Origin of the sequence: Halobacterium sp. R2-5 (assembly GCF_011734195.1) — an archaeon.
Classification (GTDB): domain Archaea; phylum Halobacteriota; class Halobacteria; order Halobacteriales; family Halobacteriaceae; genus Halobacterium.
Genome location: NZ_JAANTH010000003.1, coordinates 57,672 through 115,342, shown reverse-complemented (window position 1 = coordinate 115,342; position 57,671 = coordinate 57,672). Strand labels below are relative to the sequence as shown.

Below are 57,671 nucleotides of genomic sequence, written 5' to 3'. Positions count from 1 at the left end.
TGATGACATCACGATCGTGGGCGGCGGGACGGTGTCTGGGTTCGCGACCGAGTTCAAACGCGTGGGTGATCACTATGTCGAGTAACTCGCAGCCGCTGCAGACGCGTCTCGAAGCAGTCCAGGAAGAGTACCGCCGTCGCCACCTTTCCGACGAGCTGGACGACATCGCGGAGACGATGGAGGAGACGATTCTCCAGCGAGTCCTCGCGAAGGCGTTCTTCGAGGAGTCTGTGCAGATCGACGCCGAGGCCAGAGAGCGCGTCGAGACTGTCATGACGCACCTCGACCGCGGCGACTACGGGACCGTCGAGGCCGAAATCGACGACCTCGAAACGGACGTCGAGTCGGCGGCGACGACCGTCGAGAACCGCATTCAGGAGCTCCGACTGAAGCACAACTCGACGGTCGCCGCGATGCGGCGGCTGAACGACCGGGTCGACCGCGTCAGCGAGGTACGTCTCGAAGCCCTGGAGGGCCTGCTCGACGACTGGCGGTGGAAGGAACACGTCTACCTGAGCGGAGACGCGTCACTCGACGAACTGGAGGCGAACGCACGCGAGTACGGCGAGGAGATGAGAACGGCGTTCGACGATCTCAAAGACGAGATGTTCGGCGTCTACCCCGAGGAGATACGGAATCTGATCTACCGGATGATCGAGGACGAACGGCTGTCGTATGCCGACCTGAGCGAGACGCAGCGACGCCAGCTCGCCGAGTCGGACATCGGTGAGTACATCGAGCTCACACTGTCGTAACGCGACGCGCGGCGCCCGATGTTCGGGGGTATCGCGTCTCGGCTTCGTGTGAGCAACGTTGAAGAACTGGGAGCCGAATCGGAGGAACACGCACTGTCTCACCCCCTATGCAATTTATTGACCGGCACACCAACGCCGCTCGCATCAATCGGGACGTTCGACCGCTCATCGATGGAATTCTCAACAACAGACGCATTTTCGACGCGGACCAAGACGACCCGCCGTTCGTCACGGAGGCGGTGAAGTACCGGAGCGAGAAACAACAGCGCCGGCAGACGAGTCCATACGACGGCTCCGACGAATTCGTTCAGGAGATTATCGATTTCTTCGGGTTCGACCCGTTGGACTTCCAGGTCGAGAGCTGGCAGACCGTCGAGGAGCTCCACCGTGAGCGCCGTGAGACCGGGGAGAACAGGGCGGCGGTGTTCTCTGCGCCGACGGGTTTCGGGAAGACAGAGGCATTCCTCGGGCCGCTATACCAGCTCCTCCGCGAGGGGCGCCAGGAGTCGACAGCGATCGTGTACCCGAGCCGCGCACTCCTTCAGGACCAGCTCGGACGCGTGCTCGAGCACGTCCACGAAATAAAGTCTCAGACCGGAGACCAGCTGTCGGTCGGCGTGTACGTCGGTCGGATGCCCTACGAGATGAGCGACGTGGAGACGAACTCGACGTTTTTCGATGCCGGTGGCGGGCGCCCCCGGTTTAGGCTGGCAAACTGCTGGTGTGGCAAAGAGGGGTCGCCGAACGCCTTCGAGTATCACGGCACCTCTCGGTCGTACACGCTGCAGTGCGAGCAGCACCCGGAACACTCGTTCACGGACCAGGAGCTGGTCCTCTCCCGGAAGGACATGGTGTTCCACAACCAGCCGGACATTCTGCTGACGACGCTGGAGTCCCTCGAGGGGTTCGCGCTCAAGCCGAACTACCCCCTAATCGACAACATCGACACCATCGTGCTCGACGAGGTGCACCTGAACACGCAGCTGCGGGGTGCACATGCCGCGAAAATCATCCAGAACATCAACGACATCACCGAACAGCCGGTTCTCTGGCTGGGATCTAGTGCGACCATCGACGACGCGGCGCGGTTCGGGAAGCAGCTGTTCGGCGTCTCCAGCAACCACATCCGGACGGTGGAGCCGCCGGAGTCCGACTTCGACGACGACCACGACGACCACGAGCACTACTACTTCATGCTCGCGTCACAGGACGGGCCGGGGGCGTCCTCGATGTCCATCCAGCAACACCTCCTGCTGGGGCACAGCCTTCTCGAGGATGCGAATGGTGAACGCGGGAAGATGCTCGCGTTTATCGATAGCATCTCACAGGTCAATCAGAAGTACACGCAGCTAGTCGACGCCGACCACAACCGCGAGCTGTGGCGGTACCACCTTGGCGGCGACGATGTCGAGGACTGGACCGAAGTTGCGCGGGAGATGAACCACAACTTCCTCGACCAACATCTGAGCTTTCTGCCGGTGTACTCCGACCGCGGGTTCGACTCCGCTGACGTCGGAAACAGCGACGTCCTGCTGTCGACGTCGTTCTTAGAAGTCGGGATCGACGTGGGGGAGATTAAGACGATCACCCAGTACCGGACGCCCTGGGACCTGTCGTCGTTCAAGCAGCGCGCCGGCCGCGCTGCACGCGAGGAGGGCATGGACGCTCATATCGCGGTGATGCTGTCAGGACTCACCGGGGACGCGAACATGTTCTACCGAGCCGACCGGTTCTTGGACTCGGACATCCGTACGCCGTTGAAAACGGACAACGACGTGGTGGAGTGGATTCACGGACGGTTCCGCGAGTACTACGAGGTAGCCAGCGACGTCGAACAGCGCAACTTCCGGTTGGAAGACCCACATGAGGTGTTCGTTGAGGAGTACCTCGACGACCGCTTGGGCTTCGACGCCTACCGCCGGCTCTTGCTATCGCCATCGGAATTCTTCGACGAGGAGCTAGGCGTCGATGTCGCGCCCGAACCACTGCTCTCCGAAGCGCTCGTCGAGGAGGCGTATGCAGCACTGGAGACGTACCTCGACGAGAGGCAAAGCGAGTTCGAGGACATCGAGTCGTTCTTCGGGCTGGACGACGGTGACGTGGTCAGGGGCGAGGACGCCGTCGACAACTACGTACACCGCGTCCAAGACCAGGTACTGAAGCTGGTGAACTCGCTGTTCGGCCAAGTGTCTGGGTACGAGAACGAGCTCCACGCACTGGGCGCTTCTGGGTACGAGGCTGATGTTGCCGAACTGGAATCGGAGCTCGAGCGGTTACGCGAACGGGCGTCACGGATTCCGGACGGTGACACCCAGACGAAAGTCCAGCATTTCGAGGGACTGTTGGGTGACCTTTTCGGGCTGAGTGGCGATCTAATCAAGCTCCAGAGTCAGGTCAATCGAGCCTCTGACGAACCGATTCCGTCGGTCCGCACGGATCGGCTGAACGAGGTGCAGGAGGCAGTGACCCAACTGAGTGCGCTCAGTGACGACGACCGCATCAAGGACTTCTACCGGACCCAGAAGCAGGTGTACTACCTGCAGGAAGTACTCGACGAACTGGAGGAATACGTGAGCTTCGGTCGTCCGTACCTCAGTTTGTACGCTGTCCGGCACCTGCTGCGTGGTGGGTACTACCTCGACCGGTTTCTACAGGTCGACGACCGGTCACTTGGCGAAGTGTGGTACGTCCCGCCGAACTACTACGGTGACTCTGGACGCTTCTTTAGCGTCTTCCAACCTGACTCGACCAGTAGCTCCGACGAGTCCATCGACAAGCTCGTGTCCACGTACGCGCCGTACCGCTCGGAATATCAGTCCGAGACGAACGAAATGCAGGCGTTTCTCCCCCACACTGAGGTGACTGAGGATGGGGTCCAGTTCGACTTCTCCCGGAACGTGAGCGGGGAAGTCCGCGACGGTATCCTCGTCCCGGACTCGATCGAACTGGACTCGATGACTGACCTGAGTGGCGAGGCAGCGCTGAATATCGTCCGGTACTGTCCCGACTGCTACCAGATCCTCTCTGACCTGGATAACTGTTTGCGACACGGAAAGAGTAAGCTGGGCAAGATTCACTCTGATGCGCACGTGAGTACCCGGATCAGAGACGAGACGCAGATCGATACGACGGGCACAATTTCACTGGCGGACATCACGTCCGAAGTCGCCCTCGAGGGCGTGACCCTCAACATTCGGCCTGCCCAGTCGTGGGGGGCAGAGGTGAGCTTCGGGGCTGGCGATCCCTTCGAGGTTGATATCGACACGCCCGAGGAAACTATCGGCTTCCAGCTGGACACGCGTGGCCTCATTTTCGACATGGATTCGTTCCTCGAACGAGTGAACAGTGAGGAGGTCCGAGAGATCGCCGAACGGTACAACGACTTCGAGGAGTTCGACTACGAGTACGTCGCCTACCACACGGCGGCGCACTTCTTCCTGCAGCTCGTCTCAGACGTCAGCGCGGTCAACACGACGATGCTGTTCTACGGGTTCGACCGGGAACAGAGTGAGGTCTACGTCTTCGAACGAACGGAAGGGGGACAGGGAATCGTCGATCTCGTGTACGACGAACTCGAGAGTGACCCGGCAACGGTACTGGAAGCAGTCAATCGGACCGCGTACAACCCTCAGGTTATCAACGAGCGGCTCTGGGCCGACCACGCGTTCGTGGACCGGCTCCCGGACTCGCCCGAAGACGAGGACGCGATCGAGGCGCTCGTCAGTGACGTGCTCGACATTCCGTACGAGTCGGTCGTCGACAGCGTGGTGCAGGAAGTCTTCTCGAGCGTCGACAAGGCCTACCAGTTCGCAGCCGACGAGGGTGTGGAACTCGAGGAGGCGTACAGGGTGAAGCGCGCGATCGCCAGTGAGCAGGTCGCTGGCGCCGAGGAGTTCCCGACGGACGCAGTCGCCGGACTCGACGTCGATATCTCCGACGCCGACCGCGCCGAGACTGTGTTCTTCTCGCCGGACATCGACGGATGCGTCGAGAATCTCCACCTCAGCGAGTGCATCGCGACAAACGAGCAAAGTGACTCGCTGAGCTACGTCCACTTGGAGGCGCTCCGGGAGGAGGTCGTCCACACCGTTCCGTCCGACGAGACGAGCGACGAAATGTTCGACAGACAGCTCATCCCAGCAGGTGAATTCAATGACACGAGCGTTTTCCTTGACTTCTGAGAGCCTCTCGTACTTCGTGGGGTTCGCGCTCCTCCACAGCGACCGGACGGTCATCGTGTCGCCGTGGCTGAGTGACGTCACTCTCAACTTCCCTGTCAACGACCGATTCTCGGAACGGGACGTCCGACTGCTCGAGGCGCTCGAGAAATTGCCGGAGAAAGACGTCGAGCTGTTCGTCCGAACCGGCGAGCAGCACAACGAGTACGTCAAAAACCGCCTCCCCGACCACGTGGCGCTTCACGAAGTTGACGACCTGCACGCGAAGGCAGTGGTCTGCGACGAGTTCGTGTACATGGGGTCGGCAAACATCACGCACGGTGGGCTGACGCTCAACCGCGAGCTCTGCGAAATCCTGGAAAACGACCACGAATCGGCACGAGCCTACGTTCGGGAGAATTTGGGGCTAGAGGTCGAATCGGCAGACTAGCCGGCTCCGAGTGGGGACACCTCATCTCCAAACTGTCAGTCAGTGCCGCCCGTGATGGAGAGCTGTGACGGGAACACAACCTTCAATTCCCACCGTTCGTCTTTCGCGTCCCTGAGCGCGGCGTTGATTTCTTCGGCCGCGTCCACGAGGTCAGCTTTGTCCATCGTGACGAACACACCGGAACTATCCTCGCCCTCCGCTGACCAGAGGGCAGCGTCACCGACGACGCGGCGGTCGTTGTCGTTGCCGACTATTTCCCCGAGTGCGAACATCACCGTGAGCCCGGGCTGTTGGTCGAACGTCACGTCGGGCAGGACTTCCTCTGTGAGGTATTCGAGACGGCGTTTCGCCGCGCGAGTGACCCGACGCAGTTCCCGCTGAACCGCCGCCCGATCGTCGATCTTCGACAACCGCATCTGGATGTTTCGAACGTGTTGTTCGTCGTTCGCCTGGAAGTACGGTCGTCGAGAGACGGGCGTGTAGCCGCCAACTTCACCGTCCTCTTCGAGGAGGAAGTCGACAAAGTCCTCGTAGATATCCGCGCGCCGGTCGCGGACCGCCTCGAGTTCTTCCGCGACGGTGACACCGACCACGATGCCGACCTCGTCAACGTCCATGATCGCGGACGCTCTATCGCGTTCGACGTCTTGCTGCACGTAGTTCAGGAGGACGCTCGTATCGACGAAGACGGTCGACGGACTCGAGTTTCCACCCTCGGACTCGGCGGCGTCCTCAGAACCCATACGTCCTCACTCGAGATACTGTGAGGATAAATCACTTAGTCTCTGGGACAACTCCGGATCGGTCACCGGCTCGTAGTCGTCCGGGCCGGGGAGCAGGCCGGCCGAATCGAACTCCGCCGCCAGATCGCGCTGTCTATCCCTGACCCGTTCCTCGAAGGATTCGAATTCGCGAGCCCGCTCCGAGCGGAGGGCGTCCGCACGCGGCCCGGTAGCCGTTTCCTGCGAGACGAGCAAACAGGGGTACTTCCAGACGTAGAAGTAGAAGAAGTCCTGGAGGTCATCGAGCAACGAGACGTGACCTTCGGTCAGTTCGTCCCGCGGCCGCTGGTCGACCATTACGAGCACGTCTTCGACGAGGTCCGTTCCGTCGACGACCACGTCGAACGTCTGGGCGAGCCGGTCGTCCCGCCGGAGGTGGTAGTGCAGGTCCGAGATGGACAGCTCGATCGACTCGCGTATCGCTGTGATCGACCGCGCCGGCTCGTCGCCGCGGACGTGGCAGGCCACGGCGTCGGCCAACTCCGAGAGGTTCGCGCGCAGGTGCGTGCTCTCGATGTACAGTAGTCGGTACGCTTCGGGTGCCATCTCTTGGTAGAAGTTCTGGAGGAACCGCATCGTCTCCTGGTGCCACACGTCCGGAACCTCTCGCCGGTAAAACGAGTGCAACTCCTCGCGAGTCACGTACGTCGTGACGTCCGCCGGTGCATCGTCGGCTCCGCCGTCAGCGTCCCCAGTGAACAGAATTGGATCAACGCTGGGTCCCTCAGGGCTTGCGTCGTCCACCTCGTTCGTCGTCGACGGCTGGGCCGCTGCATGGGAAAGCGCGTCTGGCCCGGTTGGGCCGGATGGTCCGCCCGTCACGGCGTCCGGCCCGATGTCGCGGTCGGGGACGACGGCGCCGGCGAGATACCAGCTGTACGTGACCGGAATTTCGAACTCGTCGATCGCGAGGTACAGCAGCTTCTGCAGCTTGGTCTTGTTCGCGTACGACGGGTCGACGTCGGGGAGCTCGACGAGTACCGTTTCGACGGCGTCGAGCAGCTGGTCGACGAGCGCAGCTTCGGTGTCTGTGAGTTTGACCATCGGTCTACTGGACGCGGCTATCAGTGATTGTGGAGAGGTCGCTTACCGGTAAATCTCTTTGGACGAGCCGACTGTCGCTGGTACCCACGACGGCCAGTTTCGACACCGTGGGGAGCGCAGTCGACCACGTGGTCACGTTCCGGTGACTCGATCGGTGGATGTCGGGTATCCATCTGGTCGTTCGCTATCCACAGGTCTGTCTCGGCATATAAATCGAAGCGCAGGTCGGACGATCGGAACGCAGCGGTTTTCGGGGCTGTGTATCGAGGGTTACACTAATGGCTCGTTCCGTGCCGATCAACGTCGAGTACTGGTCGCTGCAGTACTCGGCCCGAGAGGACGACGAATCGACCTACGAGGCGGCGATGCAGTCGCACTCAGCACCACTCGAGCGCGCTCGCGCCCTCTGGGACTGGAAGGACCTCAGCCGCGGGGTCGACGTCGAGGCAGTGACAACCGTCGTGTCCAACGACGAGCTGGCGGCGCTGACCGAACGCGACCCCAGCGACGCCGTCGCCACCCTAAGTGACCGGCTCGTAGATCGCGGCGCACTGGCCAATCGGACGGTGGTTACCCCCGCCTTCCTCCTGCACCTCGCGGATAGCGGTCCGCACGCGTACTCTCCACGATTCCCCATCTTCGATGCTCGCTGCTGGGTTGCATTCGCGTACCTCTCGGGCGATCGGACTGGCGACGAGTCGCTACCCGCGAGTGCTACAGCGTCGGCCGATCGGTTCGGGGAGTTCAGCGAGTTCTTCCAGAAGACACTCCCGGACTCCGTCAACGGTCGGAAGTACGAGCAGGCGCTGTTCCGGTTCGGGTCGTACGTCTCGTCGCTGCCCGCCGACACCGTCGACGAAGTCGACGCACACCTGCTAGCGCTCGAAAAGGCGGTGACAACGTCGCATGATCGAGACGGCTTCGCGCTCGTCCAGACGAGCAACGACACTGACCGTGTGTGATCCGTTCTTTCAGTTTAAGTGCAAGCGCTGACCTCGGGTGAATGGGGGTGGGGGGGTTCACCGTGCCTCTGACATAGCCCTCCTTCCTCCGCTCTCGAACCGACCAGAGAAAGTTACATAACGCTCCCAACTAAATAGTACGACCACGACGCGCTGCTGCGACGGCAGCTCCGGCTTGTTGGCACCGACCACTGACCCGCTTCGAACCCGCCCGCAGAATCGCAGCGAAACCACCGGTGTCGGTACCGAGTCGCAAACACCGACGACATCCGTTACGGATAGCGCCCCGGCATTCTGCGGGTCGAACGAACGCACGTCGACGCGCCAACGGTCCCAGGAATGTTCGGAGTGTGGAGCGGCCAAGCCCGTCACCGACAGTGGCAGTGTGTACTGCGGCGACTGCGGTGTCGTACTATCCGAGGGGCTCCTAGAGCGGAGCGAACCGCGGTGGCGGGACCGCGCAGACCGGCGGCTCGGCCCGAGTCAGAGTATTCAGTGGCTTGACACCGGATCCGAGATTGGACAGGCGGGCGCAGAGGCGACGGAGCGGTTCACGAGGTACGATGACAGACTCACAAACAGCGAGCGGTCGGTTGTCCGCGGCCTCCGCGAGGTCCGAAGCGTCTCTTCGGGTGTCGAGCTGCCAAAGCCGATGCGGGAACGGGCAGCGTACCTCTACCGACAGTGTGCGGGCAACGACCTCCTCGTCGGTCGATCCATTGAGGCGTTCGCGGCGGCCTGCGTCTTTCTCGCCGCTCGGGAGCGTCACTATCCGGCGACGGTGGACTGCGTCGCAGCCTACTCCCCGGTAGCGGCTTCGCCTGTCCGCCACCACGTCCAGGTCGTTAAAACGGAACTCGAGGTCACAGTCCCGCCCGCTCATCCGCGGGACTTCCTTGCGCAGGTCGTGTCGCGTCTCGATCTCGGTCCATCGGTGGAGCGCGTCGCCGCACAGTACCTCGAACGGGTCACCGCGGAGGGGATTCACGTCGGCAAGCATCCCGCTGCAGTCGCCGCGACAATCGTATACGTCGCTGCCAGTGAAGCCGGACGCAACCTGACGCAGGCGGCCGCTGCGGACGCCGCAGACGTGTCCACTGTCACAATCTCGCGGCACGCCCAGGACGTCGAATCAGTAGTTTCTGGCGCCGGAGAAATATAGAATAATTGATTTTTCGGGAGCAGGCGCGAAGCGACGAGTGTGTTGGTTTATAAGACAGTCAGACTGCGAGTGCCACCAGAGACGTTCTCTGTCAGCTCGTGGCGGCGAAAGCAAACCGAAGGGAGCTAAGGATGTGGCGCCTGACGAATCCAATATCACAGCCACACGACGTTCGAAGTCATTCAAGGGGGCAACATTCAAGCATCGGTGGTCGCAACAACAGAGTATGTCGTCCTTACTGGTACAGGGTTGCTCTAAGTCCAAGAACGAGCCGGGCGAACCGGTGCCGGCTCTGGATTTGTATAGCGGGTTCTTCTTCAAAATCATCAAGAAGGCGAAACGTGAGGAGGAGTTCGACGAAGACATCGATCTCTGTATCCTCTCTGCTGAACACGGCCTGATTGATCCGGACGATGAGATATCGTGGTACGACCGTCGGATGGATGCGAACCGCGCCGCGGACCTCGCACCGGAAGTGAAGAAGAGGATTGTTGAGCGCGCGGACGACTACGAAAGGATAATCGTGAACGTCGGCGGGGACTATAACCGCGCGTTAGAGGGTGTCGAGTCGGTACTCGATGTTCCGGTTTACTTCATCGAAGGGGATGGTATCGGGTACAAGGGAAGCATCCTAAAGCAGTTGGTCAGGGGCGATCTCGAGGCGTTGGAGACGAATACGCGGACCATAGCACCTGTCCAGTGATGCCTCACGCAAAATCTACCCGGTCTTTCAACTTCGACATCAGCTCGACATCCGGTGACGCCCGTGCAGGCTCGTTGCATATAAACGGTACAACGCTCGAAACCCCTAATCTGTTCCCGGTGATGAATTTTTACGCGGGAGGTTCGGAACGGAGTGTTTACGGCGGAGGGATCCATCGAACGCTGAAGGAATTCATGATCGGCGCCGACCGTGTCGGCCTCGAGCCTCTGGACCGCTACTTCGACGCTTCGATGATGTCCGTCTCTTCGCTCACGGACTACAATCTCACCAGAGACCGTTTCGAGCAGTACCTGGAGATGCCGATCAAGCAACGGGAGTTATTCGAGCCGTATAACGGCCTGATCTTCGCAGATTCCGGCGGGTTCAAATTCCTCAACAACGCCGAGATTGACGGTAGCGACTTCGAGGTCGAGATGAATCAGGAGACTGTCTATGAAATCCAGGAAGCTATTGGAAGCGACATCATCGTCAACCTCGATCATCCGATTGCTCCGGACGACTCTCACGACGAACGGATCCGAAAAGCCGAGAAGACAGCGGAAAACATTCACGAGTTTCTCACACTCACTCGGGACTTCGAGGGAGCTCAGTATCTGACACTGCACGGATACAACTATTCGATGATGAACGAATTCCTCGACGTAATCACCGACTCAGTCCCGATGGGCGTGCTCCGCGAAGGGTTCGACGGCGTCGCACTCGGTAGTCTCGTCCCAAAGAAAGACAACCGAGGCGACCTTATTCAGGCTGTCACTGATTGCCGGGAGGTCATGGACGAATGGGGGATCTCGGACTGGCCGCTCCACGTCCTCGGGATTGCAAGTCGTTCCATCCCAATCCTGGCCGCGCTCGGTGCAGACACCTTCGACTCTAGCACCCACCTCCACAATGCGATAAACGGCAAGTACAACCGAACTCTGATGGATCAGGTATCCATTGAGGAGGCCGATTTCAGTCAGTGTTCCTGCCCTGTCTGTCAGTCTGATCATCTGGTCGATCGCATGAACGGGAATGCCGAGTACCAGAAGGATATTCTCGGCCCCGTTGCGATGCACAACCTCATTATTCAGAAGCAGGAACTGGAGACCATCCGGAACAGCATTCACCAGGACGGGAACGATGCCCTCATCGAATACTTAGAAGACACGTTCAGTCGAGACAAAACAATGCGCCGATTCGCTCACCAGGTCGTCAACGAATCCCTCGGAGGGTACTTCTAATGAAAAAGTCGCCAAAAGTCAACGAAGTAAACGAATTTCTCGAGATTGCGAGCGACTTCGAGGACCCGCTCGAAGTCATTCGCGAATCGCTTTCGAATGCATATGACGCTCACGCAACCGAAGTCGAGATAACAATCCAAAACCGGCCGAACGGCTCCGACATTATCATCGAGGACGACGGACAGGGAATGAACGAGCGTGACCTCGAGTCATTCTTCGACCTGGGGAATTCAAGGAAGACCGACTCAATCGGGTACAAGGGCCATGGTACCAAGATCTTCTACAAGAGCGACCGCATCGAGGTCACAACCATCCACGAGGGAACTAGTTACCGCGCGGTGATGGACAAGCCGTGGGAAAAACTGAACCGAAAGGAGCTCCCCGAATACGACCTGACGAAAAACGAGGTCCGTCCGGGTAACCCTGGAACGAAAATCAAAATCACGAACTTCCGATCGGGCCAGGGGTTCGCCGCAGAGGAGCTGACGTACAACAAGATTCACCACTATCTCAAGTGGAAGACAATCGCCGGTTCTACTGCGCACCACTTCGGTGACAGCCAGCGCGAAATGGAGATTACCGTCGATCTCGATGAGGAGATCGATGATACTCGAGATCAGTTAACGACGACGAATCGGCTGGAGTTCCCGGACGAACAACACGAACCGGACGACGACATGTATCCTGCTGCTCGGATGTGTAAACACTACCCGTCGGAGGAAATCGATATCGAGTACGAAGGTGGTGAGACGACGCTACAAATCACGGGAATGGTTGGTGGGAAAGAAGCTCGAAACGAGTTGCCTACGTACGGCCGACACTCGGCTCAGTTCGGCATCTGGTTCGCGAAAGATCACATCAAAGTCGAACGATTGAACGAGGCCATCTCTCACGACAACGAATTCATCCATTTCTTCTTCGTGGCGAACTGCCAGGACATCGAACTCTCTGCGAACCGCGAAACGATACGAAACAAAGCCAGTCCAGTTTACCGAGCACTCCGGGACGAAGTCGAGTACTACATCTCCAAGGTCACGCAGGATCCCTGGTTCAAAGACTACCTCCAGACACGCAAAGAGGGGCAACACCGGCGCCGCTCGGTCAACCAACGTTCATCGATTTCAGAACGCCGAGATCAGGTTCGGGCCAACGGGTTCAGTCCGGACAACCAAACGGAAGTCCTTCTCGCCATGGAACGGGCGACGCAACAAACTCAGTCGTCACCCCTCAGAGTCGAGGACTTCGATCCGACTGCAGACATTCACGCAATTGTCCGGCAGGACGGTAAGCTTCGAAACGCGGTCGTTCATCCAGAACTCACTGAATTATTCGAGGAAGACGTTCCACTCGAGAATACAGAGGTTGCGATTTGCTGGACACGCGGTGATCCGACCGAGTTACAAGAACACGAGCGACAGGGATACTATGGTGCCAATCTCGAATTCGACTTCGACGAGAACACCCTCACGTACCACGGTAACTCTACACACCACATCGACATCATCGAGGTGGAGTCCCTCATCAAGCAAAAGACACTCGCAGCCGCAGACGACTAACTGTCCGAAATAAGATTTACTGTTCGGCCTCGGCGTCGATCTTCTGTCGTTCTAGGTGGTCGATGAGTTCTTGGATGTTTGTATTCCTGAAGAACTCAGTAAGCTGCATCGCCTGCGGGTCCTCCGGATAGACGTTTCCTCGGCCATATGCTTCGAAGGCGTTCTCGATAACAGTCCGATAAGTCTTGCTCGTGACGTACCCGATTATTTCATCAAACTGACTACCGTACACTTCGAGATACTGTCGGACTCGGTCCGTGATCAACTCAATCTGTTCCTCGTCCTCTTTAGCGAGCACGTAATCGTACTCCAGAATGGGATCCTCACGTTCGTACTCCTCGGGAACCGGGCCGTACATCCCTGAGATTGTGACCTTGTAGATGTCTTCCGTATGACCTGCTAGTTTGTCGTAGAGTACGGAGTGAGTGCGTGACTTCGAGTACGGCTTCTTTTGGCTGCATGGAACCAGCAGGAGGATGTTTTTGTCAGCGGGTGGTGAGTATGACTGTGCGAGAATGTTGAAGTCGTTGGGTGTATGTTTCAGTGAGATCTGTTGAGAGTCGCTACTCGCGTCAACACCGGCGTCCCACCGGGAGAGCTTCGACTGGTCGCTGGTCAGCGTAGACCCAGGAAGCAAGTCGTAGGCGCCACGGGACTCGATCTCTGCTCGAAGCTCTTTGTTGCGCAGCTGTGCCTCTTTCAGCCCTCGTTTGATGTCCTCGTGCTCTCGGGCGAACGAGATGACGTATTCGAGCAGTCGCCCGTCGCGGATGGCGTCGCGAACGCGTGTGAGCTCTTGGTTGTAGACTTCGAAGTTGTGGCGAGCCAGCGCCGCGTAGTAGTCACTCTTGATCCATTCGTCGTTGTCTTTGCGTTCCTGGCGCTCTTCGTACGTCAGGTCGGTGTTGAGCTCTTCGAGGAGGAGTTCGTAATCGACGTCGTCGCTGTTACAGAGTCGGCAGTTCGGAAGGTCGCACGGGAAACTGCCATCGTCATTCAGATGGTTGCGGAGATCCTCAAGTTTGTGGTGCGCCCAGGTTTCTGGGTGGAGATACTTCTTGTACCGCGCCGTCTGCATGTGTGTCGAGCAGTCGAAGGTGTCGACACCAAGGAGGGAGAGGAGGCCAACTTGTTTGCCACCCACACCGAACACGTGCAAGCCGAGTTCGTCGGCTCGAGACTCGGGAATCGCATCTTTGGCGCCCTGTACGATGTCGACCAGAATGTCCATGCTGTCCCGGAGAGGGACGAGCGAGCCGATAGCGAATCCCTCGAAGGAACTCTCCACGGAGAGGTCTTCGACCCGCTGAAGGAAGCGAGCAACGTACCAGTTGATCGTCTCGTAATCGTGACCGTGGAGGGCGATGTAGACGCTTGGTTCCTCTCCAGCCGCTTTCCGTTCCCTGAGCCGGTCGGCGGCGCGCGAGTTGATATCGAAGTTTTCCTCCAAGAGCCCGGGGTCGTCCATGATCTGGAGGCACTCGACCGCACTCTCGATACTGCGCTTCATCCGCTCAGTCTTCTCTTCATCCTTCAGATTCGGTGGAATAGGGTAATCGAGAGTCGCAACGATGTCTGCTCCGAAGTCGAGCTGTAGTCCAAGAATACTCTTAGGGTCAGTATACAGCCCCCATTCGTTTGGTACACCACCTTTTTCTGGTGCTTCACCAAACGTGTTAGAGTTCATCAGTTTGAATCCGCCGGAGTCGATGAAGATCGGCGCATTCAGGTCGTCGAACCGTTCCTGGAATGTTTGTGGGCGCCAGAAGTCGTTGAGATTTTCCGGGGAGACACCGTAGTCGGTGAAGCTCATCGCCTGGAACATAATCCCCTGAAGATGGTCCTTCTTAATGAGGTGGTCACGCATCCGCCGCCAAACGCCACCGGACTTCTCAGTAGTACCGCCGATCATATTGACGACGGGGAACAACGCCGGTGTTTCGACGGGGCCGTTCGTGACCTCGAGTTCACCGAGGCGCCCGTAACCATCGTCACCAACAGTCTTCACGCGGAACGATGCCATCGAATCAGCGCTGAATACTGCAGCAGTGCGGAAAGTCCCTTCGCTCTTCCTGTTGTTCGGGGGCGCTATCTTTGAAAGAAGATAGAATAATAGGTCGGCTGCAGGCTGTGTTCGTCGTCGAAGTGGTCGACAACTCCTTTCGTCGGATTATCTTCATGTTTGCTCACATGGGAACCTTTCTCTGAGTAGTGAATCTGAAGTAGTTGATGGTACTGCACCTGTTGTTAGCCTACCCTAATTTGGTATCGTAGGAGGGTGGTTGTGCTGCTCCAGCTGGATTAAATACTATGGCGCTCATTACGAGGTGTGGTCCGAGTCTCGCCTCCAGCCCGTCTTGACTGCGTACAACATATTGTCGGGAGTGGCACGGGTGTGCTAGAATTTGCTGTGGAGGGGGAAAGTGAGTACTACACGTGGGAGGGGAGTGAGGACGTTAATTGGGAGGTTGAAGGGGCGGCCCAAGTAGAGAATATTGAGGAAGATCGGTTTATCATGTATTCTGTGGGTGAGTGCTTCGTGTGTGAGATTGAGGCGGGTGAGAATGGTGGTGTCGTTCGGTGTTGGAGTAAATCGGAGTAAGCGCTGTTTGAGGTTGCCGTCATCGCTTCGGATAGCTTGGTTGGGTTAGTTGTTGAGGAGAGTTTGGATATGGTGGTGTTCTTAGAGGTCGGTGATGGTGCGGCCGGTTTCGATGAGACTACGACTTGTGTTTTGGATGGTGAAGCAGAGTGGGCGACGTCCTGCATGATTATAATTTCATACAAGTGATGAGTGGGCGGGGATGGAAGAGAAATCAGAATTAGCAGTTGAGGGAGTGACGTTTTAGTTGAACGCAATGACGATACGGCTTAGTTGACTTGGACAGGGGGCCTCGGGCACGGCAACCTCGCACACGAGCGAAGGCGAGCTCGTGTGCATATCAGGGAAATCGCATCCTCGGACGCACAACCTCGTGGAGTTAGCGGAGAAGATCTACTCCTCCATACAGTGGATGCTTCTGCGAAGTACTACGTCCACATCGATGATGATGCTATGTGGACCACACCTTATCGGATCCTATAACGCAGTTTTATGTGGGCGCAGTGACGGAACTTAGTCATGAGTTCTAGATCAGATGTGTCGTTAGCAGTCCAGAAAGTCCTGAGATACGGGGAGCGACAGTACGACCGCGAATTCGACAATAAAGACATCGATGCACCCGGAATTCTGGAACTGCTCGACGAAGAGATTCGGGACAGTAGTGTAGAGACTGACGACTTCTCCGATTACTTCACATCACTCACTCGCCGCGATCTCTATACCGAGGGGCTGCTCCTGGGAGCTGTTCTTAATGGGAGCTATTCCAAATTCGAAATCCCCGATTATCAGCGGAACTACTCGTGGGACAAAAAACAGAATCGGCAGTTCTGGCACAGTATTCGAGACGCTCTGAGCAACGTCGGCGGAAGTGACATCCCAGAATTCTACATGGGGTCAATGTACGTCGCTGATGAACGGAATACACTCGAGATTATTGATGGCCAACAGCGCTTAACCACACTGCTTCTGGTCTTGTTGAACATTCGCCGGTATCTTACTGCGTTAGAGGAAAACACAGATCCGACTTCCCGAGACGATGTCTGGGACTTAGTCGAGTTCATTATTGGTCCCGAATGCCTCAAGGATATGCTCTACGATGGCAGACAACCAGTGTTGAGTCCGAGTGACATCGACCAGCCTTATCTCGAGCTGCTATTTCAGGAAGACGCCTCACGTACTGTATCCCACGCCGAAGGGATTGATATTGAATCCGATGGACGACGAATTGGTCTCGAGACGGTGTTAGACAAACATCTTGGCATTGACCCGAAGGACATCAACGATCACCTCTCCTCTTCTGAGCCCGGGACTATTTACTATAGTAAGTCCCACGAGCGGCTTCTGCATGCGAACCACACGTACCGAGAAGAGATTGGCAAAGTGCTAGGAGTCGTCAACGGGTGCATCGACAATACCCTAGACGCGTCGATTGAGCAGGTAGATGGCGACGAGGTCACGATAAAATGTACGACTGAAGGATACCCCGCGATGAATGTTGACCTCGTCGTCACTGACGGCGATGACATCGTCCACCGTACGCAAACAGATGAGGTGGGGAGAGAAACAATTGATCTCTCAAGCTTCCCGGACGCCAGCAAGCTCATCGCACGGAAGCACGACACAAGCCGAGTGTTCTCTTTTTCGGACGCCTCGAGCCTGGTCTCTAAGACTGATCAGTACGAAGTCATGGATTGCTACTCCGACAGTGAGGAGATTCGACTCCAGATATTTCACAATGGAGACCCGGCCAATAACACAGATGTTTCGATTAATGAGTTAGAAAAGTCGACGGACGATGACGGAATTGTTGAGTTCAGCATTCCGGAAGTCGACGATGCTGTGGATGACGAATCGGAGGACGAGCCTGACGAGGACGACGGTTCCTATACGCTCGAAGTACTGAGTATAAGTGTCTCATTCGACGAGGTTGACGACTTACAGAAGGACGAACCAATTCTGGAGCAATTGTGCTCGGACCCCAATCATCGTCCAACACTACTGATCAACATCTTCCTGATGTTACTGCACGCAATGCGGGTAGTCTACGCAGAATTTTCTCTCTCAGACGACGAGTATAAAATTGAGATTTTCCAATCGCTTAATGATCGTGGCAAGGATCTGGATGTCTCGGACATCATCCGAGCACGTGTTATTGCCTCAGATGCATCCAATCCAGGCGATTGGAACGAGATTGTCAAGCGATTTAGCGACGATGACGATACCGTCATTCAGTTCTTGAAAAACTACTTGATTGCTGAACAGGGGATTGAGAACCCGAGTGAGGAAGACGTGAAGTCACTCTTTAGTCTACGAAAAGTTGGGAATCCGGAGATTGAATCTATACTGTTAGGAAACCCAGACTCAAGCCTACAGACGCTGAACGACTACTCTGAGCGATATCACGATATCAAGGAGGCTCAACTACCCGATGATACTGATGAAATCAACGGTCTCCACATTGACGATGACAGAGATCAAAGCCTGAAAGATGAGTGCGAAGTGGTGTTTAAGCACCTCAATAGAGTCGGGAACGTTTGGGAACCCTTTGTTCTATCTGTTTACAAGAATTTCTCCGACGAGACGAATCAAGGAGAGTCAATGGTCGAGATCCTACGCACCGTTGAACGGATTATCTATCGCTACTCATTCTTTGGCCAAGACATTGCATCCACCATCATCTCGGACCTATTCCCGACGGCCTGCCAGAAATACAACTCAGGAAATCTCGACAAGTACGCTCCGGAGGAAGTTCGGAAAATGCTGAAGCGGCACTTGCCAAACGGACTCGAAGGCGATTCCGTAATTAATCAACTCGTACGCAAGGAAGGATGGACGGCTAAGAAGGTGGAAACGCTGTACTTGAAGCTCCTTGAGGACGAGCTTCTAGAAACCGATACTCGGGGCACCTATACATCGGGGCACTTCTGGGTCAATCCTGAAGCCGACCTCACAGTCGAACATATCTTCCCTCAAACGTACGTCATTAACACCGATGTTGACGCGAAGAGTGCCTGGTTAGAACACTTCTTCGATGGTGTTGACAGCGCGAAAACCATCATGCAGAAAATAGATAATCTCGATCCGAATGACCCAGAACTTTCCGAAGCAGATGAAGATGACATCACAGACCTCTTCGTGAAGGACATCGGGAATATGCTCCTGCTCATTCGGAGCGATAATTCGACGGTGAAGAACAAACTCTTCGCCAAGAAAGCGTGTTTCTACTATCTGGTCTGCCGAGATGACTTGGAACACGCCGAGGAGTATCTGCTAGAGCACGAATTTAGAATGGATGATATAGTGAACATTACCGAAGAGCTTGCGGATGAGGCTGGGCTGTCCGACGAGGAACTAGCGGGGGTTCTGGGACTACTCATCAACTCTCGTGGAGGCGCAGCCATCTCGACGATTACTACTGAATTGGATCGGGGTATTCCAGAAAGTGACCTAGAGCCAACCGAGTACGAGGGAAAAGTCAAGAACTCCGTCTCGAAGTTAATGTCATTCAAGAAAGTAGACGAAACATCTTCGATTGGTCCGACTGTGGACGAGTACAATGAGAAGTGGAATTATGAGACAATGATTAAACGTAAGACGCACATCATCGAGAAACTGCTCGAGTCAGTCACGATTGAAGGATCCCCCGACGAGTTTGACGACGACGTTGAGCAGCTCGTGAGAGAGGATATTGATCGGCGCTTAGACTTGCGACGAACTGCGTAGTTGGCACCGCCGAACAGTAGTCGGTTGGCAGCCGATTTTGACGACCTCCGCTTACCCTGGCAACGCTCTTCGAAACCCTCTGGTAGTCAAGTCTCTGGACCATTGCTCGGTGGCCCTTTCGGCTATCGGTGGAGCGAGTAGTGGTTCGGGGTGTTTCGGAATTGTGGCCTTAGCCACACTCGCATGGGTATCTAAGGGGGTCCGGCAGGGTACCCGGCCGGAGTGTTGTCCAGTACTGGTCCCTGTGTAGAGCGCGTGTCCGGCAGCTACGCAGCCGGTAGTGTCGTGGGCGCGGGTGCAGAAGGGGCGGCGCGTTTTGCGCTGGGCTGTTTTACCCCAACTCCCTCAGGGGCACTATGGCTGAGTACAATGAAACCGAACAGGTTTCAAACAGCGTGGAAGAAACGGCGGAGGCAACCTTACGGCTTCCGCGTACTGCGGGTATTACATAGCCGTTCATGGTAATGGATGAATAGTACGCATCTACATCAGCGAGAATACCCTTTGTACTTAGCGATAGATCTGTTCAGAGGAGATTGCGCCATACTAGTAGAAACGCAGTGTGGGGTGGCCAAATGCTGAGAAAGACTTTGAGGAGATGGGCGTTCATTAGAGCGCTTTCCCGCCTACAGGAGCAGTGGTAGCAACAACTGGTGGCTGCTTGTGTGGCTATTCGTTGCCGGTGGCAACGCTGGAGATGCGTTTGTTGAGGTAGTCGTGGAGTTGGTTGTCGCAGCAGTAGATGTAGCAGCCTTTCATGCCGCGACTCATGAGTGTGCGGTAGGTGTTTTTCATGAGTTCGTCGGCGGCTTGCGGTGTGGTGGTTGGTGTAGCCGGGTGCGTCCCAGCATGCTTCGTGGGTGGTGATGATGGTGGTGACGTGGAGAAGTGGGCATAGTGGATGGGATTGAGGGCGACGTCGGCGTGGGCGGTTTCGTCGTGGCGGGCGTGGAGGGTGTCGATAGTGATGTAGCCGACGGGGGTGTTGTCGGCGTAGACGGGTGGGAGTCGTAGTCGTTGGTCTCGAAGCAGGCTTTGGTGTCGCCAGCGGTGTCTGTGGGTGTTCGATGGGCGGGATTCGGGGTGGCGATGGTGCCGGCCGTACAGTTGGTGGCGTCGGGCATGCCGTGGTGTTCTCGTAAAGTATGGAAAACATAGTGGCGCTGTTGGACTCCTCAACTGCAAACAAATCCTAGGAAGGAGATGCCAAGTACAGGTTCTCTATGTAGCGCTACGTTCTGTCGTTTGGGAGTTGTTTGGACACGCTGCAGTGAGAAGACTCATTGCCCCTTCGTGGTTCTCCAGAGAGAGTGGAGAAGGTAGAGACAACGGACATCACTGTACGAGTGCTGGGGCCGCCCAAATTTGATCGACACGGCAATCACGAAATCCCCGTTGAAGACGCCGACGAACGCCTTTCTGACCTTCGGGTGTGGAGCAAGCACCACGGACAGGTCGAGTGGCGAGTCGGCTCGACGTATGAGTTAGAAGGGGTCAAGCGGAATCCTGTCGAGGCCAACAAGGCCCGACACGAAACCGCTGCGAATACCCAAATCTCGAGAGTCGGACATCCCCAGACTCCGGAGGTGAGTCTTCTCCACGTGAGTGACACCCACCTCGGTCGTCCTCTGACCGATAAGGAACATATGGGGAATGCAAATCAGTTGGAGCGATTTCTTGATGCAATCAATCTCGCGGTCACATCTCGGGTGGATGCGATCCTCCTCACTGGCGATATCTTCGACGACGACATCGATGAAGCGACCATACAGATTGTCGAAGAACACGTCGAGCTGTTGGCCGACGCTGGCATTCTGGTGTACTACGTTCGGGGCCACCACGGGTGCGACCGTGGAGACGCATTCCTTCGGTCACAGACCAAGGCAGGCCGAATGATACATCTCTCGAACGAGCCCCAGTTGCTCGGTGAGGGTACGCTTGCCCTCTACGGGATGGACGCCGATGCATCTGCGGACGGACTCTTAGAAGTGGCCCCTGCCGGTGACGCGCCACGGAACGCTTACCAGATATTGGCGTGGCATGAGGCTGTCGATCCCATTGCCAGAGATGGAATTTCAATTGGGCAGCTGGTGGAGGCAAGCGAAGTCAAATTGGATGCACTTGCCCTCGGCGACCTGCACAAGAACAAGCGAGCCTACATAGGTGATGTCTACAAGGCCAGCGGGGAACGGTTTCGCGCGTTCTACGCCGGCGCAACCACGAGCATCGCGCGGAACTCGGAAGGATACGAACCTGCTGCGTGGCTGCTACAGATAACTGGCGGTACGCTTGAGCGGTATCGACTACCCCTTCGACCTTGATAGTGGTCTCCCTCCACGGGAACGATACGAACCATTGGCAACTCTGCTTACCGGACATTTTGGGACAGAATCCCGTCGAACAATCGTGGGAAGTCCGACAATCGGTAGCCGCCGAGTCCAGTCTTCTCTGACAGCGACTTTATTGCTGACGACAGCGGGTGTATGTGCTGGGTTCCCATACACGGGGCTTTTCAACTCTTGAGCTGCTTGATTGTACCAGCTTGTTGAACCGCTATGCAACAGACGGAGAGGGAATCATACATCTTTTGACAGAGCATTGGCTGAGTGTAACTGAGACAGCGTTCGGATATCAAACGCTGTGTGAGCCGGGATTCTCCGTTCCCATCGAAGGGGAGGACTTCGAACTCCAGGATCCAGAATTCCAAGAGGTTCACTGCGAGCAATGTCAGAACGCTTCCCACGATAACTCACAGTACGAAGAATACGCGGTATATGACAGCCATCTCGTTGGACTCAGGCGAAACGATGAAGGGAGAATATTGGTTGCAAACTTGCTTTGTCTTTCCGATGCTATCGAGAATCTCATTCCGTTTGAGACAGTGACGTTTGAGGGGGACCTCTACGAAAACGCGGATCGTACTGTCTGTACAGAATGCTGGGATGCGTACACAAATCGACAGTGGAGTGCGAGAGCACAAGGTTGCCCATTCCAGATTAAAGTCGATTCTGAAGACGAACTGGAGACGCTCTATGCCGAGAAAATACAGGGGCACACCACATTACAGCTGACCAGTTCAAACGGCCTCACAAAGCAACTGCAACTATCAGAGGTAGACTCGATATCGGCTAATTCCCCAAACCCTACCAAGCGCATCAGGTAGTAATTCAACTTCTACGGATGTCCAATGGTGGACACTCTACGCAGATAGGGGAACACACAACAAGGCACCCCAATAGATGATGACGCGGTATGTGGAGTCAGTCGAAATCAACGGGAGTACGAGGGTTATCGGGAGAGAACGGATGACCGAGGACGATTGTAGTCCTACCACCGAAACTCTAGTTAACGATCTGCGACAGGTGGGCGATATCGTTCGTAGACCTCCTGATAAGAAGGATATTCAGAACCATGGGAACCACCAATATGAGGAATATACGAGTGAATTCAGGGCGTTCGAAGCGGCATTAGACGAAGCTGGGTATAACGTTCCAGCTCAACTTGAACGAGACGTGCCAACCAGAGACGACTTGATTGCAAGTCTCCGTGATATTTTCACCGAGGTAAGTCGAGTTCCGAGGGTTGCAGATATCCCGGAATATTCAGAGTATAGATACTCAAATTACCGTTCTGAGTTCGAGAACTGGTACGCGGCTCTTGTTGAGGCCGGTTTGGAGAACAAATTTATTGGCCGGGTCGGCCATGGAATGAAGGGCGATGATTTGCTGATTGCACTCCAAAAGTTAGGGGAAAAGGTAGGGGAGGTCCCTAACTCGAGTGATTTGAAACGGAGAAGTCCCCATGATCCCGACACCTATGTACGCAACTATGAATCAGTCTCAATAGCGACGGCTTTGGCGGGCTTTGAAAACCAACCTGAGAGGCCACCGACGGAAATCTCAGATGGTGAGTTGTTAGGAGATATTGCGGAAGTCAGAGAATCTGTGGAGCAGCCTCCCACATCTAATGATTATCGGGAATTTGGCAGATTTAGTTTTCAAACTATATTAACGCGCTTCGGGACGTGGAATGAGGCTTTACACGAGGCAACTGGGGAAGCCCCCAGTGATGGTAGATCTATAGGAGATGAGGAACTCATTTCCGACCTTAGAGCTGTTTCAACTCGTTTGCAAGGGACTCCACGATACGGAGACATTCAAGAGTTCAGCAAGTACTCTATTAGCGCTTATTATCGCCATTTTTCGTCGATAGAAAATATCCGAAATGTGGCAGGGATCCCTTCGTCTGATACGCCCTCTGACGCAGATAGCGAAGAATCACTCGTATGGTATGTAATCTGGTTTCTGAATTATACAGGCGATATTCCTAGCGCTGAAGAGATGGCTACACATCAGCCCGAGTTTCATCAGCAGTGCCGCGAAACCTTCGGGGACTGGGAATCTACTGTATCCAAGGCTCAAGAAACTGTAGCTGAGATACTCGAGTAGAGTCCTCGGCGATAAATATGTGCACCGATCTAACGGCTGTTTCAGTAGGAGAGGAATTGAATTAGTCGGAGTTCAACGGACCATACTCGCCCAGGATGAATTACCTTAGCGTATTTTATAGTTCTGTATAATGCGTAGTAGGAATCCCTCTGTGGTGTATGAGTCGATCTCCTAGGACGAGGCCGACGCACTCCGCCCACTCAACTACCTCCCCGCAGCGGCCGTCACAACCCACGAACAGGCCCTCGGACATCTCGAAGCTGTCGACGACGAGATTCTCGCTATCGCACCAGTCAGTATGGCAACCGGATACCATCTCGCCCAGATGCCACTCACCGTCATCACCATTGACGAACTCCCCACAGAGACAATCAGCTAACTCGCCGCTACAACAACGCGCGATATCGCTACTTACCGCTACATTGTCCTCAGCAAGCGACCAACCAACGAGAATCATACGCTCCGCGAATACGAGACGGCTGAGTCAGGTTGACGACACCACGGTTGCAACCACGAAGCCGAGCAGGCGTTGTGGACACCGTTTCTGTATCCAGAATAGCGGTAAAACGGTCAGTCAATACAGTAGAAGGCTGACTGACGCTGAGTGAGTTACGTGTACTGATGCCAGTAATCAATTGACCGATTTATCCTATACGAGCTGTCAAGACTACGTTGAACTCACCTGCATCCGGGTTAGTTGAGCCAGTCCTTCTTGGACAGGTAGTACGGAATTCCCATTCTGAGGACTCCGATGTACCGGTAGATGGCATAGATAGCACTAAGAGAGAGTCCGACACCTAGCGCACCCATTTCTAGGCCAAGCTCTATCAGCAGTGTTGCACGGGGCAGGAAGCGACCAAGAAGCGGCACAGTGTCCATGAACAACACAGAATCCAATAGGAACGGGAGAGCACCGTAGATTGCCAGAAGAATAGCATCATGGAACTTCAGAGCACCACCCATCATCAGCAACATGAACATCAAATAGACGAGGCCGACATTTCGCTGGACGACGTTCCGCCCAGTCCTCATGGACGTCTTGCTATTCGCGGAGCTATCACCTCGCATTTTCCGTAGCGTCTCCTGAGAGTCGTCAAACATTACCCGACGATTAGACTCCGGGATTCTGTGTTTTCTCCCGGCTCTATCTCAGACTACAACGACCTCACAGACCCACGATTTTTCACCCACATCCGCCCCATCGTCGAGAGCTGCGTCTCGAGTCGATTGCCCTTCTTCTCACGGTCAACGTAGCCTTTCTCCTCCAAGTTCGAAACGTTGTACTGCACCTTACTGCGGAAGGAGTTACCGTACTCTTCGTCCATCTCTTCAGCTAAATCCTTCGCGAGCGTAGATGTCGATTCACTCGATCCGCGGTCATCAAGGAACTCAAGAATCCGTTTCTCGAACCCTTCAACATCACTTCCAGGGGGCGAGGGGAATTCTACATACATCCGTCCAGTTTCCTCATCAAGAACACGAGCACCTCTCGTCACACCACTCTCGTAGATGGTACCCAACAGATTCTGTATTTCATCATGAAGTCCATGGAATCGAATATCTTCATACTCAGATTTTGCGTTACTGAGGGTTTCTTCGGTGTCTTCGAGGAGTTCAATCATCCGAAGGACGAGATACTCTTCGGGAGCTACGTAGTATGTGTGGAGTCGCTTCCGCACCTCCTCCAACCGTCCGTCTTGCTGGAATTCTGTGATTATTGAGTCGGCAGCAGTGGCATATGCAAATGCAGCTGTCCTCGGCATGGAGGAGATATTGACGTAGACCTCGTTTCCCTCACCCAATTCTTTCAGCAGTTGGTCGTAGGCCAGCTGGTAGATTTTCTCGTAATCGTACAGTTCTTCGACTTTCAACCCCTTGGAATCCACCTCGACATCCAGCAGATCGAAGGTTCTCCGTAGTTGGTTAGCCATATTCGACGCGAGTTCAGCAGCCTGACCCGAGCTATCATCAGGCTCCCCGTCGTGAGTGACCAGAATAACCCTGTCCGCTTCAAGCTCGCCTTTCGAGATTGGTTGTATTAGACGTTCAAAGTCGAATCCTACGGGAATAAAGTGGACGTGTTCGGTCATGCTCGTCACTCGTTTAGCGACCGTGTAAAGTCCTTCGACACTACTGGTCTGGTATTTCCGAGAAGCCCTAACTCGGAAGACTCTGCAAACGAATCATCTGCAGAATCTAGGTGTGATTAAAAATTCGGGGGAAGACTTTTGCTCGCGGACTCCCAATGTGCAGACGGGTATCATGGAACACAAGTATACCCGAACACAGCCATGCAGGACGCCTCACCAATACACGGATTTGTAGCAAAGGTTGACCCATTCAACTCGAACGAGCGTGAACTCTTCCGAGGTCACGAGAGGGTCGGATACGTCCAAATCAAATACAGCAATTCACACTGGCTACTGGACGGGGACAACCACGTAGAGAATCTCGTCAGTCCGGACCAGAAGCTCATTCTAGTGGATTGGGAGGATGGCGAGAAACTCATCGGTCGGGAGCCAGATGATATCGTTCGTCGCTGTCTCAAACTGGAAGAGCACTTAGATTACGTCTACCTTGGCGATCGGTGGACGTACGAGACCAGTAGCCCCCGGAAGAATCGGAATCAAATCAAGCGGTCTGTAGGGCTACAACGAGAGCTCGGAGAACGGTTCAAGCAGTTCGGCGTGGACTTCGAGTTTAACCCGATGGTACTCGGTTGGAAAACGTGGCACTTGGAGCGGCAACGAGATCTAATTGAGGACTTCGGGAACGACCTCGTCGGGTTCGATGCAACCGGATACAACTCCAAGAACACGTACTCGATAGACGTTAACAACGCTATCGACACCCTCGGTCTTGAGGGAGTGTATGTCAGTGGTCGTGGCGGACCAACGTACTTGGAGTTATTCCCAAGCGAGGTCAAGGCGTTCTCCGCCAAAGCAGAACTCATCAACGAAGTTCGTGTCGGAGACGAGGAGTACAGTCGCGATCTCCTTACCCAGAGTATCGAGCGTCGGGTCAAAGCGTTCAACGACCCCCAGACAGACCTTCGGCAGTTCAACACCGCTACCAGTTAATCATGCCCCGAAAAGGAGGACGTGGACAAACCGAGCCGGATAGTGAGCAAGAACTAGTTCTTGGTGCAAACGGAGACCCAATCTCTGGGTCACTCGACCGATTCGACGAGGAGGACTTCGACGACGAAGACGGGTTCGTGTACGGCGATATAGTGCACGACGAGAAAGCAGAGGAACCAGAGGATTTGGTCGTGGTCAACTTGCCTGCTGTCAAGGCAGACCAGTGGGAAGTCGACGGGGAATCACTCGCAGACAAGAACCCTGAATGCCGGGAAACGGATGACGTGGTGGTCGTGTCGCCACTACTCGAGCTCGAGGAAAACCTCCCGGGATGGAACGAACGCGAGGAAGAGATTCCCCTCGTTACGCTCGAAGACCTGGAAGTCACGGCGGAGGCGCACCCTGAACTCCGGTTAGACTTCATAGCACCATCCCACCTACGAGACTAAAATGGCAGACGAACTTTGGCCGCTTTTGGCGTTGGTTGGATTGCTCGCACTCACTGGGACACTTGGGACGGTTCTTGGTGCATTCGCAGATGCATCTCACGCTCTGTGTCCTGCCCCATCAGAACCGTTCGGTTCCATTTGGTGGTGCTGACCACGAGACCCTCTCACCAGACCCCCACGAACTCCTCGTAAGTGCAGTACACGTAGCACTCGTGTTCAGGCGGGAGGAACATTACACAGAACTATTTTGACTACCATTTCTCGGTGGGGTATGACCCGAATCGAGGTAGGCGCGAATACGAAGGGAGCAATCGGGGAGTCGCTAGTTCTTGGTAACCGGGCACCCCCTGAACCAATCGTCGACGAGCTCTTCGGATTTCTGTCCGAGCTGGACGATGTCGGGGAAAATCCGAGACCTACTGCACGGGTCCGGCGAGATGTCTACTTCAATGCTACTGATGAGGACGGGGAGAAGATGATCTGGCAGGCTGATGGGCGAATCACTATCGAGTGGACCTCACAAAAAGCACAACAAGAAGTAGACCACGAGTTCGCGTATCACGACACAGAAGCCGTGTTCCCAGTAGATGTGAAGACCGGACCGCATGCAAGACTAGAGCGAGACCAGCTGGAAGTCGCTCGTGCAATAGCGAAAACACCAAACAATGTCTTCCCAACCGTAATCGGCGTCACTATCGACGACCTTCCAGAGACATTCGACGTCAATACGAAAATCATCGGCAGAGATTTCAACTAAATTCGAGGTACTCGGCACGCAGGTACGGGGTTGACGTCTGAGTCGCGCTTGGCATTGGTCTGGTTGAGCGCGAGGACGAGACAGAGGCTCCCCAAGGAGAGTTTATCTCCCCTTGAAACTTCCCATCATCCTTTCGCGTACTGGTCCTTTGTGACCCGTGCCGTACCGTGCATCCGATGTCGTCTTGTCGCACGTTCGGGGCAACGCTGGGGTTCGCACCCTGCCGTTACGATTTTCGCTCCTACTGTGGAATGGTTTACTCTCGATTATCGCTTCCAGCTCGGAGTTACCCTAACTTCGCTCGCAGCGGCTGTATCCTATCTTGTTTCGCCCGAATCTAGCATTCGGCGAAACGGGACTGGATGTCCTGCGAGACGTGAAGACGCCGGATACAGGATTGGCATCGAACGAGGTCTACCACTGGGGAACCCTCTCGAAGGATTCGCCTCGGGGATTCAAGCCATTTCATCGGCCAAGAGGCGGCACGGTTTTTACTACGCTATGCCTAAGCCGTCCGCCAGTTTATCTTTATTGCCTGTGTCCCGGGGAAAACAATATTGTCGTCGACGATATCTCTGCTACTGTGTCTGTACTTGATAACGATGCCAAACAGTTCTACAGTGACCTGCAGGAATCGTACATTTCGAAGCTCCAATCCGAGGGTGGCGTAGAAACGGCGGCCGAGTACTTCGAGTTGGCTGGTGGATTTGCCAACCAAATTGAGCAGTCTCCTGAGCTGCGGTCAAATCTTGGTGACGTGATTTTGGAGAGTTTCTTCCGGGTTGCTCCTGCAGTCGGGCAGGACGTGATGATTACCACTCTGAATCCGGGGATGCAGAATACAATTAGCGCCTCCACATTTGAAGACGGTGGCGAGTACGGCCGCCACAACCGCGCAGGAACCGATGTTAGCAAAACTGCAAGTGCAGTAGCAAGACATCTAAACGGATTCCTTACCAGTTCTGACAACCGATTTGATGATCTGATAGAGTGTCTTCGTGACGAATTAGACTTTCTCGATGATAAACCGGATTATGAGGATTACGTGGAGCCTCCAGAAGACGATCTATTAGACGGCTTATTCGGTGAGATCTGCTACACCTGGACGTACAAATTCGCTACCAATGACAAAGGTAGAATACCGGAACTTGGTAGCCCTGGCAGATCCTTTGCTCGAGAACAGTTTGTTCGCGAAGTCCTAGACATAGTCCAGCCGAAAGTGCTGGTTTGCGTTGGCAAAGAAGGCTGGAAAGCGATCTATGACCACGTCGCTGAACAGGGTGACCCCATGGAGCTGATAGAAGCGTATTCCGAAAAGTCGCCTGTTACGTCCAGTTACCACTCAAAGTTGGAGAAAGGGGCGTACAGTGGGTTGTACCGAATTCCGTCTGAAGACCTCTGGGTTGTGACGACCTGGCACGCCAGTTACTGGGTAAAGACCCAGCGTCTCCGAGAGAACCTACAGACCCTGAACCAGGAGTTGGATTGACCGCGGACTTTCTAGTAACCATTACCAGAGTTGGGAGGCGGAGCAAAGTGACCAAGTCCTGCGCACCTCTTAGCCGGAGGAACGGTACTCATTACTACGGGCTGAACGGACTTATCTCGCCCGTTGAATGCTTGCGACAAGGGGAGGCAGCACTTGTCTGTGTTGTAACGACAGACACGGATGCAGGGGAAGGGGTCGTTGCTGCACTCACATCACATGGGTTCGAAGACCTCGCAAAACTCCCGTACCTCCCGGTTCAACGTATCCAACTCCATGCACTCCTCTTCTAGCCAGCCAGTAAGCACTCGGTGGGTCGTGAATCACGTCGACAAGACGTTCGTCAACCTAAATCCAGAAACGTATTTATGTGTTTGGGTGTTAGAGTATACATAGATGATTTCAAAGGCTGGGCTCGCTGTGATCGACGCACTGAGTACCGGCCGCGAAGCGACGCCCAGCAATCTCGCAACTGAAACCGGATATTCACAGGCACACATCTACGAGGTCCTCGATGACTTGCTGGATGCGGGGCTCTTGGTCGAACGCCGTGGGCCCAACAACCAGCGGCAAGTCCGTGTCGCGGCCCACCCGGTTAATGAAGCGTACCGGACGCTACACTCAGAGCTCAGCCACGTAGACTGGGCTACCTTGCTCTCGCCTGCCACCCTCAACGTGTGCTGGTTTCTCGACGACCCCCGGCGAGTATCCGAGATTGCAGAGCGACTCAAGATCTCTCGACAAAGCGTTCACAAGGCGCTGTCACCGCTCAAACATCGAGCGATGCTGTCCGCATCCGGCCCCGAGTACGCGGCGAGCAAGGACCTCGCGCCGCTGCTAGCGTTCGCACAGGCCATCGTAACTCACGAGCACCGATCACGAGCACGGGAGCTCGCGCCGAGTGCGACGGTTGAGTGGTGCGACCCGAAACGCGCACTCGTCCGTGTGCAGACCACCGAGGATACAGACGCCCTACTAGACGCACCTGATTGGCAGGTAACCGCGCTCGGTCGATTCGAGGAGTACGGGCTGCAGTTCTTCCTTGCAGGTGAGCCCGCGTTCTGGTATGCGCCCGACGAGGAACTCACGCCGGCCGAAGTCGTGTGTCACACGCTCGTTCTCGATCGCGGGTCTCGCCGGGTTAGCTATGCGATGCTGTTAATCGAGGCGTTAGACATCAACCAGGAGGCGCTCACAGACACAGCAACGTGGTACGATCTGGAAGCCACAGTCGCGGCGATGTACCAGGCACTGCAGGACGGAGTTACCGACTCGGACGAGAGCCCTGTCGTCCTCCCAAGTGAAGCAGAATTTCGGGCGCTCAAAGAGCAGTACGGAGTCGCATGACTGTCTTCACGGACGGCGAAGCGATCAAAGCGTTCCTCGAAGAGTTCGATACTTGGCTGTCGGAGTCTGTGACGGTGTATCTCCTCGGCGAGTCTGCGATGACGGTCCGGGGGTTGAAAGACCAAACCGATGATATCGATCTCGCGGTGAGTGTCGTTTCTGAGTTCGACCACGTCTACCAAACGCTCACGTCACGCGGATTCACGGTTGTCGTTGAATCTGAAGGCACCCTGAACAGATTATCGACCTGATGGACGATGAGCTGATTCAAACGGGCTGCATCTGGTGTTGAACACGCACCTCGATACGGTGCCACCGCACATCCCCTTCGAGCAAGAAGGTGATGTCGTTCGGGGACGCGGTGCGTGTGATGCCAAGGGGTCATTAGCAGCGTTTCTTCAGGCGTAATAGACGATACGCTGGCTGCTCCGATAAGTGAATCTCTGTTCAGATCAAGGCCTGCTAAGTGCTTTCCCTGAACGACAACTGACCTGGAAATGAGTATCTGGGTGGAATATTATTCTCACTGTGCGTTGGGGGCAGAGTATATTTAGTGGCGGAATAAGACGTATAGGAGACTGCTTGTACCGATTACGATAACCCCTGCAAGAAGCATCAGTGACCGGTATCCCTGAACCGTACTAACGAAGAACGTCTCAGCGGCGAACGTGAATCCAACAGCACCAATTGTTTGCCCAAGGCGAAGCATACTAGTTCGCATCCCCATCATCCCAGCGCGGAGATCCTCTGAAACAAGCGTGATCACCTTCATATCGATAGATGGCAGGGCAAGTCCAAGACCGATCCCGAATCCAAGGAGCGCGACAGCTATCAGTACTGTCGTAGACGAAATCCAGATGAGAAGTAAGCCGATTCCAAAGGCGACAAAGCCTAACGAAATCAATTCTGGTGCGGTTCGTCGCCTGGAAATCCGCCCATACAGTGATGAAGTGACGGCATTTGCCAAGGCTGCGACCGCCAGAATCAACCCGATTTTTGATGAGGTTAATCCGAACTCGTCACTCAACAGCAGCGGCAACGCTGTGACCACGGCGCCATAGTAGATAAATACCGCCAAGAACATTGCAGCAAAGAGCGCGAGTGCTTCTGGAAGCTGGACTACTTCATAAATCCGGTTAGTATATGTAGAGAGCTGGATGTCTGACGCGCCTGTTGACCCATCTAATGCTAGCAATGCGAGAAGTCCGACGGGGATCGCAACCCCGAAAAAGAGGAATGGAACGCTCCATCGTACCGTTGCCAGTGCGCCACCGAGTAGCGGGTAGAAGGCGGCACCAACGCCGATCATACTGCCATTCATCCCGATGAGCGTGTCGCGACGGTTTCCCTCGTAGATATCACCGATCAGGGTGACAGCAAGCATCACGAGCGCGGTGGCACCGATGCCTTGGAGGAATCGCAGCCCCAAGGCGATGAGAAAGTTCGTCGTGAAGGCGATTCCGGCACCTGCGATGCCGAACGTGAAGAGTAATGGAACCAGCACCCACTTACGTCCGATTCGGTCGGCGACGTATCCAATGAAGGGAGTGATGAAGATTCCAGGGATAGAATAGGCGGTGATAAAGAGGCCGACTGCTGTATCTGTGACACCGAAAACGGGACGAAGTGCTGGAAGTAGTGGGCTAATAAGTGAAACACCCATGACACCTATCAATGAGCTTGAGATGATGACATAGAATACGGCAGAGTGCCACGGAATCTGCGACCTATTGGTGTCAGAAGGCGACTCCCCCTCCATTCTCAGTACATATGAAGACGAAGAGAGTTCCGCTTATAGGAATGTGGATTCCGGAGAGGGGGGTCATCAGTGTCCTATTCTAGCCGGTAGCTGAGCCACCTGTACGTCGAATACTCGTAAATGTCCTGTATATCCGATACTCGAGGACGAGAGTACACCAGCGGAGGATCTACACGACCGGCTGGTGGGATGACGGTGAGTGGTATCGGAAGAAGATGACCGAGACTGCAGTAACCGTCGTGGATTACTCCTTCTGGAAAGCAAAACAGGCAGGGAACTCACTGATGCTACTGAGAGCAAAATATCGGCTGGTGCAGCGGCTATGGCACTCATTGTAACAGCAATTCTAACTGGGAATCCGTGGCTCGCGATTCCGATAACAGCAGGCACTGGCAAAGTCACTGAGTTGGGCAGCGTGGTGTCCCGGAACGAAGCGAGCGGAAAAACCTCGATGAAAAGTTCGGGGGAAGTGAAGAGGTTTGACGCCCCACACTGCACTACCTGTGGCACTACCGTTCGATTCCGCGTCGTCTCCCATCTTGAGGTTCTAGTTCACGTCGACGCCGTCTCTGCGGCTAATCAGCGGATTGACCGGCCAGGGAACGTTTGGATTCCGTGCCAGGGGTCAGCGAGAGTCTAGACATTGGCTGGTTTTCCACGACCGAGAATACGAGTGCCAGAACTGCGGGACTCACTATCACCTGGAGGTGGTATTCGGTAAACCACGACGGTCCCCACAAAGAGCACTACTGCGGATAGCACAGGAGATCTCCTGTACACGAACAGTCTATCCACTCCACTCACGGGCTGCAAGTCTAACCCCTTGAATATACTACTCTTTTCTGAGAAACCAGCTACTCGGCGGGGATTCTGTACCCGATTACCGCAATATCCTCCACGTGCAGTACACTCCGAACGAACTCCATGTTCTGCATGGCCTCCTTGAATAGATTGTCAGTACTGGAGCGATCGCTACGTATCCCGTAATTCACTGGGACAACTAAACACCCGAATTCAATTTTTTGTCGGTATTGATGTTGCGTCTTCCCACCTTTGATGAACTTCAGAATATCATCGCTCACCCGTTTCTGTTGGGTCTTCTCAACCTCAATGGCGATGCGCTTCTCCGGGTGGTAGAAGTCAACCGTATGGTTGAATTTCGGTGCCCAGAGCTTGCATGCTTGGTCGCGTCCAGAATCACCGTCGTGCTCAAACGCATAGTCAGACAAAATCTCAGCGATGTGTCCGTCTAAATCCTCACCGTGGCCATCAAATACACTGTCTGAAGCGTCTTGAACCGCGTTAAGAATCCAGTCGTACTCCTCTTCAGGAAACTCACGATATTTCGATTGGTCTCGGATATCCCGACTCAGGAGCCCCTCTTCCACAACTTCGACCATAGAGCACCGTGAGAAGGGGGCCCTTCTATACTTTTGGCGGAGCGATGGAATTTCTATAGGAACTGGAGATTCTACTAATCGGGCATACAATAGCAGGAATTCCCACTAACGGGTTGGTGTCTTCGCTACGAGTCGTCCCAGAAATCTCGAACCTCTTGGACGTGGTCTTCCCAGATTTGTCGTTCCTCAGTCTCAGGAGCCGGGTCGTTCCGGTTTTTCGTCGCGTTCACCATGTTGAAGTACTTGTCTCCCGGCATCGGATTTGACGTGTCTTGTACGACTAATGCAGGCAAGAGCGGCTGTTCTAGTTCATCCTCGTGGAGACCCAGTGTACCAAGAACACGGGATTGGCGAGCCGAGAAGATGCCAGTTGCCTGCCGAGTTGCCCCATAGGTTGTGGTCGCACCGTCCTGCTGGGCAATGCCGATAAGATACGGCTTCAATTTCTGGAGCTTCTCGACCAATGTTGGCACCTCTGTGTAGGGATTCCCCATCCGCTCCTCTTCGACGACAATCTCGTGGACGATGTCGGAATCGACCTCAGCGTCCTTGTCCATACTATGCCCCCACAAGAGCAATCGTGTTAAATTCCCGAGGTGGTGAACCTGTATCGGGAGTGCGCAGCCGTTCCTGGGTGCGTTAGGACCATTGGGGACGGCATGGGGTTCGTCTTGGGGCGCTTCTGTGGTGACGGCGGGTACAAGGTGCATTGAGGTGGTCGAGGCCTCGCATAGCGCGGTTGCTGGAACCGATCCGGCGGACGTGTCAATGGTGACGTCGTGTTTGTTTCGAGGAGGGGAACGCTCGGGTGGGAGGACTACCGGGGGAAAGCATATAATTAGAATCAGCTGGTTGACGGTGAAAGCACCACCGGACGTCGCCAACAGAGTGGATGCGGAATCTGTGCATCCGTAGTATTTTCGGGGGAGTGTCCGGCCCCCATTGCTCAGTCGATGGTATAGCGGCCGCAACCAGCAATCCAGCAAACAATGGTAGACAACGATCCGCATCCAACGGTTGAATCGACCTTGCAACGGTTCAGTAACAGCAAAACGACCGATGAGGTGTCCCAACGAGAGCGGTACCCGAAGAAACCCGAATTGATTGAGGCGCTCGCAGCGACGCCTCACGCGACCGAACGAGAAGCTCGTGCGTTCTGTCTTCGATCACATTCACAACATCCCGCACGTCTCGGACGAGGTCGCTGAAGAGTATAACGTGATGAGCACCATTGGGTTCGAGAGTCTCGCCGAGTTCAACGCGGCCAAAGAAACGGCGACTGAAAAAATTGGGGAGGCACTGTGGATATACGAGCTCCTCGAGGCATACCGGTTCCCGCCGATTCCGGAGAACTGCGTTGAATGTGGGCACGCACTTGGGGGTTGTGGGTCGAGAACGAAGACGATGAGGCGCTGTGTAGAGACTGCGGAGATGCCCCAGATTGCGATTCCCTCCGGTAAGGTAACCGCTTCACCTTCGAAGAAAGACTAACAGCGTCTCTCTTCGAGGTGGCGCTTCCGCACCGGCTGTATTTCCGCGTCCGGCACGCAACGCACGGGTTGGTGCCGGCGATTTGTAACGCAGTGCCGACCCGTTCGGTACCAGCACCTCGTCGACCTCTTCGACGTCGCGCCGACAGCTACCTCTCCGCACTTGCCGACCTCTACATCCTGACCGCAGTCACCGAATACGACAACGTACGTCCGCGCTCGGTCCAACTCTAGCTGCGTGACACCGGCCTCCTGACAGCACTCGCGGACGGCGACGCCGACCGCGTCCTCGGTGGCTTCGACCGCGAGGCCGGCCTTGCACGCGTGGCCGGGTTCGACCACACCATGCGGTTCGCGTACGGTATCAACGCCGCCCAAGGCAACTCGGTCGACCCGTTGGTGTAGTTCTGGCGCGGCTGCAGCGGCACCGTTGACTACGTCTTCGAGATTGAGGACACACCCGTTCCCGTCGCCCTTGCGTACCGCCCACCGGTCGACGATGCGTGTGGTGGAGAACTCGGACGGATTCCAACGGCTGTCGATGAGGAGTCTCCAGATTCAGACGGTGCGTATCTACGGCGGAGTCGGCGTCGTATCGCTGCTGTGCCGCCGGTAGCAGCAGCGGTCTGGGACTCGTTCGATGTACCCGTTCAGAAGTCATAACCCAGAAATTATGTTCGAGGGGACAAGTCACACCATCACTTACGAGAAGATGGTCGCACTATTAACCATTCTGGGTGTTGCTGTCGCCGTGTTTGTTGGGTTCAACATCGGTGGGTCCTCGACGGGCGTCGCGTTCGGTCCGGCGGTCGGGTCACGGCTCGTGCGGAAGCCGACGGCGGCGACCCTGTTCCTCGTGTTCGGCTTCCTCGGTGCGTGGACCGTCGGTCGAAACGTCATTGCCACGATGAGCAGCAGTATCGTCCCCGCAATCCAGTTCACGCCCGTTGCGAGCGTGGTCGTCCTGTTTTTCACGGGTGCGTCACTACTGATTTCGAATCTCTACGGCGTTCCAGCGTCGACCTCGATGACGGCTGTCGGCGCGATCGTTGGCTTGGGACTCGCGTCGGGGACGCTCAATCGGGCGCTCATGTTCGTCATCGTGTCCGCGTGGATCGTGGCTCCGCTGTTGTGCCTCGGGGTCGGGGTCGGCGTCGGGCGCTACATCTACCCGTATCTCGACCGCTACGTCGCGTTTACGACGTTCAGCCTCCACTTCCTTCAGCTCGACCGCTCGGGGACAATCCCACGCCCCTACGTGAATCCGAACGCAAGTCCCCAGGACATCGTGGGCTCACTCTTGGTGGTGGTCATCGCCTGCTACATGGCGTTCTCGGCGGGCGCGTCGAACGCCGCGAACGCCGTGGCACCCCTCGTCGGCGCAGGCGGCCCACTCTCGGTCAGTCAAGGGGTTCTAGTCGCGGTGTTTGCGTTCGGTCTGGGCGGTTTCACCATCGCCCGGCGGACGCTGGAGACGGTCGGCGATGAGATCACAGAGCTCCCGATTCTCGCGTCGCTGATCGTCTCGGTCGTCGGTGCGACAGTCATCACAGTCCTCTCTTACTTCGGCATCCCCGCGAGTCTCGCTGTCAGTACGACATCGATGATCATCGGGCTCGGGTGGGGGCGGGCGAGCCGTGCAGCGACACTGTCAGAGTTACTCACACCGACGTCCGAGCGTCCGGACTTCGAGGTGGCGACGGGGGCGTTAGTCACCTCACGCACCGAAGAGGCGCCCGCCAGCCCGACGATCGGGGATATCGCCAGAACCGAAGCACCGCCAGAGCGGCGCGACGGAATCCCAGACGTCCCGGCTGTTGGCGCGGAGGGGCCAGCGGACCTCGACGAGAACAGTCTGTTCAATCCAGCGGCGGCGAAACGCATCGCGACGATGTGGGTTCTGACCCCATCGCTGGCGGTCGCCGCCTCCTATCCGGTGTTCGTGTTCCTCTGACTGCGCTGTTGAATCCGTTGGAGACGTGGAATACGATCGCTCTGCACGTGGACGCGAAGCGGAGCGCGGAAGGGTGTCGGAGCACTGGCCGAGCGGGTGGTATAGCGCCGTGGCTCCACTCAATCGTTGGTTTCGACGGGGATCTCGACGGCGCTGTCTGGCTCGTCGCCGGATCCGTCCGTTTCGGCCGCTTCGGCGAGGTCGTCCAGTGCGAGCTCGACGTTGCGCTTGTTCGCCTTCCAGAGGGCGTCGAAGACAGTACCGATGTAGGGAATGGACCCACCGGTCACGTCGATGGTGATGTTGGCGAGCATCTTTACCAGCGTCGTGAAGGAGACGCCGAGGTACGCCGACTCGGCGACGATGTACAGGGAGAAGGCGGCACTCGCCAGGTCGCCAGCGACGGGGAGTGCGCCCAGAACCGGGTCGAGACCGATGCGGACGCCGATGCCAGGGACGCGTACGCTCTCGTCGAGGATGTACGCGACCGTCTCCATTCGCTTGAGCGCGGCCTCGTCGATGTTCTCCGGGAGTTCACCGTCGAGGTCGACGTCGAAGCGGGATTCGAAGTCCGCGGGCATGGGAGTGGAAGTTCGGGTGGGAGACGGAAAGTCTGTGTGGCGGGTGTCGCCAAGACGCCGGTCTCGCACCAATCGTTCGTTCTCGTCCAGTGACGAGCAACGGCAGCCACACTTCGGGTTTCTAAGCACTGGTGGGCTGATTTTCGGGTTTGGTCGTCGACGCCACTGTCCACGTGAATACGAGCTCGGTCTCCGCGTTGGGTTTCGCGATGTCGGGGTATTCTCCTGAAGCGTGGGTTGGGAATCTGGCCGCTCTGTAGTCACGAGTCACAGGGCCCTGTCGCTGGAGGCGCGGCGGGCCGGTTTATGCCGTGAGCGGACGCCGAGAGTGGCCGGTGCTTTGCAGGACGGCGGGGGTCTGGTGCTCGGCCACCTTTTGTAGTGAACTGTTTACCAACAACAGACATTCAATTATAATTAACATTCCAAATGTTTATTGTCTATAGCATAATATACTCACTCGTCGTTACATGAAGTTAACACGACGGACGCTGCTCAAAATCACGGGCAGTACGGTAGCAATCGGGAGTATTGGCACCGCGGCGGCACGGGGCAGCAAGCCGAAGAAGGGACGGATCAAGAAGCTCGGGCACTCCCTCCTCTCGGACCCGGCCGGTGGGTACTCCGAAGAGGACGTCCGGTCCGATGGACAGTACGCGTTGCTCGGCAGTTACACTGGCCCGGGCGGGTCATTCCTCGTAGACATCTCGGACCCGACAGACCCGACAGAGGTACACGAATTTCCGACACCGTCTGATGCGGTCTGGCATGGCGACGTCCAGTTCGACCGGCGCGACGGCCTCTACTTCCGGAGCCGTGAGGGCGGCGGCGACGACGCGCCACCGAACGGCGTCGACGTCATCGACTACGGATACAGCGACGGTACACTCGAAGACCCGGTGAAAGCGTCGCGAATCCCGGCCGGAGGGACGCACAATCTCGAACCCCATCCCGAGGGCGACGTGCTCTACACGACCGAGCACAACGGCGTCGGCGTCTGGGACACGAGCGATCCGACCGACGTCACCGGTGGCGACGTGGTTAGTCCCGACCCGGCAGGGGACTGCCACGACATCGTCGTCGATACCGAGCGCGACCTCCTGCACTGCGCGTTCATCGGCGGCGGATTCGACGGCTACGTCGCCATGGACATCAGCGACCCGCTCTCCCCAACCGTAGCCGGGAAATTCAGCTACGAGGGGCTTCCGGACTACTCCGAAGACCGACTCAACGCTGGCAAGCCCGGGTTCAGTAGCTGTCACTACGCGAGCCACGACCCCGACCGAGACCTCGTCGTCGTCGGCGACGAAATCGGGTTCGGTGCGCCCGGCGGCAAGCACATCTTCGACATCGGCTGGGGTGACGGCTCGGTCTCCGACCCCAAGCACATCGGGTTCACGTACTCCCCCAACGCCGAGCTGATGGACGAGTCCAGCGAGGTCTTCGACTGGACGACCCACAACCACCAGGTCATCTCGAAGGGGTCGAACTCGTTGCTGGTCAGCGGCGACTACCACGAGGGGACGGTCGTCTACGACATCTCGGACCCGACGGACCCGACGCCGTCCGACCAGTACCGCACCGACGATATGGCCGATCAGGCCGACGGCGCCGGCTTCGTCGGCGAACCGCCGATGGCGTGGGGTGCGAACTACAACGAGGCCCGCGACCTCGTCGTGACCAGCGACATGCAGACCGGCATCTACGTGTTCAAGGTCACGCCCGCCGCCGCGAAGGGCGGCGGGAACGGCAAGGGCCGCTAACCGTCAACGAACCGCTCGCTACTCAACAATCCACGCTATTCCACGATGACAGACCGGATACCGCGAACGACTCGACGCACAGCGCTCAAGACGATTGGTCTAGCCGCGTTCACCGGCACCGCCGGCGTCGCGGCCGCAAGCCCACCCGGGAACGGAAACGGGAACGGCAACGGGACTGACGACTCGCTGCGGCTGTTCAGCGAGGTGGCGGTCGACGGCACTCACGAAATCGCGACGGACGGGAACTACGCGTACGTAGCGACGGGCAACGGCCTGTCCGTCGTCGATCTCCGGAATCCGACCCGGCCGGAGGTAGTCGGTTCGATGACGGCCTCAGACCCGGCAGGGGGTATCCTCGACGCCAAGGTCGACGGCGACCTCGTCAGCCTGGCAAGCAACGGTGGGCCGGGCATCACGCTGGTCGACGTCAGCGACCCCAGCGACCCCACGGAGATCTCGTTCGTGGACGTCGGCCACCACATTCACAACAACTTCCTCGCCGACGGCTACGCCTACCTCACGGTCAACGAGTCGGGTGACGCCGCGTTCAGCGAGGCTCGCACCGTCGTCGTTGATGTACGCGACCCATCGGACGCGGCGGTCGTCGGCGAGTACCGACTCAAAGACGACTTCCCAGAGTTCGCGATGGGCGGCGTAAGTCCGTGCCACGATGTCTACGTCCAGGACGATCTGCTCTACCAGGCGTTCTGGGATTCAGGCGTGGTCGTCGCCGATGTCAGTGACCCCACGGACCCACAGTTGGTCACCCAGTTCGGCGAAGCCCCCGGCGCGGACGGTGACGGATACACGGGGGAACGCTACCTGACGCCGCCGGGGAACGCCCACTACGTCCAGCCGTCGCCCGACGGCGACCTCGTGTACGTCGGCGCCGAGACGTTCCCCGGGAACTTCGTCGACGATCCGGACAACGACGACTACGGCGGCATCAAGATCTTCGACGTCTCCGACACGGCCGATCCCCAGGAGCTCGTGCGTATCGACCCACCGAACGCCGACGGGTTCCGCACGTCGCACAACTTCGACGTCACGGCGAACCGCCTGCACGCCTCGTGGTACGACGGTGGCGTGACTGTCCACGACGTCACTGACCCCGAGAACCCCGAGACGCTCGCCGGCTACCGGACCGATGACACGTCGTTCTGGGGCGCGAAGACGACCCGGAGCTTCACCCTCGCCGGCGATATCGGCGGCGGCATCGCCGTCCTCCACAACGACCGGGGGAAGCGTGAGTCACCCGGCTTCGACGGCAGCGGCAGCCCCGACTCACCCGGCATGCAGTGACAGAGTGCCCGCGAGACGCATCGTGCGACGACCACCACTCTTTCAAAGACACCAATGGATGACGACCGACGATTCACGCGGCGAACAGCACTGAAGACGACCGGCCTACTCGCTGCTGTCGGCCTCTCCGGCGTCGCAGCCGGTAGCCCGGCCGGTAATGGCCGTGACAAGGACGGTGACACGCTCGGCCGGTTCAGCGAGGTGGCCGTTTCCGGCGCCCAGGAGGTGGTCACCCAGAAGACGTGGGCGTACGTCGCCACGGGCGACGGATTCGCCGTCGTCGACTGGCGGAACCCGAACCGGCCCGAGCGCGTAGGGACGTTCCACGCCCCCGGGACGGGCATCGCCGACGTGAAAGTCGACGGCGACCTCCTCGCGGTTAGTTCGCAGGGCGGCGGTGAACACGACCACGGCCCGGGCGAGGACCCCGACCCAGACCCGGACGCGGACATCGGCACGCATCTCTACGACGTCAGTGACCCAACCGACCCCAAGTACTTGAGCACGTTCCAGGTGCTTCCGGCGGGCGTCCATAACGCCCACCTCGTCGACGACACGCTCTACGTCGCGAAGGAGGCGCCGTTCGACGAGAGCGCGCTCATCATTGTCGACGTCAGCGACCCCACCGACCCCACGGAGATGTCGCGGTGGGTACTCGAGGACGTCCACTCCGAGCTCGACTCGGTGACGAACTTCGTGCACGACGTCTACGTGCAGGACGACTACGCCTACCTCGCGTACTGGGACGCCGGGACGCGCGTGCTCGACGTCAGCGACCCCGCCAAACCGGTCGAGGTCAGCTCCTTCGGCGAAACCGAGGACGCCGACAAGGGCGACGAGGGCAACCCGTGGGACCGAGTCTATTCATCGCCGGGGAACGCCCACTACGTCCAGCCATCGCCCGACGGTGACCACGTCTACGTCGGCGCGGAGACGTACGCCGGCGAGTCCGGCGGCATCAGGGTGTTCGACGTCACCGACTTCGACGACCCCCAGCAGGTCGCCGAGATCGAGGCCGAGGACCGCAACGACGGCATCTTCGCGGACACCTCACACAACTTCGACGTGACGTCGAACCGGCTGTATACCTCCTGGTACAACGCAGGAACTCGCGTCTACGACATCACCGATCCCGCGAACCCGGAACAGACCTACGAGTACGATCCCGACGGATCGTCGTTCTGGACCGCGGTGCGTGCACGCGGATTCGTCGTCGTTAGCGACATCGGCGGCGGGATCGTGTTCCTACACGAAGACCGCGGCAAGCCGGGCGCACCAGGCTTCGACGGCGCCGATTCTGTCCCGAACCACGATCAGGGTCAGTAGACGATGGCTTCGAAACTGACGAGACGGCGGCTACTACAGGCATGTGCCGCGCTCGGTGCTGCCAGTACCGTGCCCAGATACGCGACCGCGGAGTCGGAGCCGGAACTAGAGAAGTTCGTGCAGCCCCTCCCGATTCCGTCGGTCCGCGAGCCCGATGGGAAACGGAAGGGCGCCGACTACTACGAGATCCCGATTCGTGAGTTCGAACAACAGGTCCACCCGGACCTCCCACCGACCACGTTCTGGGGGTTCGACGGCACTGTCCCGGGGCCGGTCGTGAAAGCCCGGCGAAACGAACAGATCAAACTCCGGTTCGACAACAGCGACCTGCCGTCGGACCACCTCTTCGACATCGACGACCGGGTTCACGGTACTTCACCGGAGGACTACCCGGACCACGACGGCCCCGTTCCGGAGGTCCGCACTGTGATCCACCAGCACGGGCTCAACGTCGAATCGGAAAGCGACGGCCAGGCGACTGCCTGGAAGTCGCCGGACGGCACCACCGGACCCCGGTTCGTCAAGCACGTCCACGACCTCCCGAACCGCCAGCCGAGGATGACCGCGACCTACCACGACCACGCACTCGGCGTCAGCCGGCTGAACAACTACGCCGGCCTGAACGGGTTCTACGTCATCGAGAGCCCGCACGAACAGCGGCTGAACCTGCCCAGCGGCGAGTACGACGTCCCGGTGATGCTCCAGGACAAGACGTTCGAAGCTGACGGCTCGCTGCACTACCCAAGTTCGTTCGTGGCGAACTTCGCGGGCGACACCGCATTCGTCAACGGCGCAGTGTGGCCGTACATGGAGGTCGAACCCCGCCGCTACCGGTTCCGACTCGTCAACCAGTCGAACGGCCGGACGTTCGGCCTCGCGCTTGAAGGCAGTCACGACGACGATGGGCACTCGGACGACGCTGACGTGCCCCTTCTCTACCAGTTCGCGCCTGACCAGGGGTTACTGAACGACGTCGTATCCATCGGCCCGGGCCAGGACCTCGAGTCCCTGGTCCTGGGGCCCTTCGAGCGGGCTGAGGTCGTGGTCGACTTCTCTGGCCACGAGGGCGAAACGTTCACCGTCACGAACGACGCCGAATTCCCGTTCTCGGGCGGTCAGGATGGAGGCGGCGGCCATGGCAGCCACGGCAGCGGTGGCGACTCCGACACCCACCTCGGCGAAATCATGCAGTTCCGGGTCACCGACCCCGACCACAAGGTCGTCGACGACAGCGCACATCCGCGCAACCTATCGCTCCCGACGCATCCGGGGTACAGCGAGCAGGCCGCCAAGGAGACCCGCCACATGACGATGGGAATGCGAATGGAGGACGGACTCGAGACGCACGTCCTGAACGGGAAAACGTTCAGCGACGGGGGCGTCGATGCGAAGCCCCAGCTCGGCACCACCGAAGTGTGGGAACTCGAAAACAACACGATGCACACGCATCCGATCCACCTCCACCTCGTCGAGTTCCGCGTAACCGGGCGCGGCCCAGACGGCACCGAGGATCCCGCACCCAACGAACGCGGCCCGAAGGACGTCGTCCGCGTCGACCCCGACGAAACAGTCCGGATCATCACCAAGTTCGGTGACTTCACCGGCCGGTATCCCTGGCACTGTCACGTCCTCGAACACGAAGAGCAGGCGATGATGCGCCACTTCGAGGTCGTAGCTGGTAACTCCGCCGGACAGGGTCAGAACAACGGCCAAGGACCCGGTAACGGCAACGGCTCTGACGGAAGCGGTCAAGGCAATCCGCCGGGTAGAAGCCCCTGAATCCCGGAACCTCCGGGATTCTCTCTCCTGACGAACCGGTACTGCTGCTGAAAGCCCAGCGTGTTACTCATCAGTGTGTGCGCCAAAGAGAACAGGTTGCCCCGGAGAACACGTCACAGCGGTGCTCTGAATGTGGGTTCACGCATCCGGACAATCGTGATAGTGAGGACTTCGAGTGCCTGAAGTGTGGGTACGAGAATCACGCGGACTACAACGCCGCGAAGAACATCGGCTTGCGGTATCTCCGTCGCAACCAAACTGGGGGCGGCGGAGGCGCACCCTTGGGCGTGCGCTTGAACAGCGGGATGCTGAACGTGAACGGAGGTATTCTCCTGCCACTGCTAGTGGCCAGAACGGGAGTCCACGCTGAATCCCACCGCTTTAGCGGTGGGTAGCTCAACTACGCTATGCCAAAACTGGGGGTTGCGTGCGTGAGTTGCGTGGAGTCGCGGTCACTGTGGCAGGCAACGGTAACAAATATGGGAGTAGTGTCGTGTCAGTGTAATTGATGGTTAGCGAAGACGTTGCGCGTGAGTTGAAGGACGCGGTGATGGCAACCGCAAACAAACAGCTTGACGTTTCGATGGAAACGTCGGGGCGCGCGGCAGAGATTTTGCTGACTGCTGCGAAGGAGGTGAGTACACATGCCCATGGGGTGAATAACGTGTGTGCGGCGGCGTTATTGGTGGCTTGTCGGCAGCACGACGAGCCGGTGACGATGACGGAAGTGGTCGAAGCTTGGGAACCTGTTGATGTCGGTGGCAATAGCGGCGAGGAGTTCAGTCATTCGTCGGTTGGACGGGCATTCAACCATATCGGACGGGCACTCGAAATTGAGACGCAGCCAACACAGCCGGAAGCGCTTGTCGAGCGGGCCGAGGCTGAACTTGGGCTGTCCGAGCGGACCCAGGTGGTTGCCGAGAATTTGCTTGGAGCAGTCCGTGCAGTTAATCCGGCTGCAGTAGGGGCGGTGGCAGCGAATGGCGCAGCGTCAGCAGCCGTTTACTTAGCAATCGGGATTAACGATGCTGAGGCGGTGGAACCGACGCAAAGGGACACGGCAGATGTGTTCGATACGACTGCCGTGACGCTGCGTGCACATCGGGACACGTTCGTGGATGTGCTGCGAGAGCATCCAGAGTTATCGGGGTTACCGGACCCGGATGGGGAGAGTCAGATTACGTACGACGGTGTTGCCCCCGGGCAATTTCTTGACTTGGAGCAGGTGCGAGGGCCCCCGTCGGCAGCACCCGGGGAATCGATCTCCGAGGAAGTGTCTGTCGCGGCGGATGAGGAGCGTCTCGAAGAGGCTGCTGTACTGTTCGGTGATATTCGTAATTTTACGAGTATCGTGCAGTTGTACGAGGGGGCGTATGGGGTTGTCAACGAGTTATTCGAGCGCGTGGAGCAGCGGGTCGTGGAGCAACACGGTGGTGAAGTCGACAAACTACTCGGTGACGGGATTATGGCGGTCTGGTCGGGGGAGACTCCGCGACAGAATGCAGTTGCCTGTGCAGTCGATATCCTGGAGAGTGATCTGCCCGAGGTTCGGAGTGAGGCGCCGTTTGAACTGGAGATGGGGTTCGGCGTTGCGTCTGGAGAACTGCGACGGGTCGATATTGCAGATGTCGATCGGACCGTCTTCGGGGAGAACGTCAACCTGGCGGCACGACTGGAGGGGTTGTGCAAGCGATTTGATGCGGACCTGATTGTGGACGAGCAGACATCGAACGCGCTGCAGGAGGTGCCGCTGTATCGCCTTCCGAACCGGGAGTTACAAGGCGTGAACGAACCCCAGGACGTGTTCATCCATCCAAATCAGCACGATATCGAGCAGGTTGAGATTGATCAGTTCAATCAAGCGGCCGCAGACCTTGACGCGGGATTTTACGCAGAGGCGTTGGAGTTCTTCGCGTCGATGTACGGTGACCGCGCGCATCCGTACAATCAGACGATTGTCCAGCGGTTAGCTGTGGAGTGTTTCGACCGGTTCGAGCAGGGAGCAGGTGAGTCGCCTGGCGATCGGGGGTTGTACACGTTTACGGAAACGCAACGCCAGCGGTCACGCCCGCTGAAAGATGCGGTAGAACGCGCGATCAGTGACTGTGCTACGGATACCCCACGGGTGCTTGAGGTTGGCTGTGAGGAGGGGGATCTCCTGTTGGAGATTGCCAGTGAGTGTCCGGGGGCTGAGTTCGTTGGTGTCGATACGTCACCGGATGCGATCGAGACGGCCACCGAATCAGACGAACCGCACGTCGAGTTCCGGCGGACGTCGCCTGGACGGCTGGTTCCAGAGGATGCATTCGATGTGGTGTATTTGAATTCGCCGCTGTATTCGGGCGAATCGTACCTTGAGGTGCTTGATCAGGTGCGAGAGCTCGTGGCAGATGACGGACGGCTCCTGACGCAGCAAACACCGCCGGGATTCAATCAGAAACTGCGGGAGAGCGCTGAGGAAGCAGCGGTCATCATGGGGTATGAATCGCTGTTTGAGCGGTTCACGCATCCGATTGACTTCTTCGGCGCCGAGGAGATTCGTGACGTACACGACAGCCGGGACTGGGACGCGACCGTCGAACAAGTTGAAATCGATAGCGATGTGCGGGCCCGTATTCAGGATTTCACGACAACCGGGTTACGGCCGTATCTCGACCGCTTCTCGAATGCAGTCGAGGAACAGAAGTTCAAATCCGAGTTCAGGGCGGCCGCCAAACGGGTCGGAAGTGATCTCGAGGAGGCTGTGTTCCTCGTGACGGCACAACCCTGTTAACCGTCGTCGCTCGGACTCGGTTTCAATTGCCGTTTGACTGAGTGGGTCACCGTTCCGTCGCCACGGTAGAGGCGTACCTGAAGTGTGTCTCTGCGATCGACGACCGCAAACGAACCGGACGAGGACGAGGGTTCAAGCTGGTTGTTGAACGCGTCGACGGTGAAGTGATCCAGTCCGTCTTGTCGGCGGTGCCAGGGTTCGTGTAAGTGGCCATTGAACGTCGCCGCAACGGTCCCAGCGTCCGCTAACTGCGTTCGGACACGGTCGTAGTTCTTGCAGGTGGCTTCGATCGGTCGATCTTGGAACCAGCGGTTTTCGCTGACGTCCACGTCGTAGAGGGGGTGGTGGGAGAAGACGAGGGCATTCGAGAGCGCTGGGAGCGAATCTCGTAGTGCTTGGCGCTGTTCTGTACTGACCTCGCCTTGACCGCCTTGCAAGTGAGGTGCTGTCGAATCGAGGAACACGAGTGAGGCATCCGTGTCGATCGTCCACGCGTCGTGGTCGAACAGTCGTGGCCAGTCCTCTCTCACCGAGAGGTGCTTGGTGTCGTGGTTGCCCGGGAGATACCGGACTGGGGCGGTGAGCCCAGCAAGCGTCTCTCGAACGGTCGCAGCATGTTCTCGGTCGGTTGCCGCTGTTGTCGTTTCGTGGATGATGTCGCCGAGAACCACTACCTGGTCCGGCGAGATTTGAGTGTTGAATGTTTCGACGATGCTTTCGAGGCGGGGGATGAGAGGGTCTCGGGTGCGTGCCTGGTAGTGGATGTCCGAGAGGAGTGCGAGGCGGGTCATGGGATGAGGAGGGTGACGAACGCAATGCCGAACTGTAGGACGAATCCGAGGATTGCTAATCGCAGCCAGGCTAACCCAGTCCCCGAGTAGTGGGCTTTCCGTTTTCCGACTTGCTTGTAGTGGTAGAGTTTTGCGAACTGGTAGTCGCTGTAGTCGTCGACAGAGTCTTCACTCCCATAGTCGTCGACGAACTCAGCGGCGAAATTCTGGTATGTCGGTTGCGTCTCGTCGTCGGGTTGCGAGTTGAGACGGTCGTTGAGGGTTTCAAACTGGGGTGCGGAGTCGCCAGCCCACGGCGACCAAGCATCCGCAAGCAATGGTTCGGCTACACCCTCCGAATAGTAGCCAACGGGGAGGAGCGATTTGACGATCGCGTTGATGCTCATGAAGATCAAGCCCATCGTGGTCACCCCCAGGACGATGAAGATGCTTCGGGTCGGCCCGGTCACGAGGGCGGTTGATTGGAGAACGAGTGTGGAGAGTGAGACCTGTGCGCTGAGGAGGAACGTGATTGCCAGGACGGTTGTGTCGCTGATGTTATCGAGGTCCGTGATGGAGTTGAACGTATCCCCGATTTCGTCCTCGGCAATGTCCACCAACTTGTCGTCGGCCGCCATACGAACGGCTGGTGATCACACCCCAATAAATCCCGCCGAGAAAATGCCAGTACCTGAGTTTGGGTGCCGAGAGAACCAGCCGGGTGGTCAGCAACGATTCAGCATACGGCTACCTGATAGACTGGAAACGCAGGCATTCTCTGGGTCCGTGTCGTCTGGGCACAAGTAGAATTACAAAGAGGGCGACAATCGGAAGCGAACAACCATCTCAGCGAGCATGAGTTTTGAGAATCTCAACACGGAACGGCTCGTCGAAAGCACAGTTGCCCCCCGTGACGTTGTTATCGCGGGCGATCACTCGACGGAACCCGATAGAGAGGCTCGATGTGCGATTTGTGGGACGCCGCAGAGTGACGCGATTGGGCTGCCGGTCCGGTATGCGAACCCGGTGTGTAAGGAGTGTGACGCGCTCGCAGTGAACGAAGAGGGCTCAGAACCGTGGGAGGGGTATCCGCCGAGCGAACGGCCAGAAACGGATGATAGCGTCATTCATCTTGAGCCGGATCATGGCGAAAATCCGGTGTACATCGCGGGGGTGAAGTGCTGGCGGCGGTATCGGTTCGGCGGCTGGATCACGCGCCGGGATGCCTACGACTGCAGTAGCCTCGAGGAGTTCCGCGAGTACCACCGCCTCGACGGCCATCCGATTCACGCGTTCAATGTGGCGCAGCCAGGGGGTGTCGAACTCACGCGGGAGTCCTGTGGTTCCCTGCAAGATCGCTATCAATGCCTCCAATCCATCTACGAGGACGCACAGTCGGTGGCGGACAACTCCCCGTCTGAATCGGCGGTCATGGACCTCTGGGACCAGCTAGAGCGGCTGGACTCGTCAATCACGGCTGATTTACTGGACCCGGACCAGTTCACTCCGCGTGAGGTCGCCGTCATGCTCGCTGACGAGTTGCAGTCCTTGCTACAGACGCGGCTGACAGCAAGCGATAGTGGTGCCTGGATCACCCGAGCGAAACTCTGTAACCGGTACTTCGCAGAATGAAGTGACGCGCGTCTGGCCTGTCGCGCGGTGGTCACGCCGTAGGCGGCAAGGAGCCTGGTTTCGGCCAGCACGCGGAACAATCTACAATTGCGTTCCGCAGGGGCGTGTCGTTACTGTTCGTTCCAGTAGAGTCGGGTGTCATGCCATTCGCTGTGGAAGACTCCCCCGGCATCGTAGATGTCAGGGAAGTCGAGTTCGTAGCCGTCGGTGAGGATGCGTTTGGTGGTGCGGAAATCAGGACCGGGAACGACACGTGCGATGGTGATTTCGTCGTCGTTGAACTCCGAGTCAAGCGATGTGTGTGGCTCGGGTGTTTGGACATGGTCAATGTCCCGCATGACCGTTCGGAGGTGGTCCGTGACGTGAGTGACAGTGTGGGTGACGTACGTCCAGTTGCGGCCGTTCGTGGTGGTGAGATGGGATGGGGCTGGATGGGCGGGGTTGTGACAGTAGTATTCGTAGTGCGGTCCCAGCTCGCCGTCAATCGGGAACTGCACCTGGACGTGGCCTTCGGGGGCGTTATCGTAGGGGGTCTCGCTCGTCTTGTAGTAGGCGTCTGTGACGACGTTCTTCAATGCGGCCTGCTTCTCGGAATCCAGTGGCTGGAACGCGTCGTGATACGCGCTCACGGTCGCACGAAGCGACTGCTCGTCGACATCCATCGCGTGGGCGACCGACCGCACCCACTCGTTCTCGTTCGCGGAGTCCGGCAGCGGGATCCTGGCCATTACCGCCACCCATCTCGGGGAACCACAATACCCGTTTCGACTACCCGGAAGGCGGTGACAGAACCAGATGACACGAGCTCCTGGACAGAACGTCGCTGCTCGTCCGCTCTTTAGCACTTGGGGGCGGACGTGAGGCGCTGTAGTAGCGTCCGGTGACCGAGTCTAGTTGGCGCTGGTGTTGTAGTACTGGTCGGCGAGTTCCGGAATCTGCTCCGGTTCGATGGCCGCCCAGTCATGCCTACGGGCGGTTTCGTAGGTGAGCTCGACACGGCAGTGCGGCAGATTCTCGTACATAGCGACGACGACAAACCGGTCGAAATCGACGTAATCCTCGACGTAGAGTCCGTGGTACGTCTCGAGCGTCTCCTGGACGATGTTGCGGACGGTCGGGTGGACGACCTCCGCGATTGCGGATTCGTTGCGGAGATCGTGGCCATCGAGGTCACCGATGCGATAGCGGACGGTGAGTGGAGTGTCCGTTGTTGGTTCGCCGTACGCGCCAATGTGGAGGGCGTCAACGGTCTCGACGTACGAGCTCGGGGCGACGAGCCCGTGCAGCGTTCCGGTCAGGACGATGCCGGTTTCACCCCAGAGATGCCGGTCCAAGTACGGGTGGACGACGTCCGCGCGTGGGTGGTGGGCTTGGCTACCGTAGTTGTGCCACAGCCGCAGCCAGGGTATCGGGTCGGCTGGATCTGCCTGATCAGCGAACAGCTCCTTCGAGTGCTCGACGATATCCTCAAACGGGCCGAAATGGTCTTCTCCCCGGTCGTATCGCTTGACGATTTCACCATCCTTGAGCTCGCCCCAGCGATAGGCAGTGAATTCGTCGCGGTCGACTTTCCGAAGCTGGATACGGAACGGTGGCGCAGCGTCGGTCACAGGTTGGGTAGCCGTCGGCGTGGAGCTGTTATCAAAGTTCGTCCTTCAGGGCGGGGAGGATGGCAATGGTGTGGCGGAACAGCTACTGGGGGCGTTGGCGACGGCTCCACTACACGCTCGTCAGGCTGGCGATGCGGACGCTCCTCGACGCCGCGACTGTTGATCGACTCGTCGACGCGTACCGAGCAGGGTTCGGCATCGCGCTCGCGGCCGCCTACGACGGGGAACGCGGCAACCCGGTCCGCCTCGACCACGAGCACTTCGACGCGTTGCGTAACGTGGCCGGCGACGTCGGCGGTCGCCCCGTACTGGTGAACAGCGAAGGCAGCGCACTCATCGAATCCGACGACCGCGGCGTCGTCGCCGACATCGATACTACTTGCGACCTGTGACGACATGGCTAATCACGGGAAACACTAGCTACCCGCGTGGTGTTCCGGTCTCGTCGGGTGAATCCCTGTGGCACTCATCAAGCGCGCCACTCGTCTCACGTCGACTGCTATCTTCCACGCGCCGGCGCCGAGCCGTCAAAGACGTGTCTGCACCCGCCAGCAGCAGAATCTTCCGCCCGGAAGCTGTTCGCTGTGTCAGGTGTTATCAATGGGCGACATCGACGTAGCGATCGGTATCGACGCGGACTGCGTCGCGGGATGGCTCGGGTCGTACGGCGGCGAGGACTCGCCCGCGGACCTCTCCCGTGGGCTGTCGGCGGGCAAGGAGGGAATCCCGCGGCTCCTCCAGTTACTCGAAGACCAGGACGTCACGAGCTCGTGGTACGTTCCCGGCCACACCATCGAGACGTTCCGCGACGAGATCGAGGCCGTCGCGGCCGCTGGCCACGAAATCGGCATCCACGGCTACTCCCACGAGAACCCGACGGACCTCTCCCGCGAACAGGAGAAGACCATCATGGAGGCGTCCATCGACCTCGTGGAGGACGTCACCGGCTCCGAGCCCGTCGGCCACCGGGCTAGCTGGTGGGAGTTCAGCGAGAACACGCCGGACTTGGTCGAGGAGTACGGCTTCCTCTACGACAGCAGCCTGATGGAGAGCGAGTTCGAGCCACACTGGATGCGGACAGGCGACGAGTGGGAGAAAATCCAATACGAGGAGGCCGCCGAGACGTGGATGGAACCGTATCGGGAGGGCGAAGAGACGGACATCGTGGAGATCCCCATCAGCTGGTACCGCGACGATATCCCGCCGATGCTGTTCATCAAGCAGCCGAACTACCACGCCGGGTACAAGGACCCCGAAATGATGTACGAGCAGTACTACAAGCGCCAGTTCGACTTCCTCTACGACCGCCGCGGCGCGGGCGTCTACACGTTCACCATCCACCCGGACCTCCACGGCCTCCCGCACATGATTCCCCTCTTCGAGGAGTTCATCCAGTACGTCAAGAGCAAGGACGGCGCGGAGTTCCAGACCCTCGAAACTATCGCACGGAAGTACAACGACGACCCCTCGGTCTACGAGAGCGAAACCGACTACGTCTAGCCGAACGCCGCGAATAACTCCCGGATTTCCCCGTGGTCGTCGTACGCCGATAGCGCCAGCTGTAGAGCGAGTCGTGCCTTGTGTGCGGGCAGATTCGACGCGAAGATAGCGCCGTGCCGGCGGAGCGTCTCGCCGCCGCCGTCGCCGCCGTATACTGGTGCAACAGACCCGTCGAAACAGCGTGAGGTGACAACCACGGGTACGTGCTCGGTGGCGTCCGCGATAGTGTCGCCGAGGCTCGCCGTGACGTTCCCCAATCCAGTTCCCTCGATGACTACGCCGTCGGCGTCTCGCTGCAGTGCGGCGTCCAGCAGGTCGGCGCTGACCGCGGTGCCGCTCTGCACCACGTAGACATCTGCTGCGAGGGACCTCGCGGGGACCGTTGGCGTTTCGCTCGTCGGCTCCCTGATGACGCGGACGGTGTCGCGTTCGACGGTCCCAACGGGGCCCGCACCGGGCGATCCGAACGCCTCGAGCTTCGACGTGTGCGCTTTCGTCACGTAGCGGGCTGCGTGGATTTCCTCGTTGAAGGCGACGAACACGCCGCCGCAGTCCCGGTCAGCGAACTCGCGTGCAGCCCGAAACGCCGTGCGGAGGTTCGCGGGACCGTCGGGACTCAGCTCGTCCGGTCGGCGCTGCGCTCCGGTCAGGAACACCGGCGTCCCCGGCGCGACAGCGGCGTCGAGATAGAAGGCGGTCTCTTCGAGCGTGTCTGTACCGTGCGTGAGCACCACTGCGTCCACTTCCGGGTCGTCGTCGAGATCTGCCACTCGTTCGGCGATAGATTCGAGCGTCGTGACGTCCATCTCGAAGCTCAGCGTTCGTTCGACCTGTTTGACGGTGACGTTCGCGTACCCCGTGACTTCGGGAACGGCTGAAACGAGTTGCTCCCCCGATTTCGCTGGTGTCGCCCCGTCTTCGCCGGACGTGCTCGCGATTGTGCCGCCCGTACTGAGAACGACGATTTCCATACGACTAGTCCCGTCTGAAGGGGAGTCAACGTTTTGCCGGTGAGGGCTCGGCCACCCGCGGCACCCTCATTTGGGCACCAAACAGCGATTGGCTACGGAGAGTCAAGGTCCAGTGGCTCGTCCTCAAGATCAGCTTTGAGAAGGCGAAGGCGCGGGGTAGTTTCGGTGCCAACCAACTGCTTGACGTTCTCGAATTCGAGCTGGTCGTCGTAGTACTTCGTCGCGACTAGCTCTTGGAATGTCTCGCTGTCAGCCGTCTCTTCGAGGTACTCGCGAATTGCTTCGACGAGCAAGTCGGTCCGATCTGTATCGAAGAGGTCGGCGACTGTGTCAAGTCGTTCGACGAGGTACGCGAGAAAATGGACGGGTTCAACGGTGGGCTTGTACAAGGTGCTTCGATTGTCGGGACTGTTTAGGGAGTCCGGTCATTGTTTCGTTACTCGCTGATTGTCGTGGAGGGAGTGAGTGATGGACTCACAGTGCTTGCATTTCCAGACGCCAGCGCCGAGGTTTGCGTAGCCGCGCTCTAGCTCGTTGCCGTGGTCTTCTCCCCACGCAACTCCGCACTGGGGACACGTGTCAGGGTGATACTTCGACGAGGCGGAGTTGCCGGAATTGGTTCCGGGTTGGGTGACGTACTGTTTGTGCTGTTGAACGGTTTTACTGATCTCACGAAGGTGGTCTTCTGATAGTTCTGCTTGGAGTGTCTGTAGAATGGTTCGTAGTGTCTCCACCCGGTTGGTGATTTTCGGTGGTTTCTCCGATGGTTCCTGGGCGTCCTCCAGAAAGGTAGAGAGGTACGTGTTGAGGTGGTAGTACTCTTGGAGCGTCGAGCTGTAGGCTGCGTAGATGACGCGTTCTTTGATGGTGTCGTGGAGTTCTGAGCTGGACACGGGTCCATTTAGAATGACGTCGTAGTCGTCGATGAGGGGATTTGAGAGGGGCTCTGATTCGATGGCGACGAATTGGCAGAAGGGATGTCTCAGCAGCACGTCTGTTCGGAGGTCTTCAAATTCTTCAGTGAGAACGTTATCTGAGACGCAGATGACAGCTACCGTTTCGTCAATGGCTCGGTAGGCTTCACTCGTCGTGTTGGCGAACTCGACCGTGAGCTCGGAGAGAAGCCGAGATATTCTGGGCTCGTATTCCTCAAAGGGTGTAAGGAACAGTACGGTTTTGTTTTGGAGGGCTTGGTCGAGGTTGTTCATACAGGCTGCCCAATCATTACAAGATTGATGCAATTCTATACCAAGGCTTTTGTATAATTCTGTGCCCTACAGTATTAGGTCTGGGAATAAAACCGGGTTTGAGGTGCTAACAGACGGTTTTCTATACTCTGGTCTATGTGCGACTCAGGGTTTTGGACCAGATGTAGTTCGAATCGTCGCTCTGTCGTCTGCAGGGTGGTTCCTCGTGCTCTCCGGATTAATGAAAGCGATTTACCCCACCCTCAGATCAAGTCGTAACTGACCGAAGTCGGTTGTCGGCCCCCCTACCCGCTTACCGAGCGTTTCTGAGAATCGGACCGCCGGACAATCCGTGTTCTCCGACCCAGGATTCGAGGAGGCGAACGTCTTGCTAGTGCGGCAAGGTTTACTGCTCTGATTATCGAGTGAGAGACGCGAATCCCCGTTGAGCATGCGGCTAGGGTGATTCGCCGTGCCGAACGCGGTTCTCGTTCGGCGGACGTACCAGAGACACACGTTGTGTGTCAGGCGAGGGTACAACTCCCCATTTCCTCTCTCGTGCTCTCGCTTCACTCGACGCTATCTGAGGCACGGAAATTGAGTAGCACAGCATGTGCTCTACCCGCCTTCAGACGGTTTATTTCCGTCCGCTCCTGCAAGCCAGATATGAACTGCAGCAAATGTGGGGCCGAGATCAAGGCAACAAGTAAACTACCCTACCCTACTTCGCTCGGGGGCAATGGCCCCGCTCGCTCCTTGAGGGTGGGGCCTCCGCCTTGATTTAGGTGAGACGGCGACTGAAGCAGTCGTCACGCATTTGAGCGCGAGCACGATCCCGACCAGTCGTAAGTACCTCTCGTGGAGGCTATCTCTTCGAAGACCGGCGTAAGTCGTCGACAGTACGCATGTATCGCGGTTTCTCCAGAAACTCTACAATCTGATCAATGTCTTGGCTCGTAATTCCGAACTCGTCGGTCTGAGCATCGTCGTTGTCGTTGGCTTCGGTCATCGATTCACCTCAGTCACAGGGGTTTCTTTGCCGTGTTCGGCGAGAGATTCGAGAGCCGGTTTCGCGTCCTCGAAATTTGGACCTTTTGTGACTCGATTTGTGTCTTTGTCCCAGGTGACGAGTCCGTAGTCGGCCAGTTTTGGCAGGTGACCGTGGTGCATCGCGATATCGTCATCAACCACAACGCCGGATTTTGCTGCGTTATCTGGTGGGGAATCAGCAATCAGTGATTCGAGGAGTTGGCGTCGCTGGACGTTACTCAGGGCCGCAAGGACATCGTCTATGGACAGTTGTGGACTAGAAGTGTTCACACCTCCTTTAGGCCCCCACCACGGTTAGTCCCTTCACACTTTACGGGACTGGGTGATTTTGATTAATCGGGTGAATAATATCCCAACGTTAAGTGAGCAGGGATCTGTGTCCCGTGAGCCGTGAGCCTTCGGAGCAGGTTATCAGTATGGTTGCGGAGAAAACCGGGCGTGACCCGATGGAGTTACCGCCACTCTACGATACGACCGACCCAGGGATGTTAGACTACTGACAGTCGTCTCGGAGGACGAAACAGACGACCAGAGACGGAGCGCTGGCGACCGGCTGGATGCGTACACCGACAGTGTTGCTGACGGTTCGGTCGAGATGAGCCTCGTGCGCAGCGACGATGTCGTCTCGACGATAGCAGCGGAAAGCGAGGCACACGAACTCCTCGTCATTGGCGCGTCCGAGCGGTCACTGTTCAAGCGGTTTTTCAGCGGGTCGGTTCCCAACAAGCTCAGGCAAGAAACCCACGCACCGATGTTCGTCGTCGGCCAATAGCACCGTTCTGAGAGGAGCCTCACTGCTCCAAAACCCACCTATACTGACCGGCTATTTCAACTCCCACCTGAATAAAGAAATCACGCGGGAACTATTGTCAACCCATCAGGAATCTCCGTGTCTGATAGTATTATTCAACGATTTCGTAGCTGAAACCACCGCTAAGTGAGTTTGAGTACTGAAATTGAAATTTTTCTATAATAATTTGCGTCAAAAGGTCTACGATTCGAAGGACGGTCGTCTAAATGCTTCTATTAGTAAGAGCGCAGAGACAATTCCTATCCACACAAATATATTCGGATGAGAGGTTGCAAATCCAGGCCACAGTGGCGTAAATAGCGTTCCCAGCGTGATTTCCCCAATGAGTAAGCGAATCGCTCTATCTACGAAGATGACGAACGCCAGTGCTACGGTGACTCTGCGGAAATCCACTATTGTAAATTTGAATTTTCGTCTAAAAAAGCGTTTGCAAAAGTGCAGGTATTTAGATAATAATTCAATCGTCTGCACTTAGGAACGAGGTGTTCCGTAAACTGACCAAACGCCGACTGCCGGGAGGTACGTACACAGAGCGCCAACAACAACGAGAGCAAGGAAGGTATTGATCCCCCACAACCCCGTCAAACCGTACACCGCAAGGAAGGAAGTAACCCCACTCAGGTGTGCGACCAAGCCGCGGGCCGTCGAGTCGTATTCGAAACGCCCCAAATTCAATACTCCGAGGGCAACGAACGCGTACCCGAGCAACGATGACAACGCGGCAGAGTTCATCGGCTGCCGAATCGTGAACTCATCAGGCATCACCTCCGGACTCGATTTGATAGGTGTATGCGGCGATGCTCAAGAGCGCAAACAGCGAGAAGTGTGTCGCGGCCGGGATTAGGTGGCCAGTGGCCAGCGTTCTCTCTTCGGACGTCCGATTCAGACGCTCCGAGGTCGTACCCGACTGGTCGTGCCCTCAGACGCGACTGCCGTCCGTTCTGGAGGGGTCCCGCGTTTCGATGTCGGACTATCGCTTGGATAGGTTACTTTCACTGACAGGGGGCACCCTCATTCCATTGTCTACCCTCCGTATTCGTATGCGGAGCCTCTCCGCTGTGCCGCGCCGGGGTGACGGGTGGAACTCGCCACACACATTGGACTATGTGCCGCCGAGCCAGCGGGGTTGACCGCCGATGAGTAACGTCCAGTTGACCGACAACTCGTTCCGATATGTACGGAATCTGCTTCGGAGTTACGGCATGGGACTGATATTTGCAGCGAACATCTTCGGCGCTGGGTCGATCTACATTCTCTCTAACGTCGGCGTATCGTTCCGGTTCACACTCCTGTGGGTCCTCCCACTCT

The 57,671-nt window shown here is 57.4% G+C and carries 48 protein-coding genes and 3 pseudogenes (2 of these 51 cut by a window edge); 33 read left to right on the top strand and 18 right to left on the bottom strand.

From position 1 onward, the window contains the following. From G9C83_RS15110 to G9C83_RS15095, 4 genes are all read left to right on the top strand, one after another. A protein-coding gene (locus tag G9C83_RS15110; protein ID WP_167247435.1) for an ATP-binding protein crosses the window boundary here: on the top strand, nucleotides 1–85 show its 3' end. The gene continues 2,828 nt to the left of window position 1, outside the view; 85 of the gene's 2,913 nt are visible here — the last part of the coding sequence; its start codon lies off the left edge, out of view; the stop codon is at nucleotides 83–85. Next, a complete protein-coding gene (locus tag G9C83_RS15105) occupies nucleotides 75–755 on the top strand; it encodes a hypothetical protein (protein ID WP_167247434.1) in 681 nt (226 codons plus the stop codon). Before G9C83_RS15110 ends, G9C83_RS15105 begins: the two co-directional genes overlap by 11 nt. A 107-nt stretch (nucleotides 756–862) precedes the next feature. Beyond that, nucleotides 863–4,936, top strand: a complete 4,074-nt coding sequence (locus tag G9C83_RS15100) for a DEAD/DEAH box helicase (protein ID WP_167247433.1) — start codon at nucleotides 863–865, stop codon at nucleotides 4,934–4,936. Nucleotides 4,937–4,952: 16 nt separating this feature from the next. Beyond that, nucleotides 4,953–5,363, top strand: a complete 411-nt coding sequence (locus tag G9C83_RS15095; protein WP_208288916.1) for a phospholipase D-like domain-containing protein — start codon at nucleotides 4,953–4,955, stop codon at nucleotides 5,361–5,363. Nucleotides 5,364–5,398: 35 nt separating this feature from the next. Here the strand turns inward: G9C83_RS15095 and G9C83_RS15090 are convergent, their stop codons facing one another. Further along, nucleotides 5,399–6,106, bottom strand: a complete 708-nt coding sequence (locus G9C83_RS15090) for a hypothetical protein (RefSeq protein ID WP_167247431.1) — start codon at nucleotides 6,104–6,106, stop codon at nucleotides 5,399–5,401. A 6-nt stretch (nucleotides 6,107–6,112) separates the two neighbouring features. After that, the gene (locus tag G9C83_RS15085; RefSeq protein WP_167247430.1) at nucleotides 6,113–7,189 is read right to left on the bottom strand and encodes a hypothetical protein; all 1,077 of its coding nucleotides are present in this window, start codon (nucleotides 7,187–7,189) and stop codon (nucleotides 6,113–6,115) included. Nucleotides 7,190–7,479: 290 nt separating this feature from the next. On the opposite strand from G9C83_RS15085, the gene G9C83_RS15080 reads away from it, so the two are divergent. From G9C83_RS15080 to G9C83_RS15060, 5 genes are all read left to right on the top strand, one after another. After that, the gene (locus G9C83_RS15080; protein ID WP_167247429.1) at nucleotides 7,480–8,151 is read left to right on the top strand and encodes a hypothetical protein; all 672 of its coding nucleotides are present in this window, start codon (nucleotides 7,480–7,482) and stop codon (nucleotides 8,149–8,151) included. A 385-nt stretch (nucleotides 8,152–8,536) separates the two neighbouring features. Next, complete coding sequence (locus tag G9C83_RS15075) at nucleotides 8,537–9,313, top strand: transcription initiation factor IIB family protein (protein WP_167247428.1); 777 nt, start codon at nucleotides 8,537–8,539, stop codon at nucleotides 9,311–9,313. Nucleotides 9,314–9,539: 226 nt separating this feature from the next. Next, the gene (locus G9C83_RS15070; RefSeq protein ID WP_167247426.1) at nucleotides 9,540–10,016 is read left to right on the top strand and encodes a DUF6884 domain-containing protein; all 477 of its coding nucleotides are present in this window, start codon (nucleotides 9,540–9,542) and stop codon (nucleotides 10,014–10,016) included. Then, the gene (locus tag G9C83_RS15065; protein ID WP_208288914.1) at nucleotides 10,016–11,257 is read left to right on the top strand and encodes a tRNA-guanine transglycosylase; all 1,242 of its coding nucleotides are present in this window, start codon (nucleotides 10,016–10,018) and stop codon (nucleotides 11,255–11,257) included. Before G9C83_RS15070 ends, G9C83_RS15065 begins: the two co-directional genes overlap by 1 nt. Further along, entirely contained in the window at nucleotides 11,257–12,813 is a 1,557-nt protein-coding gene (locus G9C83_RS15060; protein WP_167247424.1) for an ATP-binding protein, read from the top strand. Before G9C83_RS15065 ends, G9C83_RS15060 begins: the two co-directional genes overlap by 1 nt. A gap of 16 nt (nucleotides 12,814–12,829) precedes the next feature. Here G9C83_RS15060 and G9C83_RS15055 read toward each other — a convergent pair whose 3' ends face one another. Beyond that, nucleotides 12,830–14,836 (bottom strand): DUF5591 domain-containing protein, encoded by a 2,007-nt coding sequence (locus tag G9C83_RS15055; protein WP_167247422.1) that lies wholly within the window; start codon nucleotides 14,834–14,836, stop codon nucleotides 12,830–12,832. 1,098 nt (nucleotides 14,837–15,934) lie between these two features. On the opposite strand from G9C83_RS15055, the gene G9C83_RS15050 reads away from it, so the two are divergent. After that, nucleotides 15,935–19,138, top strand: coding sequence for a DUF262 domain-containing protein (locus tag G9C83_RS15050; RefSeq protein ID WP_167247420.1), 3,204 nt, complete (start codon nucleotides 15,935–15,937; stop codon nucleotides 19,136–19,138). A 669-nt stretch (nucleotides 19,139–19,807) separates the two neighbouring features. Here G9C83_RS15050 and G9C83_RS16205 read toward each other — a convergent pair. After that, on the bottom strand, nucleotides 19,808–20,317 hold the full coding sequence (locus tag G9C83_RS16205) for a DNA/RNA helicase domain-containing protein (RefSeq protein WP_279587226.1): 510 nt from the start codon (nucleotides 20,315–20,317) through the stop codon (nucleotides 19,808–19,810). 131 nt (nucleotides 20,318–20,448) lie between these two features. Here G9C83_RS16205 and G9C83_RS15040 point away from each other — a divergent pair, with 131 nt between their 5' ends. The 3 genes from G9C83_RS15040 to G9C83_RS15030 all read left to right on the top strand — a co-directional run bounded on the left by G9C83_RS15040 (nucleotide 20,449) and on the right by G9C83_RS15030 (nucleotide 23,586). Further along, nucleotides 20,449–21,459, top strand: coding sequence for a metallophosphoesterase (locus tag G9C83_RS15040; protein WP_167247417.1), 1,011 nt, complete (start codon nucleotides 20,449–20,451; stop codon nucleotides 21,457–21,459). A gap of 224 nt (nucleotides 21,460–21,683) precedes the next feature. Beyond that, nucleotides 21,684–22,301, top strand: coding sequence for a hypothetical protein (locus tag G9C83_RS15035; RefSeq protein ID WP_167247415.1), 618 nt, complete (start codon nucleotides 21,684–21,686; stop codon nucleotides 22,299–22,301). 142 nt (nucleotides 22,302–22,443) lie between these two features. Next, nucleotides 22,444–23,586 carry a hypothetical protein gene (locus tag G9C83_RS15030; RefSeq protein WP_167247413.1) on the top strand — a complete coding sequence of 381 codons (1,143 nt, stop codon included), beginning with the start codon at nucleotides 22,444–22,446 and terminating at the stop codon, nucleotides 23,584–23,586. A 693-nt stretch (nucleotides 23,587–24,279) separates the two neighbouring features. Here the strand turns inward: G9C83_RS15030 and G9C83_RS15025 are convergent. Continuing rightward, nucleotides 24,280–24,687, bottom strand: coding sequence for a hypothetical protein (locus G9C83_RS15025; RefSeq protein ID WP_167247411.1), 408 nt, complete (start codon nucleotides 24,685–24,687; stop codon nucleotides 24,280–24,282). 53 nt (nucleotides 24,688–24,740) lie between these two features. Then, entirely contained in the window at nucleotides 24,741–25,676 is a 936-nt protein-coding gene (locus G9C83_RS15020; RefSeq protein ID WP_167247408.1) for a DUF6293 family protein, read from the bottom strand. A 201-nt stretch (nucleotides 25,677–25,877) separates the two neighbouring features. Here G9C83_RS15020 and G9C83_RS15015 point away from each other — a divergent pair, with 201 nt between their 5' ends. From G9C83_RS15015 to G9C83_RS14985, 7 genes and pseudogenes are all read left to right on the top strand, one after another. Beyond that, nucleotides 25,878–26,666, top strand: coding sequence for a hypothetical protein (locus G9C83_RS15015; RefSeq protein ID WP_167247406.1), 789 nt, complete (start codon nucleotides 25,878–25,880; stop codon nucleotides 26,664–26,666). Between the two features lie 2 nt (nucleotides 26,667–26,668). Further along, the gene (locus G9C83_RS15010; RefSeq protein ID WP_208288913.1) at nucleotides 26,669–27,115 is read left to right on the top strand and encodes a hypothetical protein; all 447 of its coding nucleotides are present in this window, start codon (nucleotides 26,669–26,671) and stop codon (nucleotides 27,113–27,115) included. 271 nt (nucleotides 27,116–27,386) lie between these two features. After that, nucleotides 27,387–27,872, top strand: a complete 486-nt coding sequence (locus tag G9C83_RS15005) for a hypothetical protein (protein WP_167247404.1) — start codon at nucleotides 27,387–27,389, stop codon at nucleotides 27,870–27,872. 583 nt (nucleotides 27,873–28,455) lie between these two features. After that, nucleotides 28,456–29,361 carry a hypothetical protein gene (locus G9C83_RS15000; protein ID WP_167247402.1) on the top strand — a complete coding sequence of 302 codons (906 nt, stop codon included), beginning with the start codon at nucleotides 28,456–28,458 and terminating at the stop codon, nucleotides 29,359–29,361. Nucleotides 29,362–29,754: 393 nt separating this feature from the next. Continuing rightward, nucleotides 29,755–30,705 carry a winged helix DNA-binding protein gene (locus G9C83_RS14995; RefSeq protein ID WP_167247400.1) on the top strand — a complete coding sequence of 317 codons (951 nt, stop codon included), beginning with the start codon at nucleotides 29,755–29,757 and terminating at the stop codon, nucleotides 30,703–30,705. Beyond that, nucleotides 30,702–30,917, top strand: a pseudogene (locus tag G9C83_RS14990) (hypothetical protein); the annotation flags it as partial. The gene G9C83_RS14995 and the pseudogene G9C83_RS14990, both read left to right, overlap by 4 nt. Nucleotides 30,918–30,975: 58 nt before the next feature. Beyond that, nucleotides 30,976–31,110: pseudogene (locus G9C83_RS14985) on the top strand (M20/M25/M40 family metallo-hydrolase); the annotation flags it as partial. Between the two features lie 145 nt (nucleotides 31,111–31,255). On the opposite strand, the gene G9C83_RS14980 reads toward G9C83_RS14985, so the two are convergent. From G9C83_RS14980 to G9C83_RS14970, 3 genes are all read right to left on the bottom strand, one after another. Next, nucleotides 31,256–32,464: an MFS transporter gene (locus G9C83_RS14980; protein WP_167247398.1), complete on the bottom strand. Its 1,209-nt coding sequence runs from the start codon at nucleotides 32,462–32,464 to the stop codon at nucleotides 31,256–31,258. A gap of 854 nt (nucleotides 32,465–33,318) precedes the next feature. Then, entirely contained in the window at nucleotides 33,319–33,864 is a 546-nt protein-coding gene (locus G9C83_RS14975) for a hypothetical protein (protein WP_167247396.1), read from the bottom strand. A gap of 125 nt (nucleotides 33,865–33,989) precedes the next feature. Continuing rightward, on the bottom strand, nucleotides 33,990–34,421 hold the full coding sequence (locus G9C83_RS14970; RefSeq protein WP_167247394.1) for a hypothetical protein: 432 nt from the start codon (nucleotides 34,419–34,421) through the stop codon (nucleotides 33,990–33,992). 592 nt (nucleotides 34,422–35,013) lie between these two features. Here G9C83_RS14970 and G9C83_RS14965 point away from each other — a divergent pair. Together G9C83_RS14965 and G9C83_RS14960 are read left to right on the top strand one after the other, a co-directional pair. Then, the gene (locus tag G9C83_RS14965) at nucleotides 35,014–35,355 is read left to right on the top strand and encodes a hypothetical protein (protein ID WP_167247392.1); all 342 of its coding nucleotides are present in this window, start codon (nucleotides 35,014–35,016) and stop codon (nucleotides 35,353–35,355) included. Nucleotides 35,356–36,066: 711 nt separating this feature from the next. Further along, nucleotides 36,067–37,308, top strand: a complete 1,242-nt coding sequence (locus tag G9C83_RS14960; protein WP_167247717.1) for an inorganic phosphate transporter — start codon at nucleotides 36,067–36,069, stop codon at nucleotides 37,306–37,308. A gap of 119 nt (nucleotides 37,309–37,427) precedes the next feature. On the opposite strand, the gene G9C83_RS14955 is transcribed toward G9C83_RS14960, so the two are convergent. Further along, nucleotides 37,428–37,889, bottom strand: coding sequence for a DUF4112 domain-containing protein (locus G9C83_RS14955; RefSeq protein ID WP_167247390.1), 462 nt, complete (start codon nucleotides 37,887–37,889; stop codon nucleotides 37,428–37,430). A gap of 470 nt (nucleotides 37,890–38,359) precedes the next feature. On the opposite strand from G9C83_RS14955, the gene G9C83_RS14950 reads away from it, so the two are divergent. The 6 genes and pseudogenes from G9C83_RS14950 to G9C83_RS14925 all read left to right on the top strand — a co-directional run bounded on the left by G9C83_RS14950 (nucleotide 38,360) and on the right by G9C83_RS14925 (nucleotide 46,832). Continuing rightward, complete coding sequence (locus tag G9C83_RS14950; protein ID WP_167247388.1) at nucleotides 38,360–39,652, top strand: hypothetical protein; 1,293 nt, start codon at nucleotides 38,360–38,362, stop codon at nucleotides 39,650–39,652. A gap of 45 nt (nucleotides 39,653–39,697) precedes the next feature. Beyond that, entirely contained in the window at nucleotides 39,698–40,954 is a 1,257-nt protein-coding gene (locus G9C83_RS14945) for a hypothetical protein (RefSeq protein ID WP_167247386.1), read from the top strand. 54 nt (nucleotides 40,955–41,008) lie between these two features. Further along, nucleotides 41,009–42,280, top strand: a complete 1,272-nt coding sequence (locus tag G9C83_RS14940) for a hypothetical protein (protein ID WP_167247384.1) — start codon at nucleotides 41,009–41,011, stop codon at nucleotides 42,278–42,280. 69 nt (nucleotides 42,281–42,349) lie between these two features. Further along, the gene (locus tag G9C83_RS16310) at nucleotides 42,350–44,059 is read left to right on the top strand and encodes a multicopper oxidase domain-containing protein (RefSeq protein WP_208288911.1); all 1,710 of its coding nucleotides are present in this window, start codon (nucleotides 42,350–42,352) and stop codon (nucleotides 44,057–44,059) included. An 89-nt stretch (nucleotides 44,060–44,148) separates the two neighbouring features. Beyond that, nucleotides 44,149–44,454 (top strand): annotated as a pseudogene (locus G9C83_RS14930) (zinc ribbon domain-containing protein); the annotation flags it as partial. A gap of 113 nt (nucleotides 44,455–44,567) precedes the next feature. Beyond that, complete coding sequence (locus G9C83_RS14925) at nucleotides 44,568–46,832, top strand: methyltransferase domain-containing protein (protein ID WP_167247379.1); 2,265 nt, start codon at nucleotides 44,568–44,570, stop codon at nucleotides 46,830–46,832. Here G9C83_RS14925 and G9C83_RS14920 read toward each other — a convergent pair. Next, a complete protein-coding gene (locus tag G9C83_RS14920; RefSeq protein WP_167247377.1) occupies nucleotides 46,829–47,623 on the bottom strand; it encodes a metallophosphoesterase in 795 nt (264 codons plus the stop codon). The genes G9C83_RS14925 and G9C83_RS14920 overlap by 4 nt on opposite strands. Continuing rightward, nucleotides 47,620–48,240, bottom strand: coding sequence for a hypothetical protein (locus G9C83_RS14915; protein ID WP_167247375.1), 621 nt, complete (start codon nucleotides 48,238–48,240; stop codon nucleotides 47,620–47,622). The genes G9C83_RS14920 and G9C83_RS14915 overlap by 4 nt, the downstream gene beginning before the upstream one ends. 217 nt (nucleotides 48,241–48,457) lie before the next feature. Here G9C83_RS14915 and G9C83_RS14910 point away from each other — a divergent pair, with 217 nt between their 5' ends. After that, the gene (locus tag G9C83_RS14910; RefSeq protein ID WP_167247372.1) at nucleotides 48,458–49,234 is read left to right on the top strand and encodes a hypothetical protein; all 777 of its coding nucleotides are present in this window, start codon (nucleotides 48,458–48,460) and stop codon (nucleotides 49,232–49,234) included. A 110-nt stretch (nucleotides 49,235–49,344) separates the two neighbouring features. Here G9C83_RS14910 and G9C83_RS14905 read toward each other — a convergent pair whose 3' ends face one another. Together G9C83_RS14905 and G9C83_RS14900 are read right to left on the bottom strand one after the other, a co-directional pair. Further along, nucleotides 49,345–49,962 carry a hypothetical protein gene (locus G9C83_RS14905; protein WP_167247370.1) on the bottom strand — a complete coding sequence of 206 codons (618 nt, stop codon included), beginning with the start codon at nucleotides 49,960–49,962 and terminating at the stop codon, nucleotides 49,345–49,347. 162 nt (nucleotides 49,963–50,124) lie between these two features. After that, nucleotides 50,125–50,844 (bottom strand): hypothetical protein, encoded by a 720-nt coding sequence (locus tag G9C83_RS14900; protein ID WP_167247368.1) that lies wholly within the window; start codon nucleotides 50,842–50,844, stop codon nucleotides 50,125–50,127. A 65-nt stretch (nucleotides 50,845–50,909) separates the two neighbouring features. On the opposite strand from G9C83_RS14900, the gene G9C83_RS14895 reads away from it, so the two are divergent. Both G9C83_RS14895 and G9C83_RS14890 read left to right on the top strand, forming a co-directional pair. Next, nucleotides 50,910–51,236 carry a hypothetical protein gene (locus G9C83_RS14895; RefSeq protein WP_167247366.1) on the top strand — a complete coding sequence of 109 codons (327 nt, stop codon included), beginning with the start codon at nucleotides 50,910–50,912 and terminating at the stop codon, nucleotides 51,234–51,236. Nucleotides 51,237–51,444: 208 nt separating this feature from the next. Beyond that, complete coding sequence (locus G9C83_RS14890; protein WP_167247364.1) at nucleotides 51,445–52,344, top strand: polysaccharide deacetylase; 900 nt, start codon at nucleotides 51,445–51,447, stop codon at nucleotides 52,342–52,344. Here G9C83_RS14890 and G9C83_RS14885 read toward each other — a convergent pair. From G9C83_RS14885 to G9C83_RS14870, 4 genes are all read right to left on the bottom strand, one after another. Beyond that, a complete protein-coding gene (locus G9C83_RS14885; protein WP_167247362.1) occupies nucleotides 52,341–53,315 on the bottom strand; it encodes an asparaginase in 975 nt (324 codons plus the stop codon). The two genes, G9C83_RS14890 and G9C83_RS14885, sit on opposite strands and share 4 nt — an antisense overlap. 92 nt (nucleotides 53,316–53,407) lie before the next feature. Further along, nucleotides 53,408–53,704, bottom strand: coding sequence for a hypothetical protein (locus G9C83_RS14880; RefSeq protein ID WP_167247360.1), 297 nt, complete (start codon nucleotides 53,702–53,704; stop codon nucleotides 53,408–53,410). 36 nt (nucleotides 53,705–53,740) lie between these two features. Beyond that, entirely contained in the window at nucleotides 53,741–54,523 is a 783-nt protein-coding gene (locus G9C83_RS14875; protein WP_167247358.1) for a hypothetical protein, read from the bottom strand. 984 nt (nucleotides 54,524–55,507) lie between these two features. Then, complete coding sequence (locus G9C83_RS14870; RefSeq protein WP_208288909.1) at nucleotides 55,508–55,822, bottom strand: hypothetical protein; 315 nt, start codon at nucleotides 55,820–55,822, stop codon at nucleotides 55,508–55,510. 226 nt (nucleotides 55,823–56,048) lie between these two features. Between G9C83_RS14870 and G9C83_RS16095 the strand changes: the two genes are divergently transcribed. Next, nucleotides 56,049–56,324 (top strand): universal stress protein, encoded by a 276-nt coding sequence (locus G9C83_RS16095; protein ID WP_167247713.1) that lies wholly within the window; start codon nucleotides 56,049–56,051, stop codon nucleotides 56,322–56,324. A gap of 1,175 nt (nucleotides 56,325–57,499) precedes the next feature. Next, on the top strand, nucleotides 57,500–57,671 hold the 5' portion of the coding sequence (locus G9C83_RS14855; protein ID WP_167247354.1) for a divalent metal cation transporter. The gene runs 1,064 nt beyond the window's last position; the window shows 172 of its 1,236 coding nt (coding positions 1–172); it begins with the start codon at nucleotides 57,500–57,502; its stop codon lies off the right edge, out of view.

What these genes read in the sequence shown, in the direction of transcription:
- G9C83_RS15070 (WP_167247426.1), top strand. Translation starts at nt 9,540, where the DNA reads ATGTCGTCCTTACTGGTACAGGGTTGCTCTAAGTCCAAGAACGAGCCG.
- G9C83_RS15090 (WP_167247431.1), bottom strand. Translation starts at nt 6,106, where the DNA reads ATGGGTTCTGAGGACGCCGCCGAGTCCGAGGGTGGAAACTCGAGTCCG.
- G9C83_RS14980 (WP_167247398.1), bottom strand. Translation starts at nt 32,464, where the DNA reads ATGGAGGGGGAGTCGCCTTCTGACACCAATAGGTCGCAGATTCCGTGG.
- G9C83_RS14960 (WP_167247717.1), top strand. Translation starts at nt 36,067, where the DNA reads ATGGTCGCACTATTAACCATTCTGGGTGTTGCTGTCGCCGTGTTTGTT.
- G9C83_RS14975 (WP_167247396.1), bottom strand. Translation starts at nt 33,864, where the DNA reads ATGGTCGAAGTTGTGGAAGAGGGGCTCCTGAGTCGGGATATCCGAGAC.
- G9C83_RS14970 (WP_167247394.1), bottom strand. Translation starts at nt 34,421, where the DNA reads ATGGACAAGGACGCTGAGGTCGATTCCGACATCGTCCACGAGATTGTC.
- G9C83_RS14945 (WP_167247386.1), top strand. Translation starts at nt 39,698, where the DNA reads ATGACAGACCGGATACCGCGAACGACTCGACGCACAGCGCTCAAGACG.
- G9C83_RS14890 (WP_167247364.1), top strand. Translation starts at nt 51,445, where the DNA reads ATGGGCGACATCGACGTAGCGATCGGTATCGACGCGGACTGCGTCGCG.
- G9C83_RS14955 (WP_167247390.1), bottom strand. Translation starts at nt 37,889, where the DNA reads ATGCCCGCGGACTTCGAATCCCGCTTCGACGTCGACCTCGACGGTGAA.
- G9C83_RS14950 (WP_167247388.1), top strand. Translation starts at nt 38,360, where the DNA reads ATGAAGTTAACACGACGGACGCTGCTCAAAATCACGGGCAGTACGGTA.
- G9C83_RS15005 (WP_167247404.1), top strand. Translation starts at nt 27,387, where the DNA reads ATGACCCGAATCGAGGTAGGCGCGAATACGAAGGGAGCAATCGGGGAG.
- G9C83_RS14895 (WP_167247366.1), top strand. Translation starts at nt 50,910, where the DNA reads ATGGTGTGGCGGAACAGCTACTGGGGGCGTTGGCGACGGCTCCACTAC.
- G9C83_RS15060 (WP_167247424.1), top strand. Translation starts at nt 11,257, where the DNA reads ATGAAAAAGTCGCCAAAAGTCAACGAAGTAAACGAATTTCTCGAGATT.
- G9C83_RS15020 (WP_167247408.1), bottom strand. Translation starts at nt 25,676, where the DNA reads ATGACCGAACACGTCCACTTTATTCCCGTAGGATTCGACTTTGAACGT.
- G9C83_RS15025 (WP_167247411.1), bottom strand. Translation starts at nt 24,687, where the DNA reads ATGTTTGACGACTCTCAGGAGACGCTACGGAAAATGCGAGGTGATAGC.
- G9C83_RS15055 (WP_167247422.1), bottom strand. Translation starts at nt 14,836, where the DNA reads ATGGCATCGTTCCGCGTGAAGACTGTTGGTGACGATGGTTACGGGCGC.
- G9C83_RS14885 (WP_167247362.1), bottom strand. Translation starts at nt 53,315, where the DNA reads ATGGAAATCGTCGTTCTCAGTACGGGCGGCACAATCGCGAGCACGTCC.
- G9C83_RS14915 (WP_167247375.1), bottom strand. Translation starts at nt 48,240, where the DNA reads ATGGCGGCCGACGACAAGTTGGTGGACATTGCCGAGGACGAAATCGGG.
- G9C83_RS14910 (WP_167247372.1), top strand. Translation starts at nt 48,458, where the DNA reads ATGAGTTTTGAGAATCTCAACACGGAACGGCTCGTCGAAAGCACAGTT.
- G9C83_RS15050 (WP_167247420.1), top strand. Translation starts at nt 15,935, where the DNA reads ATGAGTTCTAGATCAGATGTGTCGTTAGCAGTCCAGAAAGTCCTGAGA.
- G9C83_RS14925 (WP_167247379.1), top strand. Translation starts at nt 44,568, where the DNA reads ATGGTTAGCGAAGACGTTGCGCGTGAGTTGAAGGACGCGGTGATGGCA.
- G9C83_RS15105 (WP_167247434.1), top strand. Translation starts at nt 75, where the DNA reads ATGTCGAGTAACTCGCAGCCGCTGCAGACGCGTCTCGAAGCAGTCCAG.
- G9C83_RS15010 (WP_208288913.1), top strand. Translation starts at nt 26,669, where the DNA reads ATGCCCCGAAAAGGAGGACGTGGACAAACCGAGCCGGATAGTGAGCAA.
- G9C83_RS14905 (WP_167247370.1), bottom strand. Translation starts at nt 49,962, where the DNA reads ATGGCCAGGATCCCGCTGCCGGACTCCGCGAACGAGAACGAGTGGGTG.
- G9C83_RS14920 (WP_167247377.1), bottom strand. Translation starts at nt 47,623, where the DNA reads ATGACCCGCCTCGCACTCCTCTCGGACATCCACTACCAGGCACGCACC.
- G9C83_RS15100 (WP_167247433.1), top strand. Translation starts at nt 863, where the DNA reads ATGCAATTTATTGACCGGCACACCAACGCCGCTCGCATCAATCGGGAC.
- G9C83_RS15065 (WP_208288914.1), top strand. Translation starts at nt 10,016, where the DNA reads ATGCCTCACGCAAAATCTACCCGGTCTTTCAACTTCGACATCAGCTCG.
- G9C83_RS14995 (WP_167247400.1), top strand. Translation starts at nt 29,755, where the DNA reads ATGATTTCAAAGGCTGGGCTCGCTGTGATCGACGCACTGAGTACCGGC.
- G9C83_RS14875 (WP_167247358.1), bottom strand. Translation starts at nt 54,523, where the DNA reads ATGAACAACCTCGACCAAGCCCTCCAAAACAAAACCGTACTGTTCCTT.
- G9C83_RS15085 (WP_167247430.1), bottom strand. Translation starts at nt 7,189, where the DNA reads ATGGTCAAACTCACAGACACCGAAGCTGCGCTCGTCGACCAGCTGCTC.
- G9C83_RS14940 (WP_167247384.1), top strand. Translation starts at nt 41,009, where the DNA reads ATGGATGACGACCGACGATTCACGCGGCGAACAGCACTGAAGACGACC.
- G9C83_RS15015 (WP_167247406.1), top strand. Translation starts at nt 25,878, where the DNA reads ATGCAGGACGCCTCACCAATACACGGATTTGTAGCAAAGGTTGACCCA.
- G9C83_RS15030 (WP_167247413.1), top strand. Translation starts at nt 22,444, where the DNA reads ATGACCGAGGACGATTGTAGTCCTACCACCGAAACTCTAGTTAACGAT.